At 37.7% G+C, this 57,671-nt stretch carries 56 protein-coding genes (2 of these 56 cut by a window edge); 39 read left to right on the top strand and 17 right to left on the bottom strand.

From position 1 onward, the window contains the following. A protein-coding gene (locus AC4G3O_RS14295) for an SH3 domain-containing protein (protein ID WP_491136387.1) crosses the window boundary here: on the bottom strand, positions 1-106 show its beginning. It extends 989 nt beyond the left edge of the window; the window shows 106 of its 1,095 coding nt (coding positions 1-106); its start codon is at positions 104-106; its stop codon lies off the left edge, out of view. A gap of 303 nt (positions 107-409) precedes the next feature. Between AC4G3O_RS14295 and AC4G3O_RS14300 the strand changes: the two genes are divergently transcribed. From AC4G3O_RS14300 to AC4G3O_RS14315, 4 genes are all read left to right on the top strand, one after another. Then, positions 410-1,195, top strand: a complete 786-nt coding sequence (locus AC4G3O_RS14300; protein WP_139892739.1) for an SDR family oxidoreductase — start codon at positions 410-412, stop codon at positions 1,193-1,195. Between the two features lie 373 nt (positions 1,196-1,568). Further along, positions 1,569-2,330 carry an SDR family oxidoreductase gene (locus AC4G3O_RS14305; RefSeq protein ID WP_066108337.1) on the top strand — a complete coding sequence of 254 codons (762 nt, stop codon included), beginning with the start codon at positions 1,569-1,571 and terminating at the stop codon, positions 2,328-2,330. 278 nt (positions 2,331-2,608) lie between these two features. Further along, positions 2,609-4,573: an ABC transporter ATP-binding protein/permease gene (locus AC4G3O_RS14310; RefSeq protein WP_491136388.1), complete on the top strand. Its 1,965-nt coding sequence runs from the start codon at positions 2,609-2,611 to the stop codon at positions 4,571-4,573. A gap of 8 nt (positions 4,574-4,581) precedes the next feature. Then, the gene (locus AC4G3O_RS14315; protein WP_066108333.1) at positions 4,582-5,193 is read left to right on the top strand and encodes a TetR/AcrR family transcriptional regulator; all 612 of its coding nucleotides are present in this window, start codon (positions 4,582-4,584) and stop codon (positions 5,191-5,193) included. Positions 5,194-5,249: 56 nt separating this feature from the next. Here the strand turns inward: AC4G3O_RS14315 and AC4G3O_RS14320 are convergent, their stop codons facing one another. From AC4G3O_RS14320 to AC4G3O_RS14335, 4 genes are all read right to left on the bottom strand, one after another. Next, positions 5,250-5,729, bottom strand: a complete 480-nt coding sequence (locus AC4G3O_RS14320) for a flavodoxin domain-containing protein (protein ID WP_066108330.1) — start codon at positions 5,727-5,729, stop codon at positions 5,250-5,252. A gap of 272 nt (positions 5,730-6,001) precedes the next feature. Then, positions 6,002-7,183, bottom strand: a complete 1,182-nt coding sequence (locus tag AC4G3O_RS14325; protein ID WP_491136389.1) for an NAD(P)/FAD-dependent oxidoreductase — start codon at positions 7,181-7,183, stop codon at positions 6,002-6,004. Positions 7,184-7,268: 85 nt separating this feature from the next. Continuing rightward, on the bottom strand, positions 7,269-7,694 hold the full coding sequence (locus AC4G3O_RS14330; RefSeq protein ID WP_066108324.1) for a DUF1641 domain-containing protein: 426 nt from the start codon (positions 7,692-7,694) through the stop codon (positions 7,269-7,271). A gap of 367 nt (positions 7,695-8,061) precedes the next feature. Continuing rightward, on the bottom strand, positions 8,062-9,693 hold the full coding sequence (locus AC4G3O_RS14335; RefSeq protein ID WP_175354313.1) for a Na/Pi cotransporter family protein: 1,632 nt from the start codon (positions 9,691-9,693) through the stop codon (positions 8,062-8,064). A 350-nt stretch (positions 9,694-10,043) separates the two neighbouring features. On the opposite strand from AC4G3O_RS14335, the gene AC4G3O_RS14340 reads away from it, so the two are divergent. From AC4G3O_RS14340 to megL, 6 genes are all read left to right on the top strand, one after another. After that, the gene (locus AC4G3O_RS14340; protein ID WP_066108321.1) at positions 10,044-10,274 is read left to right on the top strand and encodes an excisionase family DNA-binding protein; all 231 of its coding nucleotides are present in this window, start codon (positions 10,044-10,046) and stop codon (positions 10,272-10,274) included. 265 nt (positions 10,275-10,539) lie between these two features. Beyond that, positions 10,540-11,532, top strand: coding sequence for a Gfo/Idh/MocA family protein (locus AC4G3O_RS14345; RefSeq protein WP_491136390.1), 993 nt, complete (start codon positions 10,540-10,542; stop codon positions 11,530-11,532). Positions 11,533-11,709: 177 nt separating this feature from the next. Beyond that, positions 11,710-12,006, top strand: coding sequence for a phasin family protein (locus AC4G3O_RS14350; RefSeq protein ID WP_225983642.1), 297 nt, complete (start codon positions 11,710-11,712; stop codon positions 12,004-12,006). Between the two features lie 40 nt (positions 12,007-12,046). After that, positions 12,047-13,723: an ABC1 kinase family protein gene (locus AC4G3O_RS14355; RefSeq protein ID WP_066108315.1), complete on the top strand. Its 1,677-nt coding sequence runs from the start codon at positions 12,047-12,049 to the stop codon at positions 13,721-13,723. Positions 13,724-13,737: 14 nt separating this feature from the next. Next, positions 13,738-14,220 (top strand): Cys-tRNA(Pro) deacylase, encoded by a 483-nt coding sequence (gene ybaK / locus AC4G3O_RS14360; protein ID WP_066108313.1) that lies wholly within the window; start codon positions 13,738-13,740, stop codon positions 14,218-14,220. A 253-nt stretch (positions 14,221-14,473) separates the two neighbouring features. Further along, positions 14,474-15,658 (top strand): methionine gamma-lyase, encoded by a 1,185-nt coding sequence (gene megL, locus AC4G3O_RS14365; protein ID WP_066108311.1) that lies wholly within the window; start codon positions 14,474-14,476, stop codon positions 15,656-15,658. Between the two features lie 28 nt (positions 15,659-15,686). Here the strand turns inward: megL and AC4G3O_RS14370 are convergent, their stop codons facing one another. Beyond that, positions 15,687-16,823, bottom strand: coding sequence for an amidohydrolase (locus tag AC4G3O_RS14370; protein WP_066108308.1), 1,137 nt, complete (start codon positions 16,821-16,823; stop codon positions 15,687-15,689). Positions 16,824-16,991: 168 nt separating this feature from the next. Between AC4G3O_RS14370 and AC4G3O_RS14375 the strand changes: the two genes are divergently transcribed. Next, positions 16,992-17,567, top strand: coding sequence for a beta-class carbonic anhydrase (locus AC4G3O_RS14375; protein ID WP_066108306.1), 576 nt, complete (start codon positions 16,992-16,994; stop codon positions 17,565-17,567). Between the two features lie 587 nt (positions 17,568-18,154). On the opposite strand, the gene AC4G3O_RS14380 is transcribed toward AC4G3O_RS14375, so the two are convergent. Together AC4G3O_RS14380 and menC are read right to left on the bottom strand one after the other, a co-directional pair. Then, on the bottom strand, positions 18,155-18,370 hold the full coding sequence (locus AC4G3O_RS14380) for a YczO family protein (protein WP_066108303.1): 216 nt from the start codon (positions 18,368-18,370) through the stop codon (positions 18,155-18,157). A gap of 59 nt (positions 18,371-18,429) precedes the next feature. Next, the gene (menC, locus tag AC4G3O_RS14385) at positions 18,430-19,554 is read right to left on the bottom strand and encodes an o-succinylbenzoate synthase (protein ID WP_373925503.1); all 1,125 of its coding nucleotides are present in this window, start codon (positions 19,552-19,554) and stop codon (positions 18,430-18,432) included. Positions 19,555-19,702: 148 nt separating this feature from the next. On the opposite strand from menC, the gene AC4G3O_RS14390 reads away from it, so the two are divergent. The 5 genes from AC4G3O_RS14390 to AC4G3O_RS14410 all read left to right on the top strand — a co-directional run bounded on the left by AC4G3O_RS14390 (position 19,703) and on the right by AC4G3O_RS14410 (position 25,423). Further along, complete coding sequence (locus AC4G3O_RS14390; RefSeq protein ID WP_066108300.1) at positions 19,703-21,343, top strand: M20/M25/M40 family metallo-hydrolase; 1,641 nt, start codon at positions 19,703-19,705, stop codon at positions 21,341-21,343. Between the two features lie 91 nt (positions 21,344-21,434). Beyond that, positions 21,435-21,593, top strand: a complete 159-nt coding sequence (locus AC4G3O_RS14395; protein ID WP_175354311.1) for a hypothetical protein — start codon at positions 21,435-21,437, stop codon at positions 21,591-21,593. A gap of 332 nt (positions 21,594-21,925) precedes the next feature. After that, positions 21,926-24,184, top strand: coding sequence for a formate C-acetyltransferase (pflB, locus tag AC4G3O_RS14400; protein ID WP_139892733.1), 2,259 nt, complete (start codon positions 21,926-21,928; stop codon positions 24,182-24,184). A gap of 99 nt (positions 24,185-24,283) precedes the next feature. Further along, positions 24,284-25,033: a pyruvate formate-lyase-activating protein gene (gene pflA / locus AC4G3O_RS14405; RefSeq protein WP_066108295.1), complete on the top strand. Its 750-nt coding sequence runs from the start codon at positions 24,284-24,286 to the stop codon at positions 25,031-25,033. Between the two features lie 144 nt (positions 25,034-25,177). Continuing rightward, positions 25,178-25,423, top strand: coding sequence for a DUF2164 domain-containing protein (locus tag AC4G3O_RS14410; RefSeq protein WP_066108292.1), 246 nt, complete (start codon positions 25,178-25,180; stop codon positions 25,421-25,423). 187 nt (positions 25,424-25,610) lie between these two features. Here AC4G3O_RS14410 and AC4G3O_RS14415 read toward each other — a convergent pair whose 3' ends face one another. Beyond that, positions 25,611-26,069: a C40 family peptidase gene (locus AC4G3O_RS14415; protein ID WP_066108289.1), complete on the bottom strand. Its 459-nt coding sequence runs from the start codon at positions 26,067-26,069 to the stop codon at positions 25,611-25,613. A 427-nt stretch (positions 26,070-26,496) separates the two neighbouring features. Here AC4G3O_RS14415 and motA point away from each other — a divergent pair, with 427 nt between their 5' ends. The 3 genes from motA (at position 26,497) to AC4G3O_RS14430 (ending at position 28,838) form a co-directional block, all read left to right on the top strand. Continuing rightward, the gene (motA, locus tag AC4G3O_RS14420) at positions 26,497-27,312 is read left to right on the top strand and encodes a flagellar motor stator protein MotA (protein ID WP_066108286.1); all 816 of its coding nucleotides are present in this window, start codon (positions 26,497-26,499) and stop codon (positions 27,310-27,312) included. Beyond that, positions 27,281-28,048 (top strand): flagellar motor protein MotB, encoded by a 768-nt coding sequence (motB, locus tag AC4G3O_RS14425; protein ID WP_066108285.1) that lies wholly within the window; start codon positions 27,281-27,283, stop codon positions 28,046-28,048. The genes motA and motB overlap by 32 nt, the downstream gene beginning before the upstream one ends. Positions 28,049-28,319: 271 nt before the next feature. Next, on the top strand, positions 28,320-28,838 hold the full coding sequence (locus AC4G3O_RS14430) for a type 1 glutamine amidotransferase domain-containing protein (RefSeq protein WP_066108283.1): 519 nt from the start codon (positions 28,320-28,322) through the stop codon (positions 28,836-28,838). A gap of 46 nt (positions 28,839-28,884) precedes the next feature. Here AC4G3O_RS14430 and AC4G3O_RS14435 read toward each other — a convergent pair whose 3' ends face one another. Together AC4G3O_RS14435 and AC4G3O_RS14440 are read right to left on the bottom strand one after the other, a co-directional pair. Continuing rightward, the gene (locus AC4G3O_RS14435; protein WP_066108582.1) at positions 28,885-29,118 is read right to left on the bottom strand and encodes a DUF1128 domain-containing protein; all 234 of its coding nucleotides are present in this window, start codon (positions 29,116-29,118) and stop codon (positions 28,885-28,887) included. 53 nt (positions 29,119-29,171) lie between these two features. Next, positions 29,172-30,527 (bottom strand): alanine/glycine:cation symporter family protein, encoded by a 1,356-nt coding sequence (locus AC4G3O_RS14440; RefSeq protein WP_066108579.1) that lies wholly within the window; start codon positions 30,525-30,527, stop codon positions 29,172-29,174. Between the two features lie 201 nt (positions 30,528-30,728). Between AC4G3O_RS14440 and AC4G3O_RS14445 the strand changes: the two genes are divergently transcribed. Further along, a complete protein-coding gene (locus tag AC4G3O_RS14445; protein ID WP_140462155.1) occupies positions 30,729-31,148 on the top strand; it encodes a YtxH domain-containing protein in 420 nt (139 codons plus the stop codon). 32 nt (positions 31,149-31,180) lie between these two features. After that, entirely contained in the window at positions 31,181-32,020 is an 840-nt protein-coding gene (locus tag AC4G3O_RS14450; RefSeq protein WP_066108277.1) for a YihY/virulence factor BrkB family protein, read from the top strand. 190 nt (positions 32,021-32,210) lie between these two features. Here the strand turns inward: AC4G3O_RS14450 and AC4G3O_RS14455 are convergent, their stop codons facing one another. Both AC4G3O_RS14455 and AC4G3O_RS14460 read right to left on the bottom strand, forming a co-directional pair. Next, positions 32,211-34,145 (bottom strand): heavy metal translocating P-type ATPase, encoded by a 1,935-nt coding sequence (locus tag AC4G3O_RS14455; RefSeq protein WP_066108274.1) that lies wholly within the window; start codon positions 34,143-34,145, stop codon positions 32,211-32,213. A gap of 356 nt (positions 34,146-34,501) precedes the next feature. Beyond that, positions 34,502-35,680 carry an MFS transporter gene (locus tag AC4G3O_RS14460; RefSeq protein WP_066108271.1) on the bottom strand — a complete coding sequence of 393 codons (1,179 nt, stop codon included), beginning with the start codon at positions 35,678-35,680 and terminating at the stop codon, positions 34,502-34,504. A gap of 136 nt (positions 35,681-35,816) precedes the next feature. On the opposite strand from AC4G3O_RS14460, the gene cax reads away from it, so the two are divergent. The 4 genes from cax (at position 35,817) to pdaA (ending at position 39,553) form a co-directional block, all read left to right on the top strand. Continuing rightward, the gene (gene cax, locus AC4G3O_RS14465) at positions 35,817-36,881 is read left to right on the top strand and encodes a calcium/proton exchanger (protein ID WP_491136391.1); all 1,065 of its coding nucleotides are present in this window, start codon (positions 35,817-35,819) and stop codon (positions 36,879-36,881) included. A gap of 543 nt (positions 36,882-37,424) precedes the next feature. Continuing rightward, complete coding sequence (locus AC4G3O_RS14470) at positions 37,425-38,246, top strand: YfkD famly protein (protein WP_066108261.1); 822 nt, start codon at positions 37,425-37,427, stop codon at positions 38,244-38,246. A 135-nt stretch (positions 38,247-38,381) separates the two neighbouring features. After that, entirely contained in the window at positions 38,382-38,588 is a 207-nt protein-coding gene (locus AC4G3O_RS14475) for an SE1561 family protein (protein ID WP_066108258.1), read from the top strand. Between the two features lie 182 nt (positions 38,589-38,770). Further along, entirely contained in the window at positions 38,771-39,553 is a 783-nt protein-coding gene (gene pdaA, locus AC4G3O_RS14480) for a delta-lactam-biosynthetic de-N-acetylase (RefSeq protein WP_139892767.1), read from the top strand. Positions 39,554-39,772: 219 nt separating this feature from the next. Here pdaA and AC4G3O_RS14485 read toward each other — a convergent pair whose 3' ends face one another. Then, on the bottom strand, positions 39,773-40,324 hold the full coding sequence (locus AC4G3O_RS14485; RefSeq protein ID WP_491136392.1) for a DUF3267 domain-containing protein: 552 nt from the start codon (positions 40,322-40,324) through the stop codon (positions 39,773-39,775). A gap of 157 nt (positions 40,325-40,481) precedes the next feature. On the opposite strand from AC4G3O_RS14485, the gene recQ reads away from it, so the two are divergent. The 3 genes from recQ to rlmD all read left to right on the top strand — a co-directional run bounded on the left by recQ (position 40,482) and on the right by rlmD (position 44,961). Then, the gene (recQ, locus tag AC4G3O_RS14490; RefSeq protein ID WP_491136393.1) at positions 40,482-42,626 is read left to right on the top strand and encodes a DNA helicase RecQ; all 2,145 of its coding nucleotides are present in this window, start codon (positions 40,482-40,484) and stop codon (positions 42,624-42,626) included. Positions 42,627-42,704: 78 nt separating this feature from the next. Further along, positions 42,705-43,607, top strand: coding sequence for a DNA-3-methyladenine glycosylase family protein (locus AC4G3O_RS14495; RefSeq protein WP_148631101.1), 903 nt, complete (start codon positions 42,705-42,707; stop codon positions 43,605-43,607). After that, positions 43,579-44,961 carry a 23S rRNA (uracil(1939)-C(5))-methyltransferase RlmD gene (gene rlmD / locus AC4G3O_RS14500; RefSeq protein ID WP_139892728.1) on the top strand — a complete coding sequence of 461 codons (1,383 nt, stop codon included), beginning with the start codon at positions 43,579-43,581 and terminating at the stop codon, positions 44,959-44,961. The genes AC4G3O_RS14495 and rlmD overlap by 29 nt, the downstream gene beginning before the upstream one ends. Before the next feature lie 165 nt (positions 44,962-45,126). Here the strand turns inward: rlmD and AC4G3O_RS14505 are convergent, their stop codons facing one another. Next, a complete protein-coding gene (locus AC4G3O_RS14505; protein WP_066108243.1) occupies positions 45,127-45,630 on the bottom strand; it encodes a DUF7878 domain-containing protein in 504 nt (167 codons plus the stop codon). Between the two features lie 614 nt (positions 45,631-46,244). Here AC4G3O_RS14505 and AC4G3O_RS14510 point away from each other — a divergent pair. From AC4G3O_RS14510 to AC4G3O_RS14550, 9 genes are all read left to right on the top strand, one after another. Then, a complete protein-coding gene (locus AC4G3O_RS14510) occupies positions 46,245-46,742 on the top strand; it encodes an RNA polymerase sigma factor (RefSeq protein WP_491136394.1) in 498 nt (165 codons plus the stop codon). After that, on the top strand, positions 46,735-47,880 hold the full coding sequence (locus tag AC4G3O_RS14515) for an anti-sigma factor (RefSeq protein WP_491136395.1): 1,146 nt from the start codon (positions 46,735-46,737) through the stop codon (positions 47,878-47,880). Before AC4G3O_RS14510 ends, AC4G3O_RS14515 begins: the two co-directional genes overlap by 8 nt. A gap of 171 nt (positions 47,881-48,051) precedes the next feature. After that, entirely contained in the window at positions 48,052-48,912 is an 861-nt protein-coding gene (locus tag AC4G3O_RS14520; RefSeq protein WP_491136396.1) for an AraC family transcriptional regulator, read from the top strand. Positions 48,913-49,166: 254 nt separating this feature from the next. Continuing rightward, the gene (locus AC4G3O_RS14525) at positions 49,167-49,496 is read left to right on the top strand and encodes a PadR family transcriptional regulator (RefSeq protein ID WP_066108236.1); all 330 of its coding nucleotides are present in this window, start codon (positions 49,167-49,169) and stop codon (positions 49,494-49,496) included. A 12-nt stretch (positions 49,497-49,508) separates the two neighbouring features. Continuing rightward, on the top strand, positions 49,509-50,261 hold the full coding sequence (locus AC4G3O_RS14530) for a DUF1129 family protein (RefSeq protein ID WP_066108233.1): 753 nt from the start codon (positions 49,509-49,511) through the stop codon (positions 50,259-50,261). Positions 50,262-50,548: 287 nt separating this feature from the next. Continuing rightward, positions 50,549-50,929, top strand: coding sequence for an HIT family protein (locus AC4G3O_RS14535; RefSeq protein ID WP_491090472.1), 381 nt, complete (start codon positions 50,549-50,551; stop codon positions 50,927-50,929). Between the two features lie 443 nt (positions 50,930-51,372). After that, positions 51,373-52,164 (top strand): aminoglycoside phosphotransferase family protein, encoded by a 792-nt coding sequence (locus tag AC4G3O_RS14540; protein ID WP_491136397.1) that lies wholly within the window; start codon positions 51,373-51,375, stop codon positions 52,162-52,164. A gap of 194 nt (positions 52,165-52,358) precedes the next feature. Then, positions 52,359-52,532 (top strand): hypothetical protein, encoded by a 174-nt coding sequence (locus AC4G3O_RS14545; RefSeq protein WP_181162047.1) that lies wholly within the window; start codon positions 52,359-52,361, stop codon positions 52,530-52,532. Positions 52,533-52,581: 49 nt separating this feature from the next. Beyond that, on the top strand, positions 52,582-52,719 hold the full coding sequence (locus AC4G3O_RS14550) for a hypothetical protein (RefSeq protein WP_490553083.1): 138 nt from the start codon (positions 52,582-52,584) through the stop codon (positions 52,717-52,719). Between the two features lie 193 nt (positions 52,720-52,912). Here the strand turns inward: AC4G3O_RS14550 and dhaK are convergent, their stop codons facing one another. Then, positions 52,913-54,670, bottom strand: coding sequence for a dihydroxyacetone kinase subunit DhaK (dhaK, locus tag AC4G3O_RS14555; RefSeq protein ID WP_066108223.1), 1,758 nt, complete (start codon positions 54,668-54,670; stop codon positions 52,913-52,915). 176 nt (positions 54,671-54,846) lie between these two features. Here dhaK and dhaS point away from each other — a divergent pair, with 176 nt between their 5' ends. After that, positions 54,847-55,404, top strand: a complete 558-nt coding sequence (dhaS, locus tag AC4G3O_RS14560; protein WP_066108222.1) for a dihydroxyacetone kinase transcriptional activator DhaS — start codon at positions 54,847-54,849, stop codon at positions 55,402-55,404. Between the two features lie 19 nt (positions 55,405-55,423). Continuing rightward, complete coding sequence (gene dhaQ, locus AC4G3O_RS14565) at positions 55,424-56,422, top strand: DhaKLM operon coactivator DhaQ (RefSeq protein WP_491136398.1); 999 nt, start codon at positions 55,424-55,426, stop codon at positions 56,420-56,422. 159 nt (positions 56,423-56,581) lie between these two features. Here dhaQ and AC4G3O_RS14570 read toward each other — a convergent pair whose 3' ends face one another. Next, positions 56,582-57,671 carry the 3' portion of a GntR family transcriptional regulator gene (locus tag AC4G3O_RS14570; protein ID WP_066108216.1) on the bottom strand. It continues 2 nt past the right edge of the window, so the window shows 1,090 of its 1,092 coding nt (coding positions 3-1,092); the start codon is cut by the window's right edge — 1 of its three bases falls inside, at position 57,671; it ends in the stop codon at positions 56,582-56,584.

Genomic DNA, 57,671 nt, shown 5'->3' on the forward strand with positions numbered 1-57,671 from the left:
TGGCCGTTACATATTTGGATGATGCAGCTTGAACGTTATTTTCCACGGGAAGACCTGAAAGAATCACGAACAGTGCGATTATGATTGCAATCCCCTTTTTGATCATGTATTCACTTCTCCTTAATAATTTATGTACTTCCTTATTCTATTTACTTCTAAATGTAGTCGTAAACGAGCTCTTCTTATTTTACTAGATTTAAATTTTTTAATCATGTGGTCCTGCCCAATTTCGTTCTATTGTTCTATGAATTTTACGGATATTTAATGAAATATTTTTAAAATTAATACATGGTTTACCAATATAGCAGATCTCAAGTAATAATTTTCAGCCAATGGATGAATGTTTATGCTAATTGCCATCGGGAAGAAGAAAAAAGAAGTGATAGAAGGGGAAAGGAGGAAATATAAAATGGAAAAAACAATTTTTATTACTGGAGCAGGGAGCGGACTCGGCAAAGGATCGGCTATTGGTCTGGCGAAAAAAGGTCATCATGTCATAGCGACGACTGAGACGACATCTCAGAAAACAGCGCTTATGCGGGAAACGAGAGACTTGGGAATAAATATGGAAGTTTTTAAGCTCGATATTACCAATCCTATTGATTTAAGAGAAATTGATAAATATGATTTTGATATTTTTGTGGCGAATGCCGCGATTAATGAAGGTGGACCGCTCGCTGAAATACCAATGGAACGGTTCCGCGCTATCTTTGAAGTGAACGTTTTTGCCACGCTTGAGACAGCTCAAATCGCTGCAAGAAAGCTGGTTAACAAAGGTATGGGCAAAATTGTTTTCTTAAGTTCAATGGCAGGCATTATGACAACTCCTTATGCAGGTCCATACGCAGCGACCAAGCATGCCATTGAAGCAATGGCTTTGACATTAAAGGATGAATTAAAAGAGTTTGGCATACAGGTGGCGACTATTAACCCGGGTTCATTTGATACGGGTTTCAACGATCGGGCTGTAGAAGAAAAATGGAAATGGTTTAATGAGGAAGAACACTTTACCCGTAAAGAAGATATGAAAGCAATGGAAGAGGGATTGAAAAATCAAATGGATCCAGAGGATATGATTGAAAAAATGATAGAAATTATCCCGGCAGAACACCATAAATTCCGTACAGTTTATCCAGAGCAAACAGAAAAACAGATGAAGGAAGCTGAACAGAAAAAGTGGGGGATGGAAGTTTAATTCGACAAAGTCTTAATATACTTTCACTCTTTTTTCTCTTTAACTACTAATTGTCACATTGTGTCCAACTTTTGATCTAGTAGGTTAGGTGTTTTAGTTTTATTTAAATTTAAATATAAGTTAAAATATTCCTGAAGCAAGAATATCATTTTTTTCGGGTAAACTTACTTTCTTTTATGTCTAGGCAAAATTAGGCTATGTTAAAGTCCGTTATGTTGGCTAAGCAGGTTTTACTTGAAATGGATCTGAGGACATTGGGTATGTCTCGCTTTTATGCTGGATTAATACGAAGTGTCACAGACAAATCCAAGTATAAATTTTAAAATCCGTATGGATAAACAGAGCCTATACTTTAATGAGGAGGTAGTTCAAAATGAAATTAGAGGGAAAAGTAGCGGTTGTAACAGGTGCAGCATCCGGAATGGGGAAAGCGATTGCAGAGCTTTATGCAAAAGAAGGAGCTAAAGTCCTTGTAACAGATCTTAACCTTGAGGGTGCCGAAAATGTAGTCGAAGGGATTACAAACAATGGTGGTACAGCGAAAGCATTGCAAGTGAACGTTGCAAAGCTTGAAGATATCGAGGGAATGATTGATACAGCTGTTAGTGAATTTGGTACATTAGATATACTTGTTAACAATGCAGGCATTATGGATGGTTTCGAACCTGTTGCGGATATACAAGATGAAAGATGGGATTTAATTTTTGATGTAAATACAAAAGGTGTTATGCGTTCCATGCGTAAGGTCGTTCCATTATTCCAGGAAAAAGGGCAAGGCATAATTATAAATATTGCTTCTACTGGTGGATTAAACGGTGCTCATGCAGGTGCAGCCTATGGTGCTTCCAAGCATGCGGTGGTTGGTCTTACTAAGAACACAGCCTTTATGTATGCAAAAGAAGGCATTCGCTGTAATGCAATCGCACCAGGTGCGGTTGAGACCAATATTTCTGCATCGATGGGAAAAGTTAATGAATTTGGGATGGGACGTTCTAGATTAGCACAAGCTGCGATTCCTAAAGTGGGACAGCCGGAAGAAATTGCAGCAGCTGCCTTATTCCTTGCTTCTGAGGATTCCAGCTTTGTAAATGGTACAGTTTTAGTAGTTGATGGTGGTTGGACTTCAGCATTCTAATAAATATTAAATAATTGATTACAATTAGGCAGCTTGTTTCTCTGATTTAGAGGGACAAGCTGCTTTTTCTTTTGAATAAGAAAATATATATTTAAATAACAAAATTTCACATAATCACTTTAAATAAAATATATTCAGTTAATAAATATTATTTTAATATAATTAATTGACAGGTGACAGGTTGTCACTTATAGTAGTCTTACTTGATAAACTGTCATGAAACTGACCAGACTAATTACATCAAGAGACTAATAAGTAAAGGGTGTCATCAAACGTATATGAAAGTACTTGAGTTGCATCATGTGAACAAACAATACCCGATTGCAGATGGTCAATACTTCCCTGCTCTTAAAGATGTTAATGTTTCCTTTGAGAAGGGAGAATTGGTCTCCATCATTGGTGAATCAGGAAGTGGTAAATCCACTCTAATGAATCTGATTGGCGGGTTGGATTCTGATTTTACCGGTTCCGTTCAGTTTGAAGGGAAGAATATTGGTGAGTTTAATGAAAAAGAAATGGATGAATATCGAAAAAATAAAATAGGCTTTATTTTTCAAAGCTTTAATCTGATTCCGCATTTGTCTGTCCTCGATAATGTCACGATTGCGATGACTTTATCGAATGTAGGGAAAGAGGAACGCATTAAAAGAGCGGAGGAGATTCTAACTCAGGTTGGTTTGAAAAATCATATTTATAAAAAGCCAAATCAATTATCCGGCGGTCAAAAGCAAAGGGTTGCGATTGCGCGTGCATTAATTAATGATCCTGAAATCATCATTGCCGATGAACCAACCGGAGCACTTGATTCTGAAACAACGGAACAAGTATTGGCGATCATAAAAGATATTGCTAAGCAAGGTAAGCTGGTTATTATGGTTACTCACTCTGAGCGAGTAGCGAACCATTCCTCAAGGGTAATCCAAATTGCAGATGGGAAAATTATCCGTGATGACAGAGGAGAACCTCTAGAACAAATGGAACCTCAATCCAATCAAGTGGAAAAGAAGGGTGGTGAAAACCTTAGCTTTGTGGCGGCCGTGAAACTTGCATTTCTGAATATGAAAGAGAAGCTTGGTAGAAATGTTTGGGTTTCATTAGGAGCAAGCATAGGAATCATGAGTGTCATCTTTTTCCTTTCATTAGGAAATGGTGTGAAGACCTATATGAATGACTCTATGAACAGTATGGTGAATCCGCTTGTCGTAGAAGTTAATATGCCTTCTGAGGAAGAGGAACTTCCGCCATCAGTGGATGAAAATCAGGCAATGATGCTATCGATGATGGGAGAACAGACACCATTTGAGGAAAAGGATATCGAGAAATTATCCGAAATCGAGCATGTTTCTTCAGTGGAAAAGGGATTTAATCTCATCTCATTTGGCTCCAATGCGGTTAAATATGGAGACAAAAAGGTTGATTTGATGATGATTTCAACGGTCTCCTCTAACATAACAGATACGAGTATTAAAGAAGGCTCTTTACCTGGAAAACAAGAAATTCTCCTTGCGGAGGGTGCCGCTGAAAAATTAGGCGGAGATATGATCGGTAAAGATGTTAACGTAACGCTAATGCTTAATGAACAGTTATATGAAAAAACCTATACGGTTAGTGGAATTATTTCATTAGGCAGTCAATTTGCAGCGATGGATTTAATCTATGCCAATTATGAGGATCTGGTACAGCTTGCAGAGGATAACGGTCAGACATTGGATCCTACAAGTATCTATTTAGTTGCAGATAATGAAGAGTTTACGGAAGATATAAAAGCAAAAATCAAGGATATGGGCTACAATGGTTCATCGCAAGAAACAATGACAGCTATGATGAACGAAATGCTGGATGTTTTGACATATGTATTAACCGGGATTTCAGGCATTTCACTTTTTGTTTCAGCAATCATGATTTTGGTTGTTCTCCATATTAGTGTTGTTGAGCGTACGAAGGAAATCGGGGTCCTAAAAGCGATTGGTGCAAGACGCATGGATATTAGAAGAATTTTTGTATCTGAAGCATTCCTGATTGGATTATCGAGTGGAATTATCGGTGTTCTGGCAGCCTCTTTATTAACCTTTGTAGCTAATAGCCTTTCAACTAAATTAATTGATTTTGAAATTGTACAAATAACCCCAGCATATCTTGTTTTCGGTGTTGCTGCTAGCATCATTATTAGCATGCTTTCTGGACTTATGCCCGCCAATAAAGCGGCTAAATTGGATCCAGTTGACTCTTTACGCAGAGAGTAGGAAAGTATATGCCGAGTCAAACATTTGTGAATTTACCAGCGGAAAAGAGAATCAGGATTATTCAGGCTGCTAAGGAGGAATTTAGCCAATATTCCTTCTATGATGCATCAATTAATCGAATTATTAAAGAAGCGCAAATTCCTCGGGGAAGCTTCTATCGTTACTTTGAAAATAAAGAAGATCTGTTTCTGTATTTATTAAATGAATATAAAAGTGACCTCTTGGATCAGATTAACAGCAAGATTAACGCCGGGGTAAACCTCTTTTCAATTCACTTTCTGCTATTTGATTATATAACTAAGAAAGCGATGGATCCTGCTCATTCCAAGTTTTTGGTCAATGTATTTACGCGGACGGATAGTAAGCTAGCTGAACATTTAATGAGCTTTACGGATGTACGTGAAATGGAAGAGAAACAAGAGAAGTTTCTGAATCTAGTTACTGACACTCATTTACTAAAGGTTGAAATAAAAGAGGAATTGTTTCAAGTTATTGAGATATTGAGAACTATCACATTCAATCAAATTATCCTGGCGTTAAATGATCTTTCGACTGTAAGCCAAAAAAGAAAAGACATGGAGCGTCAATTTCATTTTATTAAATATGGTGTACTGAAATAAACAAAGTAAAAGCCTTGAACGTGTGTTCTAAACAGGTTCAAGGCTTTTTATTATAGTCAGGTAGCTTCCACTCGATCTGCAAATATATGAATATTATCTTTAAGAATAGAAGGCTGTTGGTCTGCCGGGTACGATTTTAATGCTATTTTGGCAATGAATTTCTCAAAAATTCCCAATGCGTGAGAACGAATTTCTCCACCGAAGCAGTCAATTGCTGTTGCTTGCTCAAGTAACTCATCTGGAAAGTTGGTTTGAAAGTATTTTTCAGCATTTCCGACATCAGCGCAGCAAATAAATAGACCGACCTCTTTCTGTTTAAAATCTTTAAGATGGTTTTTTACGAATTTTTTAACCGACGAATGAAGTTTCCCATAACGGATGGGACCGCCAATCAAAACAGTATCATAGGCATCCAGCGAAGGATCAGTGTGCGTAAGATCAACTAATTTTGCATGCCCATTAAAGTCTTGTTCAAGGATATGTACGCATGTTTCTGTAGTTCCGCTTTTTGAAGCATAAGCAATCAATATGTTCATGACTAATATGGCTCCCTTCTAAGATGACGTGTCTATATAAAGCATATACCCTTTTTGTCATCCTACCAAGGGGAAATATCAGAAACTTCTAATATTATCTGACATTAGGTTTTAGAGATAGAGGGCAATCTGTAGAAATAATCTTTGGCCGCAAGTAGTTGATTGGTCCGCCAGCTACTTATCCATGGAAAAGGTTAATAGGACAAGAGAGAGGTGTATAAAGCCAATAAAAAATCCTGTCCGCTGGTTTAGCGGACAGGATTTAACATTTATTAATAGGCTATGCTGAATAAACCTTTAATGTGTGAAAGATAACGGATATTACTTGCTTCTTTCATCATTGTAGCCGGTAAGCCTTTTAATGGTGTTGAGTTCCCGCCAATAATGGCTACGCCATCTTTACGTCCAAGACTTGCTAATGTTCCTGAGTTTACTGGAGCAAATACTTCAGGAAGAGTACCCTTAATGGATGCCGCAATATTATAACCAATCAATTCACCCATTTGCCAAGCCATTTGTGCAGTTGGCGGGTATGGTCTCGCACCAGGAGCAGGGAAGACAACTGCACTGTCACCAGCAATATAAACATCAGGATGTGAAGTAGATTGTAGATATTCATTAACAGTAGCACGGTTACGATCTACTGCTAAACCAGATTCGCCGATAACAGGAAGGCCTTGTACACCGCCAGTCCATACAAATGTGTTAGCGATAATTTTTTGACCATCTTTTAATTCGATCACATTTCCGTTTACACCTGTGACAGGAAGTCCAGTCAAGAATTGAACTCCACGATTCTCTAAGCTTGTCATTGAACGTTCAATTAAATGATCAGGAAGCATAGGTAAAATTTTTGGACCTGCTTCAACTAGGATAAATTTAAGCTCAGAAGGATCAACCATATATTTTTTAGCAACTTTAGGAGTTGTATCCGCAATTTCTCCAACTAATTCAACACCGGTTAGTCCACCGCCACCGATTACAATGGTTGCATCTGCTGGATTTTTAGTTTGTGCATATTCTTTTATTCGATCTTCGATATGCTTGTTAATTTTATTAGCATCCTCTGCTGATTTTAAGACCATACTATTTTCTTCAAGACCAGGAATGCCAAAATAAGCAGTTTGGCTGCCTAATCCAACGACTAATTTATCATAGGTTAAGATTTTTCCGCTTGAAAGGGTTACCTTTCTTTCATCTGCTGATATAGAGTCAACTTTAGAGATAATTAAATTAATATCTTTTCCTTTAAACAAACGATCTAATGGCATAGCAATTCGGCCTTCGCTAATATTGCCTGCTGCCAAGCGATGCAGTTCAGTAATAATTTGATGTGTCGGATATTGGTTAACAACTGTAATAGTAGCTTCTTCAGGAGTTAAATGCTGACGTGCTGATAATGCTGAAAGAAGACCGCCATACCCTGCTCCTAAAATAACAATTTCTTGTGCCATGATATGTTCCACCCTTGTTTGTAATTTTTTAAATCCAGTATTTTTCGAAAATTATAGAATAAGTGCTTTTTAAATAAATGAACTTTTATTTAGAACGTTCGTTGCTTACTTGAAGATAAGCGCTGGCAAAACGAAGAACCTTTTGGATTTGAGGATCTTTTAGCATTTTCATCAAACCGAATACACTGATCACTTCTTTGCTTTGTTCAGCTCTTTCCTTTGCTTCCATAGCATTGACAGCTATATGTTTGGCTGTTTTCGTAACAGGCTCTGCAAATTCCTTCGCTGTACTGGCAAAATCGTTTACTAATACTTTATCAGTAGCGACGGATTGAGCGAATTCATATGATTTGTTCAGTGCTGTTACAACTTCAGTTAATTGTGGTAATTGATTTAATAGTGTAACTAATGATTCCTGAACCTCTGGTTTTGATAATTGTTTTAACAATTCTTCTTGTGAAGCAACCGGAGAGGATTGTGTCTCTGATTGCTGTTTCATTGTGTCTGACATAGCAAATACCCCATTTCTGTTTGTTATAGCGAAAAATTAAATTAGTTATATTTATATAACCATAAATCCTCTACTTTAAGCATACTCCTTGTGTATAAATTCACAAAACTTTTTGCTCGAAAAAAGCGCTTTCATAGCAAAAAGAATACTATTTACACTATATTGATAGTGAAATATTTCATTCATCAATAGTTACCGTTGTAATTTTGATTTATAAATAATGAAAACAGGAGGATTTTTGAGGATGATAAATATGTGTAAATCTAAAATAGTTAATGGGGAGAGAGTGTGTTTAGGGCATTTTATAATAGTGAAATAATGAATGAAGGGAAGAAAATAGACTCTCCGAGGAGAGTCTATTTTCTGTTTATTCTTGTTCACCGATAATAGTTTCGGCAATGTTTTTAGCGTGATCGCCGATGCGTTCAAGATTACTTAAAATATCAACGTAAACAAGGCTTGCTTGTGCAGAACAGGATCCATTATTTAAACGGATGACATGCTGCTTTCTTAATTGGCGCTCCATCTTATCGATTTTACGTTCCAATTCGAGTACCTTATAGGCACTTTCCTTATCTTGATTCTCTATTGCCGCCATCGCTTCTTTGACCGCTTCTATAGTTAGTGTGAACATTTGAGACATGCCTTCTGTGGCCTCATCTGTAAATGTTGCTTTATTTGTATTTTTATACTCTGCAAATTCCAGAATATTTTCGAAATGGTCGCCAATGCGTTCGATATCAGTGATGGTATGCATTAGAATATTATGTTCGTCAGATTCATTAGCAGACAGTGAACTTGTGGAGACTTTAACAAGATAATCTGTTATTTTGTGATCTAAATTATTAAGAGCCTCTTCAATTTGATTACCTGTATTCAATGAAGCAGTTTCATTAGTTAACAGGTAGTTATACGTTTCTTCCAATCCTTTAATAGCAAACTCGCCCATTCGCAAAGTTTCCTTTTTCGCCTGTCCAAGTGCAATAGAAGGAGATTGGTCGATGATTCGTTCATCCAGATGCTCTGGTTTATACTCAATAACAGTATCTTTTCCTGGAATGAGTTTAGTAACAATCCACGCATATACACCAATGAATGGAATCATGATCAGTGTGTTTGTAATGTTGAATGTTCCATGTGCAAAGGCAATGGTCATTTCCGGATTTAGTCCAAGTGTTTGTTGGAACCAGCCAATAAGGGACGTAAATGGAACGAGCAAAATCATAAAAATGATTGTACCGAACACATTGAAAAGTATGTGTACACAAGCAGCACGTCTAGCGGCAACTGATGCACCAATCGATGCAAGAAGGGCAGTGATAGTTGTTCCGATGTTATCTCCGAATAGTACCGGTAAGGCACCTTGCAGGTCAATAAGCCCTTCACCAAATAATCCCTGAAGGATTCCGATTGTAGCACTGGAGCTTTGTACTAATAATGTAAAGACTGTTCCTACTACAACACCGAGTATGGAATAATCACTTAAGCTGACAGTTAGATCATGAAACCATTCGAAGGTACGTAGAGGCTTCATTCCACTGCTCATAAGCTCTAGGCCATAGAATAATAAACCGAATCCAAATAGGATTTGACCGAAGTTGTGCAGCTTTTGGTTTTTAAAGAAGAATAATAAAAATGCACCGACAAAGATAATTGGTAATGCATATTCGCCAACATCAATACCGATAATGAAGGCAGTAATGGTTGTACCGATATTTGCCCCCATGATGACACCAATAGCCTGGCGGAGTGTCATAAATCCGGCACTTACCAATCCAACCGTGATAACTGTTGTACCTGAACTACTTTGAATTAAAACTGTAACTAGAATACCAACCAGAATCCCCATAATAGGGTTGGTTGTATATTTATCCAATAGATCTCTTAGTCGATCACCTGCGGATTTTTGGAGTCCATCCCCCATGTATTTGATACCGAATAGGAAGATACCCAATCCGCCGAGAAATTGAAAAAGCATTTCTTGAATACTTACATCCACTGTTTACACCTCAACATTATTTTAGAAAAATATTTTCGATTATCATTATTATTGACAAGAAGTTGAAAGTAAATACTAAACAGTCATATTTAACTATAACTTTACGGTTCCTTTACGTTCGTGTAATTTATCAATAAATTAAAAAAAATATATTATTTTAAAATATAGGTTTTTGAAGAAAAACAGTGTATGGTTACATTGAATTCTGGATAGAATTAATGATTTCTATAATAGATAACAGTACCAGATATGAAAGATATGTATACTCTAAATCCTCAACTGAATGAAGAACAGTAGAAAATATGATAGACTTAATAAACAATATTTTCGGGAGAAGAGGGGGATGATTGGTGTACCTTTCCGTGAAAGAAACAGCAGAATACTTATCATTGCCGGAATCCTATCTTGAAACTCTTATCAAGCAAAAGAAAATCCGGGCTATATTTGACGGGGAGCAGTATTTGATTAACAATGATCAATTCTCCAATTATCAAGAGCAGCTGCAGGAATATAAAAAGCTTTTCCAGGAATGGTTAACTGAACCGATTCCTGAAGATTGGGATGCAAAAGATGAGGATTAATAAAACAGGGGGGCAAATTTTGCCTTCTTTTTTTTGCTTAAATCCTTATCCCATCTTCATTGCCAATTAAACAGTTAGTAACAACCAATCTTTGCATCTAATTGTAATGTCTGCAGTCATTTTTTGATATGATTTATGTAGCGTTCGTAATTATAAAAAATTCTTATTATAGGTAAGCATGCTCCTTTATTGGGGTACTAGTAAGAATATAATGGCACTTTTGAAATTATGATTTTTATTTTGGTAGGCGAGGGAGAGGTTACTTATGAATCTAGCAACAATTGGTACTAGTAGCATTACAGAACAATTTATAGATGCAGTTTTAGAAAGCGATGGTCTTTATCTAAAGGCGATTTATTCAAGAAATTTGGATAAGGCGTCTCGTTTTGCGAATAAGCATGAGGTCGATCTTGTTTTTAATCAGCTGGAGGAACTAGCTAAATGTAAGGAAATCGATATTGTCTATATCGCTTCTCCGAACTCATGTCATTTTGAACAAGCGGTTTTAATGTTAGAAAACGGGAAACATGTCATATGTGAAAAACCGTTATTCTCTAATGTGGCAGAGCTGGATCAGGCATATCAAATCGCTAAAAGGAATAACGTCTATCTTTTTGAAGCCATCAGAACCCTTCATACACCCAACTTCAAGTTACTGCAGGATAATATTAGACGAGTGGGGAGAATTCGTAATATAAACTTACAATATATGAAATACTCTTCCAGATATGATCAACTACTGGAGGGGGAGATTCCTAATATTTTCTCAGCTGATTATTCAGGTGGTGCTTTGGTGGACCTAGGTGTTTATCCTCTTGCCATGGCCTTCGCCCTTTTCGGAAAACCTATCTCGACCAGCTATACTCCAGTTATGCTTGATAGTGGCGTTGATGGAGGAGGAACACTAATCCTCAAGTATTCTGATTTTGTATGTACAATTGTTTGCTCGAAAATAGTTAATTCCTATGGGTCAAATGAAATTCATGGGGAGACGGGGAATATTATCTTTCCTGGATCAGGAACCATTCAAAAGCTTGAGTATATTGATAGAGAAACAAAAGTATGCGAACCCTTTTCAATTCCTCAAAAAGAGAATGATATGGTGTATGAAATTGATACCTTTATCGATATTATCAACCATGATAAACAGCTAGATTATCAAAAGCTAATTGAGATTAGTAGAGGGGTACTGGAAATTACAGAGTACTCCCGAAAAGAAAGTGGAATTGTATTTAGTACAGAAAGAGAATCTGAATAATTTTTTAATAGAAGGCTGCCGGCAGGGCGGTCTTCTATTTTTTATAAGCAGAGATGTTTATTAATTCAAAAAAAATACACAATTTATAGGTTTGTTTTAATTAAGGGGTGGAAAGGTAATAGTGGGAAAAACTTTGCTTTATTCTATTAATCATAAGTTCAAGGAGGAGAAGTGAGCATGATTAGGGACATTATAAACAAAACGTTTTCTATGGGAATTGGAGCAGCTGTAACAAGCAAGGAACAAATTGAAAAATTAGTGGATGAATTGGTGAAAAAGGGTGAAGTAACTCAGGCAGAATCTAAATCAATGGTGGAAGATCTAGTGAAAAAGGGTAATGAAGCCCGGACAGAATTTGAACAACAAATTAATTTAAAGGTTAAGCAACGTCTGGCAGAAATGGATCTTGCCACAAAAGAAGACATTGCACGATTGGAAAATCGAATTGCTTTGTTAGAGGAGAAAAATCAATAACAACACAAGTTTATGAATGAGCAGGTTAGGGGGGAAGCAGATGCTTGAAAAGAGAATACGTCACTTTAATCGGTACCAGGATATCATCCGTGCAATGATTCATAATGGATTTGGATCCATTGCCAAAGAACTGGGATTATCCGATATGCTACCGTTTGGAGGGCAGTGGACGTTTGAAGGCAAGGAGGTTAAAAATCGGCCGGCTGCCGAGCGGATTCGTGCCATTCTTGAGGAATTGGGCCCGACTTTTGTAAAGCTTGGGCAGATGCTGAGTACAAGACCTGATATCGTTCCTCCTTCCGTTATTTTGGAATTGGAAAAGCTGCAGAATCATGTGCCTGCCTTCTCCCCTGAAGAAGTCAAAAAGATTATCGAATCGAATCTGGAAGCAACAATTGATGAACTGTTTTCCGACTTTACAGAAGAAGCATTGGCTGCGGCTTCTATTGGTCAAGTACATAAGGCTGTTCTTCATACAGGGGAAGAGGTCGCTGTAAAGGTGCAACGCCCTAATATCCAGGGTAATATTGAGACAGATCTAGAAATCTTGCATAATATTGCTAGATTGGCAGAAAAGCGATTCAGCTGGGCTAGAGATTATGGCATAAGTGATATAGTGGATGAATTTTCTCAATCCTTACATCAGGAACTGGATTATGGAATTGAGGGAAGAAATTCCGAAAAAATAGCTAATCAATTTATCGATAATGACATAATTAAGATACCATCTATTTATTGGGACTACTCTACTAAGCGAGTATTAACGATGGAATATGTAGAAGGTATTAAAATAAATGAAATCGAAATGCTAGATGAACTTGGGTTTGACAGGCAACTAATCAGTGAGCGCTTTACGGATGCGATGATGAATCAAATCTTAATCAACGGTCTGTTTCATGCAGATCCACATCCAGGCAATGTCCTGATTCAACCTGGAAATCGAATTGTTTTGATTGATTTCGGTAATATTGGACACCTGGATACACGGATAAAGTATGCATTTGCAACATTGATTATTGCCTTAAAACGAGGTAATACGGATAGTGTCATGCGTGCAATCCTGAAGCTGGGCTTCACACCTGATGATATCAATTATGATAAACTGCGATCTGATGTAGAAGAAATTATCGATAAGTATTATGGTCATCCTTTAAATACTTTAAATATGAGTGAAGCAGTGAATGACTTCTTTACATTAACCTACTTACATCATATCCGTATCCCATCTGATTTGACTATGCTGGGTAAAACCTTCCTTGCAGTGGAAGGTGTTGTAGAAACATTGAATCCGGAATTCAATATTATTGATGTAATTGAGCCGTTTGGGGAGAAGTTGATTAAAGAAAGACTGAAGCCTAAAAACCTGGCGGACTCCTTGTGGAACAAAGTAGTGGAATACTCGGATATCCTGGACGAAATGCCTCGCAATATAAATGAATTGATGAATAAGCTGAAAGAAGGTAAATTTCGTGTACAAATAGAAGTGCCGCAACTAGATGTGTTCCTTGGTAAAATGGATAAGGTCGGGAACCAGCTTTCCTATGCGATTATTCTCTTGTCCTTTAGTATTATTATGGCAGGCTTGATTATAGGATCATCATCTAGAGGGAGCGGTTCTATATTATGGCAAGTGCCTATTATTGAAATTGGATCGATTATCGCCACCTTAATGGTACTGTATTTACTTTATTCAATTTTTAAATCGGGCAAATTTTGAGAGGAAGTTTTTAAGTGGGAAACGTAAAGACGAATGCACTGCGCCTTTTAGATCAAAAAGAAATTGAGTATGAAATATTTCAATACGAAAATCGCGATGGGAAAATTGATGGTATTTCCGTTGCAGAGAAGATAGGCCAGGATTATCGTCTTGTCTATAAGACTCTCGTTACCATTTCAGGGACTGGCTCTGTTTATGTATTTGTGATTCCTGTAGATTCAGAGCTAGATTTGAAAAAAGCAGCTAAAGTTTCTGGTGAAAAGAAAGTTGAAATGCTGCCTATGAAAGACATACAAAAATATACGGGGTATATCCGCGGTGGCTGTTCACCGGTTGGGATGAAAAAGCAGTATAAAACATACATAGATGTATCAGCTGAAATTCAGGAAAAAATTATAGTCAGTGCAGGAAAAATAGGAGTGCAAATGAAAGTAAAGGTTGCTGATTTACTTACATCAGTAGTAGATGGCGATTTTGCTGACGTTATACATGGGTGAAAGGTCTGATTAGGGCCTTTTTTTCTTGTAATTTAGGGAGATTAGTAAACAGATACACCGGATTTAATAAGTATTGGGTCCTTATTTTTCTCTGTATGAAGTGATGAGTTCTATTTAATGTTGGGTCAGTAGTTTGTATGTAATGAAAGTCGGGTTTTAAAATATCTGGATAAGACTGTTTACAATTTTTGGGTGAATGCCATATGATAAAGTGGGGATTGAAATTTTTTACATTTGAAATAGGGGGAGCTATATGAATAAGAAATATACCCACTTTGAAACTGCAGCTATCCATGCCGGATATGAATCAAACGAACATCAAGGAAGCCTTTCTATGCCAATCTATCAAACTTCCACCTTTACATTTGAATCTGCTGAACAGGGGGAACAGCGATTTGCCGGTACAGATAATGGATTTATCTATTCGAGATTAGGCAATCCAACCGTACGCTCATTAGAAGAGAAGATAGCAGTATTGGAAGGAGCTGAGGAAGGAATTGCATTTGGGTCTGGTATGGCTGCTGTATCAGCTGTTTTAATGGAACTTACCAAGGCAAATGACCATATTCTATGCTCACTCGGTATTTATGGTTGTACATTCGATTTATTAGTCATGATGAAAGAGAAGTATAACATCCATCATGACTTTAGTCCGATGGAAACAGAGGAACAAATACAGGAGTTAATTAAACCTGAAACAACGTGTATATTTGTTGAAACGCCAATAAACCCAACTATGAGAGTCATTGACTTGGAAATGGTGGCACGGGTGGCTAAAAGAAATGGGATCCCCGTCATTGTGGACAATACATTTCCTTCGCCATACTTGCAACAGCCCCTTCAGCTGGGATGTGACATAGTTGTACACAGTGCAACAAAATATATTTGCGGACATGGGGATGTTGTAGCGGGCTTGGCTGCGGGTTCCCGTGAATTCATATCACGAGTTAGAAAAACAATGTTAAAGGACGTCGGGGGAATTATGGCGCCTTTTGATGCATGGCTATTGTTAAGGGGAATCAAAACCTTGCCAATTCGGATGGACCGTCATAGCGAAAATGCTCAAAAAATTTATGAGAAGCTTAAAGAACATCCAAAAGTTGAGCGGATTTATTATCCTGGAGATAAGCAAAACGTTGGATATGAGGCAGCTATGAAACAAATGCGTCAGCCAGGAGGGATTATCGCTTTCGAAATAAAAGGCAGTAAAGAGGATGCACAAGCCTTCCTTAACAGGATGAAGCTTATTAAAATTGCAGTCAGCTTAGGTGATGTTGAAACATTGATTTGTCACCCGGCTTCAATGACTCATGCTATTATTCCGGAATCTGAACGATTGGAAATGGGTGTTACAGACCAATTGCTGCGTGTATCCGTTGGATTGGAAAACTGGCAAGATCTATGGGGGGATATAAAACAAGCGCTGGGAAATGATTAGGTATAACTATAAAGGGGCTGAATCTTTATTATAGAGATTCAGCCTTTAACGTATGGAGAATAGCTCTTGTTAGGATTTCGATGCCTTCTATTATACAGGAACGATCAAATGTCATATTTGGGTGATGAAGTCCGGGAGTTAAATCAGCACCAAGTGCCAGCATGGTTGCTTTTATGGAAGGGCGAAGTTTCGTATAAAAGTGAAAATCGTCACTTCCGGGAGTTAACACTGTAGGGCTTAATGCTTTATGCCCCATTGTATCCAAAATAGCTTTTTCCATAAACTGAGCCGCCTTGGCGGAGATGATGGAAGCCGGTGTATCTGGATATGGTTCTAGTTGGATATGAATGCGGAAGATTGATTCTAATTGAGCAAAGGTTTGCTTTATTTGCTCTTTAATGATGTTCAGGTCTTCATTTGATTGAGCCCTGGCATCAATTCCAAACAAAGCAGTACCTGGTATAACATTTAAATTTTCATTACCTGTTTCGAATCTGGTGATTTTGATGGAATGTGGTTTCATCGGCGACAGTTTAATTTGTTGAAGCAGCTGATGCATCATAATTAGGACATCTATTGAACTTGTCCCTAAGTGAGGCCGCGCTCCATGTGCATCTTCTCCAATGATTTTTCCTGAAAGATGGTAGGTTGCCCCATGATTGATCGCAGGAGCTGCCATGCCAAGAGGCAGCTCTTCTATTGGACGAAGATGGAGACCGTATAAATAATCAACGTCATCTACAATTCCAAGATTCGTTACAGCCTTGGCACCTTCACCCGTTTCTTCTGCCGGCTGAAAGATAAATCGAACTGTTCCTTTTTCTTTTTCAGTCTCAGTCAATTCTTTGAGCATCAAGGCTACACCCAAAACGATTGACATGTGCGCATCATGTCCGCATGAATGATTAGCTCTAAAGGTTCCATCACATTCCTGCCAAAGGGCATCCATATCCGCTCGTAAAGCAATGACTGGCTTGCCGGAGCCTATTTCAGCAGCTAAACCGGGAAATGAGGGGAAAGCGTTACACTTAACCCCTTCTTCGATTAATCGCTTTTCAATAAAGGCTGCAGTTTCATGCTCTTTCCAGCTTATCTCAGGATGTGAGTGTAAATATTCAAAAATGGAATGTATATAGGGTTCAAGTTGCCTAAGTTTTGTCTTCAAAGTATATGGATCCTTTCATTAGTTGTCCGGCAATACTGTTTAGTAACCTGTTATGATAGTGTACGCATCTTTTGTTGAAAGTTTCCTTCGGATGAAATTGTATATTATTTCAACTATTATAAATACTTAGGTACAATGGATTTAAGGCTGTATGAAGGGGAGAAATAAATGAATACATTAGATGAAATTCTTGCTTATAATCGTGAATTTGTAAACAAGGAAGAATACTTGCCATATGAGACCACTAAATTTCCCGATAAAAAAATGGTTATAGTAAGCTGTATGGACACCAGGCTGGTTGAGTTGTTACCAAAGGCCATGAATATTGCTAACGGAGATGTCAAAATTATAAAGACTGCCGGGGCAATCGTAAATCATCCATTTGGCGGTGTGATGCGTTCCATCATTGTGGCAATTCATGCATTGGGAGCAAGAGAAGTATTTATTGTAGGCCATGAGGATTGCGGTATGGCTGCCATGGATCCAAATCAATTGATTGGACAAATGACTGATAATGGAGTACCTAATGAGACCTTTTCTACTTTGGAGCATGTAGGAATAGATGTGAAGCAGTGGGTTAAGGGCTTCTCTAATGTCCATGAAAGCGTAACGGAAAGTGTTAATCTGGTTAAGAATCATCCGTTAATGCCTGCATATATACCAGTAACGGGAATGGTTATTCATCCATCGACCGGGGAATTATCTGTTGTCGTCAATGGATATGAAAAAGTGAAATCGGAATAAGTTTATTAATGAATGACGTGGGGACACGTCATTTTTTGATTAAAGGGACTGCGACATATTAAAGAATAGTTAGTATTAGACATTTGTTGAAGTCCTTTAACGATAGGGACTAAATACGACGAGTTACATTAATATGTAATTTAAAAACTCGTCAATCATGAATCCGCATCGAATAGGTGCTGCGTAAACATGAATAGCGGGTTTTTTATTTAAATCTGCACTAATCCATCTAGTTTTTCAACTAGATTATCAAGTTCATTAAAGCTATGAGAAATACCGGTTATTAGCTGGTTTTGCTCTTTGATATTAGCGAGAATCTCCTGTGAGGATGCAGAACTTTCCTGTGTAAAGCTGGATATTCGGATAATCTCTGTTGCAATCCTTTGAGATTTGGCTGTAAGCGGATTGAGTATGTTTTGAACTTTATTGGCCTACTTAGAACCCCCCTTGTATAAGAAATATAGAGGGTCTTGGATGACTTTTTGAGGAATATTTTTGAATTTAATTACGGTGTTTTCAGAGGGATATTAGCTAGGGGATTTTTGGAAAGGCGAAATAAATAAGAGCCAGATAAACTGGCTCCATGCTTACTGTTTTTCGGGCTCGTATTTCTTTTCGCTGGAAGAAGTGCTCTTCGTAGCAGTCTTATCTTTTTCTTCAAGATTTTCTTCTCGTAAATCTTCGATAGGAATGGTGTCTACATGCTGTTCATCTTCAAATCTATCGAGCATATGCTCTTTGTCAGTCATTGAGTTTTCAGGATTGTCCATTTTTTTCTTCGATAATGGTTTTTCCTTTGTCATGTGTATTCACTCCCATTGTTCGTTTCTTATTCTATACCCCTATAGAATAAGAATACACATTATTTGGAAGTGAAGGACTCTTTGTGAGTTGAGTAATGGGCTAGCCATTTTCGATTAACTTCAAAACCCATTCCGGCTTGTTCAGGAACTTGAATGACACCGTTCTCGACAATCACGCTAGGGGACGTGATATCTTGCTCCCAATAATGGCTGGAGCTCGAAATGTCACCAGGCAGATTAACCTGTGGCATGGAAGCCAGTGCAATCGTATGGGCTCGGCTAATTCCAGATTCAAGCATACCGCCGCACCAAACGGAAATATTATTGGCTTCACAAAGATGAAGAATTTTAATGGCTTCTGATAAACCGCCGACTCGTCCAATTTTCAAATTAATCACTTTGCAGCTACCCAGAGCAATTGCTTGTTTGGCGTTCTCGAATGATTGAATGCTTTCATCCAGGCATACCGGTGTTGTGATATGTTGCTGAAGAATGGCATGCTCATAAAAATCGTCAAAACGAAGCGGCTGTTCAATCATCATTAAATCAAATTCATCCAGCGCTTTTAGGAGGTCCATATCTGCTAAACAATAGGCTGAATTTGCATCAGCCATAATGGGTAAGTGTGGGTATCTCCTACGAACTGTCCGAATAAGAGAGATGTCCTGACCGGGTTTGATTTTAAGCTTAATTCTCTTATATCCCTGCTCAAGGCTATGATCAATCAGGCGAAATAAATGTTCATCTGAGGTCTGCAGTCCAATACTAACTCCTGTTTCAATCTCATTTTTAGTTCCACCTAAAGCTCTCGATAAGGATTTATTATTTTTCTTCGCATATAAATCCCAAATTGCGCCTTCGAGAGCCGATTTAGCCATTGGATTTTTGCGAACGGGAGAAAAAAGATGCTGAAGTTCATCCGGATGATAGATTGGCTGCTGGATGAGTTTGGGGATTAAAAAATCTTTCATAATATGTGCAGCAGTTTGGAGTGTTTCCTCCGTATACCAAGGTTCTCGGAAGGCAACACATTCACCCCACCCAACCATACCGTCGCAATCAACCATTTCAATAATAATCATTTCTCTATCCTTCAAGCTTCCAAAGCTAGTAGTAAAGGAATTCTTTAGTTCCATTGAAATATAGTGGAGAGTAATCTCTTTAATATTGATAGAAATATCCATTGTAACCGCTCCTTTAATTGTAAGAATACCGTAACATATCTAATTAGCAACGGCAAAATAGAGAGCTATACTATTAATATTTAACTGAATATTCGACCAAATACTGCTATAATTTTAGAAAAAGATAGAAAAAGTGGGGGGATAAGGTATGGGTCATTGGAATACAAAGGAAGGGATTTTGGAGTTATTATACCGCCTTGTAAAAGTGCCAAGTGTAACGGGAACAAGAGGTGAGTTGCGTATGGAGGACGAAATTTCTGCGATCCTTAAGGAAATGCCTTATTTTCAAAATTACCCCGATCAAATATACAGAAAAGAAATTACAGGAGATCTATTAAATCGAAAAGCAGTTGCTGCGTTTTATCAAGGTAGTAAAACGAGTAAAAAAACAATTATACTTTTAAGCCATTATGATGTAGTTGGGGTTGAAGATTACGGACGCCTTGCACCGCTCGCTTTTTCACCATTGGAATGTACAAGTGCAATGGCAGAGGAAAACCTTTCAGTTGATGCCGAGCAGGATTTGAAGTCTGGAGAGTGGATCTTTGGAAGAGGAATTATGGATATGAAAGCCGGACTTGCTATTCAGATGGCTTTACTATCAGAAGCTGCCGAACATGGCAATTTGAAACATAACCTATTATTTTTAGCTACACCGGATGAAGAGAGATATTCGGCCGGAATGTTTGCGGGAGTTGAGTTGATTAAGGGACTCAAGGACCAATATCAACTGGATTTGGAAGTGGCCATTTGCTCGGAGCCGAGTTTTGGTGCATATCCAGGAGACCGTACAAAATATTTTTATACAGGATCTGTGGGTAAGTTATTGCCCTTAATTTTTTGTGTAGGAACTGAAACACATGTGGGCGAACCGCTTGAGGGCATGAATGCCGCCTGGATGGCAGGTGTGATAGCGGAAAGACTGGAGTTATCCTTAGCCTTTTTAGAACAAGAACGCGGGGAACAGAATCCTCTGCCTACGATCTTAAAATTAATGGATCTAAAAGAAGCATATAATGTCCAAACGCCAACTGCAGCATATGTACTAGCTAATATCCTTACGCTAAAGCAAAATCCGGAAGAAGTCATAAACAAGCTGAAAGATATTGGCGAAGAAAGCAGCAGGTATATAGAAGGACGGTTATCAAATATTTATGATTTACTTGGGTATGGAAGACATGGTTCAAGAAAACCTAACCTTAAGCCCAGTGTATATACTTATCAAGAGTTATTTGATAAAGGCTGTAGAGAATATGGCCATATGTTTATGAAAGAAATAAACGCAAAGATTGCATTGCTCGAACAGGACGCAGGCATGAATATGGCCAAATTAACAGCTGAAATTGCAGATGTAGTGGCAGCGTTTTTCAAATCAGAGGCCCCTTTTTATATGATCATGCTCGCTCCACCTTATTATCCACACGTTTATTTGGAAGATGATGAAAGGGATCAGAAAGCAAAAGGTATAGTAGAGCACTGCGTTAGGATCGCTAAAGAGAAATTTAATGAAGAAATAAAGATCATGTCTTATTTTCCAGGGCTTTCCGATGTAAGCTATTGCCGTTTACGTGATCGTGATTTAGTGATGCCGGTGTTAGAAAATGAAATGCCTCTATACGGGAAGGGGTATAATCTTCCGCTTTCTATTATTGGGGAATTGGATATACCAGCCGTAAATATCGGTCCATATGGTAAGGACGCACACAAACGTACAGAAAGGCTGCATATTCCATTTTCCACTGAGGTTGTTCCCAAATTGCTTAAACAAGTGGTCTATGGCTGCCAATAATGATGTTCTTTTTGTACTATATTGCCTCAACTTACCTGCCATAATTCTCGCCTTTCTGTAGAAAATGATAATAAGGGAAGGAGGTAGGATTATGGCGAGAGGTAAAGGTTTTAATCATAAACGTAAAAGTCATCCTGGGAATTTTCCTCACCATGCTGAAACGGGTGGAAATCAGGAACAACATACAAACCACGAACAATATATTGTGACGAAGGAAGCCTTTAAAAATAGATCAGACGTGCATAAATGACAGAATTGTTATATAATGGTATCTATAAAGGCATCTGTATTTAAGAACAGATGCCTTTTATAGTACAGTTTAGCTTTCAGAGTGGATTTTACTATAACAGTTTTATTTACTGTCAAGGGTTCCTGATATTAGAATTATTCGAAAATAGAAAGAAAAGATTGATTTAACAACGTTGTTTTCGATTTCACCAGATTGTCATAATTTACATGTTCACTTTTTCACATATAATGTGTATTATAAGAGTATAGAAAGCTGTTATATAATTTAAAAAAGCTGAACATCTAGAAATTTGAAATAATATTCCTGAACGTAATATTAGGAGGTAAAATAAAATGGCAATGGTTATGGATAATGTAACTAAAAAAGATGCATGGAGAGGCTTTGCTGGAGGAGATTGGCAGAATGAAGTTAACACACGTGACTTCATTATGAAAAACATCACTCCATACACAGGAAACGATGAATTCTTAGAAGGCCCAACAGAAGCTACAAAAGAATTATGGAAGCAAGTAATGGAACTTACTAAACAAGAACGTGAAGCAGGCGGCGTCCTTGATCTTGATTCTAAAATTGTTTCTACTATTACATCACATGGTCCTGGATATTTAAATAAAGAACTTGAAACAATTGTTGGTTTCCAAACAGATAAACCATTCAAACGTTCTCTTCAACCATTCGGTGGTATCCGTATGGCGGTAGCTGCAGCTGAATCTTACGGATTCACAGTAGATGAAGAAGTGCAAAAAATCTTCACTGATTACCGCAAAACACATAACCAAGGTGTATTCGATGCTTATACGGATGAAATGAAGCTTGCTCGTAAGGCTGGTATCATCACTGGTCTTCCAGATGCATACGGACGCGGACGCATCATCGGTGACTACCGTCGTGTAGCATTATACGGTGTAGACTTCTTGATCGCTGAACGTAAGAAAGATTTGAAAAACTACGGATTAAGAACAATGTCCGAAGAAGTTATTCGTCAACGTGAAGAATTAAGCGAGCAAATCCGTGCTTTAGGTGAATTAAAACAATTAGCTGAGATTTATGGTTATGATATCTCTAAACCAGCTACAAATGCAAAAGAAGCAGTACAATGGTTATACTTTGCTTACCTTGCTGCAATTAAAGAACAAAACGGTGCAGCGATGTCACTAGGACGTACATCTTCCTTCCTTGATATTTATATCGAACGTGACCTTCGTGAAGGCACATTAACTGAACAAGAAGCACAAGAGATCATCGATCACTTTGTTATGAAGCTTCGTCTTGTAAAATTTGCTCGTACACCTGATTACAACCAATTGTTCAGTGGAGACCCTACTTGGGTAACAGAATCAATCGGTGGTATGGCATTAGACGGAAGAACACTTGTAACGAAAAACTCTTTCCGTTTCTTGCATACATTAACAAACCTTGGACCAGCTCCAGAACCAAACTTGACTGTATTATGGTCTACGAAGTTCCCAGAAGGGTTCAAACGTTTCTGTGCAAAAATGTCTATCCAAACAAGTGCGATTCAGTACGAAAACGATGACATCATGATCAGAGAATACGGCGATGACTACGGTATTGCTTGCTGTGTATCCGCAATGCGTATCGGTAAACAAATGCAATTCTTCGGAGCACGTGCAAACCTTGCAAAAGCATTGCTTTATGCAATCAACGGTGGGGTGGATGAAAAACTTAAAATTCAAGTTGGACCGAACTTCAAAGCAATTACTTCTGACGTGTTAGATTATGATGAAGTTATGGCTAACTTCGATAGCACAATGGAATGGCTTGCAGAGCTATACATCAATACATTGAATGTAATCCACTACATGCACGACAAGTATAGCTATGAGCGTATTGAAATGGCATTACATGATGTTGAAATCCTTCGCACAATGGCAGCGGGAATTGCTGGATTGTCTGTAGTAGCCGACGCATTAAGTGCGATTAAATATGCACAAGTTAAACCAATCCGTGATGAAAATGGTGTAGCAGTTGACTTTGAAATCATCGGTGATTTCCCTAAATACGGAAACAATGATGATCGCGTAGATAGCATGGCTGTTGAGCTTGTTCGTAACTTTATGACTAAATTGAAAAAGCATAAAACATACCGTAGCTCTGTGCACACACAATCCATTCTTACAATTACTTCTAACGTAGTATATGGTAAGAAAACTGGTAACACTCCAGATGGACGTCGCGCTGGCGAACCATTCGCACCAGGTGCGAACCCAATGCACGGACGTGATACAAAAGGTGCTCTAGCTTCTCTATCTTCTGTATCTAAGCTTCCATACGATTGCTCTTTAGACGGTATTTCTAACACATTCTCTATGGTGCCAAAAGCACTTGGACGTGAAGAAGAGCAACGTGAAGCGAACCTTGCTGCAATCTTGGATGGTTATGCTTCCAAGGAAGGTCACCACTTGAATATCAACGTATTCAATCGTGACACATTGCTAGCTGCTATGGAACATCCAGAAGAGTATCCACAATTAACAATCCGTGTATCTGGATACGCTGTTAACTTCATCAAGTTGACTCGTGAGCAACAAATTGACGTTATCAATCGTACGTTCCACGAAACTATGTAATATAGAAGTACTTGTTACTAGGAGGTCTCCCTGTATTAGCAGGGAGACTAACTTTTAACTTCTACTTGGATATTTTTAGAAAAGAAAGGATGGGATCTCATGACAACATATGGAAATATACATTCCGTTGAAACATGCGGCACAGTAGATGGCCCGGGGATCCGCTACATTGTCTTTACGCAAGGGTGTTTGTTGCGCTGCCAATATTGCCATAATGCCGATACGTGGTCAATTGGAACAGGCAAGCAAATGAGTCCTGAAGAAATCGTTAAAGATATTGAATTATATAAACCATTCATGGATGCATCAGGCGGGGGAGTTACCGTCAGCGGCGGAGAACCGCTATTGCAAATTCCTTTTATTATAGAACTGTTTAAATTATGTAAGGAAAGAGGAATTCACACGACCATTGATTCCTCAGCTGGCTGTTTTTCGAGATCACCAGAATTTTTAGAGCAATTCGATGAACTGCTTGAATATACAGACTTAATCCTACTGGATATTAAACACATAGATAGCAAACGCCATATTAAGCTAACTGGTAAACCGAATGAACATATTTTGGATTGCGCCCGTTATCTTTCTGACAAAGGACAACCGGTTTGGATTAGACACGTACTAGTTCCAACGGTTAATGACCAGGATGAATACTTGGAAAGAATGGGTCAATTCTTAGGTACACTTAATAATATTGAAAAGGTAGAAATCTTACCATATCATCAATTAGGTGTTTATAAATGGGAAACACTTGGCTACAAATATCCACTGGCGGGAATCCAATCTCCTAGTGATGAACAAGTAGAGCATGCCTACAAAATGCTAACCAAGTATATGAAAAAGCCAGCTTGAAAAGAGCATGAAATTAAATAATTAAAGGCCCAAACAATAGGTGTTACGCTTAAAAAAATAGTAGGAGAAACCACATGAGGTTTATATCCTACTATTTTTTTGTTATAAATGAAAGATAAAGTAAATTTCAAAGGAGGGGTACAATTGCTAATCAATTGGAAAGCAGAAGATAAAAGATGGATAATTGGTCAAATTCAACAATATTTTCAAAAAGAGCGTGATGAAGAGATTGGAGAACTGGCTGCTGAGAATATTTTGGAGTTTTTCACAGAAACGTTAGGACCTCATTTTTACAATGCTGGAGTGAAGGATGCAGGGAAACATGCTGAAGCATATGCTGCACGCTTGGAAGAAGACTTATACGCATTAATGCGACCAATAAAAAAATAGATGCTTTAAAAACCTTCCTGAAAAGAAAAGGAGAGATCAGAGTCTATAGTGAAATACCATCAAGTGAGATGCTGACTGGTTAAGACAGTATGCAAGCTATACTCGATGAAAAGGTCTACACTTTTTACAAGTGGGTAAAAAAAAGGCAAAATAAAAAGGCGAAGGATGTCCGCCTGGAAAATAGAGTTTATATTCTTTTAGCACCTACATAACGCTTCTTCCAATATGAAGAGCTTAATGAATCTATTTTTACACCTTTAGATACAGAGTGAATGACTTTGTTGCTGCCAATATAGATTGCTACATGGGAAACTCCTTTTCCAGAAGTATTAAAGAAAACTAAATCACCTTTTTTTAACTTAGATTTAGCGATCTTTTTCCCCTGTTTATACATACTGGTTGAGGTCCTTGGAAGTTTCTTTCCTGCCGCTTTTTTGTAGGTATACCCCACAAAACCAGAACAGTCAAATCCTTTAGGTGTTGTTCCGCCGTATCGATAAGGCGTTCCTACATATTTTTTCCCGGTTGAAACAACTTTGTTAGCTTTACTTGTCGAAATAGCGGCTGAGGCTTTAGATTCAAATGGTCCAAATGGCACAAGCGTGGATGACAGAAAAATAGCAAGAGCAATAATTATTTTTTTCATAGTGACCCCCGAAATGTTTTTTTGGCAGCATTGTTAAATCTTACCGCCTTTTTCTCTACTTTTTTACTATAACTAAAATACTAGTTTCTATGGTTACAGCATTATTGAATTTAATTTACAAAAATATTACAGAAATTTGGTTACTTCGACATATTTGTTAAAAAACCCCATATTATATTCATGGAAGATTAAATGATAGAGGGGATAAAGTTAAGTCATTCTCCTCAGAATTGCTATTGCAAGGTATCTGTAATTGTTGATTCAACTCTTAATCGATTAAAAAAAGTGATGTTTTCATCACTTTTTTTTATGTCTTTTTACCTAAAATTGATTCTCATATCTTTTTAAAAGCTTATTAGTGTTAAGGAATTTATTGAAATGTCGATACTAGAAGAGATAAAAGAATAGTAGAAAACGGGTGAATTATATGGACAAGTCTTCAATCATAGGGATTATGTTGGCCATCGTTTCAGTAGGTGTTGGAATGGTGCTTAAAGGTGTTGATATCGCAGTTCTCGTCAATCCAGCTGCTATATTAATCATTTTCTTAGGAACGGCTGCAGCTATATTAGTTGCTTTTCCAGTTAATGAATTGATTAAGCTTCCTAAGCTATTTGTCATCATTTTTTCAGAAAAAGCAATGGTCTCAACGGAAGAATTAATTCATACATTTTGCGATTGGGCACAAACAGCTCGTAAAGAAGGTTTGCTGGCGCTAGAAAAAATTTCAGAATCAGTTGAAGATCCGTTTTTAAGGAACGGCTTGAATTTGGCGGTTGAAGGACAAAGTGCAGATTATATTCGCGACATCCTTTCAGAAGAAATAGATGCCATGGAGGAAAGGCATGCTGTTGGGGCTCAGATTTTCACACAGGCTGGTACCTATGCTCCGACCCTCGGGGTATTAGGTGCAGTAGTAGGATTAATTGCAGCCTTGGGCAATATGAGTGATACAGAGATACTGGGCCATGCCATAAGTGCAGCATTTGTTGCTACATTGATGGGAATCTTTACGGGATATTTATTGTGGCACCCGTTTGCGAATAAATTAAAGAGAAAATCTAAACAGGAAGTACGTATTAAAGAGATGATGGTAGAAGGTATTCTATCTATATTAGAAGGTGAAGCACCAAGGACAATAGAGCAAAAACTATCTTCTTATTTACCTGCTGCGGAAAGGAAGAAGTGGTTGGAAGGCGAGATGAGAAACAATGTCCAGGCGAAAAAAGAAATCTCAGCATGAGGAGCATATGTCCGAATCCTGGCTGCTCCCATATAGTGACTTATTAACCTTATTATTAGCGTTATTTATTGTCTTATTTGCTATGAGTTCTGTAGATGCCCAAAAGTTCTCTGAACTATCACGAGCCTTTAATAAAGCATTAGATGGAGGAACAGGTGTTTTTGAGCATCCGAGCCCGATGCCTGAAGGGATGATGGCAGAAACAGACCCAGAGAAATTTGATGGGGAAGAAGAAGAAGGAACAGAGGAAGCCAGCCCTGAATTGGAAGAATTAAAGGTAGTCCAAGAAAAAATAGATACTTATATTAATGACAGTCATTTAAAATCCAATTTAGAGACATCTCTGACAGAGGAAGGGTTGCTGTTAACCATTCGTGATAATGTATTGTTTGATTCGGGGATCGCAATGGTCAGAGAGAGAGATGAAATAATTGCCAAGGAAATATCTGAACTGCTTGTAATGGAACCTCCCAGAAATATTATCATTAGCGGACATACGGATAATGTTCCGATTCGTAATGCAGAGTTTGAGTCAAATTGGGAATTAAGCGTTATGAGAGCTGTTAACTTTATGAAGCTTCTTCAAGATAATAAAAAATTAAAACCGGAATGGTTTAGTGCAAAAGGCTTTGGAGAATTTAAACCAGTATCGCCTAATACCACTGACAGTGGGCGGGAGAAAAATAGACGAGTAGAAATCCTCATCATGCCCCGTAAAACATTAATTGGTGAGTAGTGGATTATCCATTAGGTTGGTTAATGAATTTAGAGGGGGTATCTGATTGTTAGGTAGGATGAGGATTAGTTCAAAGATTTTGAAGACATTGTAAAACGGTGAAGTTTATTAGGGAAATGTGGAAATCTCTAAGCGAATGACTTAGGCAGTGTGAATATCATTCACACTGTTTTTATATTCCTTGATTAGATAAAAGAGAATGTTTATGAAAATTTTGCCGAGGGAAAGATGAAACTGTAACTATTATTTTTCAAAAAAGGAGATTGATAGTATGAGTAAAAGAATTGCATGTGTCATAACGGATATGTTTGAAGATGTAGAATATACAGACCCTGCTAAGGCTTATAAGGAAGCTGGTCATGAAGTAGTAACCATCGGCTTTGAAAGTGGACAAAATGTTGAAGGTAAGCAAGGAAAAGAAACGGTGGAAATTCAAAAGGGCATTGATGAGGTAAAAGCGAATGAGTTTGATGCTTTATTTATTCCGGGTGGATTCTCTCCTGACATTTTAAGAGGAGACGATCGTTTTGTTTCTTTTGCCAAGGAATTCATGGACGCAAAGAAACCAGTATTCGCAATTTGCCATGGTCCGCAATTGTTGATTACTGCAAAAGCGCTGGAAGGAAGAGATTCAACAGGTTACAAATCAATTAAAGTTGATCTCGAGAATGCAGGTGCCACTTATCATGATGAAGAGGTATTTGTATGTGGAGAACAATTAGTAACAAGCAGACAGCCTGATGATATCCCAGCTTTCAACAGAGAATCCCTTGCACTGCTGTCCAAATAAAATGAAGCTCCTCTGTTCAATGAACAGAGGAGCTTTTATTGCCTATTTACTTTCTCAATTTGCCAATCTCTTCGACAATTGCTTGCATTTCACTAGGGCTGAAGCGGTCCTTGGACATGACCATTTCATATATCTCCAGTAAATCCTCATAGGAGCTATCATTAAAGCTGTCTGCACGCATAGCTGAACTGTTGATCATTTGTAATTTTTCTTGGATGCCATTAATCATAATTTTAATATTCTCAGTGGATTTAACCGATAAATCTGCCACTTCATTCATCCCTTCCGCACTAGATAGAAATATCATTCCATGGAATTCGCTATCTGTCAAATTCAAGTTTCAAATGTCTTTCTCTGCTTATTTTGTTTTTCACTATTAATAATTCTGATAATGATTTTTGTTTCAGCTATAATCACAGCTGAAAGTCCGAGGAGGCCAATCAAGTTAGGAATTGCCATTAAAGCATTCATAATATCAGCAAAGCTCCAAACAAGATCAAGGGAGCTTACGCAGCCAATAAAAACAGCTAAAACAAAAACGATTCGATAGCTAATCACGGTCCTATCTCCAAATAAGTAGGAATAGCATTTCTCACCATAATAAGCCCAACCAATAATTGTGGAGGCAGCAAAGAAAATTAACCCGATTGAAACGATGTAGGAACCAACAGGACCTAATAATAAATCAAAGGAGACGGATGTCAGTTCTGCTCCTTCTAATCCACTATGATATTGGTCTGCCATTACAAGTGAAATTCCTGTTATTGAGCAAATAATGATTGTATCAATAAATACTTGCGTCATTGATACAAGTGCTTGTCGGGCAGGAAAATCCGTTTTAGCCGCAGCTGCCGCAATCGGAGCTGACCCTAAACCAGCTTCATTCGAAAAGACACCTCTAGCCACACCCCAACGGATTACAGTACCGATTGCACCGCCAGCTACTGCCTGTCCAGTGAAGGCATCTGTGAAAATCAGTTTAATTGCATTTGGAACGAGTTCAGCATTTAAGATAAGAATTAAGATTCCACAAATTAAATAAAAGGCGGCCATAACCGGTACAAAATAGGAGGTGACTTTACCGATGCTTTTAATGCCTCCGACTAACACAAGAGCGGCAAAAATAGTCAGGACAATCCCGGTTACCCAGGTTGGGATGGAGAAAGTATCATGAATCGTGTTGGCTACTGAATTAGCTTGGACCATATTACCGATTCCAAAAGCTGCAATCGCACCGAAAATCGCAAAGGCGACGCCAAGCCATTTCATTCTCAGCCCTTTTTCTAAATAATACATAGGTCCACCTGACATTTCACCATTAGCATTTACGATTCTGTATTTAACCGCAAGTACTGCTTCTCCGTATTTCGTCGCCATACCAAAAAAGGCAGCAACCCACATCCAGAAGACGGCCCCTGGTCCACCGCTGACGACTGCTGTAGCCACTCCAACAATATTCCCAGTTCCGACTGTTGCTGCAAGAGCAGTCATTAAAGCCTGGAAATGGGAAATATCTCCGTCCGATTTTTTATCCTGGCTTTTAGTGAAGGCCAATTTTAATGAATAAGGCAATAATTTAATTTGTAAAAATCCAATTCGAAATGTTAAATAAATACCTGTACCAACAATTAAAATTAAGAGGGGTGGCCCCCAAAGAAAATTACTTATTGTTTCTAAAAGTACAGTCAAATCTTTTGAAAACTTATTCAAAAAGTCAATCAAGTAAATTCACCCTATCTGTATGTTGTTAATATTAAGAATATTCTTGAAACAATATTGCGTCAAGATAAAAAATACTTAATTGCCATTTTATGTTTAGAATTCCGCTATTATAGGTAAATCAATAAATATAAGAATAAGCAAGTAAAATTAATTCGGGAGGGATAAATAATGAGTAGAAGCAGTCAAAAGAGCAATAAGCTATGGTTAGGAATTTTAGGTGGAGCAGCAGCAGGTTTTGCAATCAGCCTATTGGATAAGAACACTCGCAAAACAGTAATGACAGGCGGCCAAAAAATGATAACGAATGTTAAATCGATGGCTAAAGATCCGAATTCTATAGTGGAAAATGTGAAGGAGATGTCTGGTAAAATTCGTACAAACATAGATCAAATTGGTCAGGATGTATCTTTTATATCTGAAAAGGTAGATGAAATGAAAGAAATGCCACCGCAAGTAGCAGGGGTTATTAAGGAAACAAAAGAAGTACTGGTAGACAAAAAATCTTCTGATGGTTCGGCTTCTACGACAGAGAACAGTAATACTTCCTCTGTATCTGATGATATAAGTACCACTTCTACGCGCAAATAAAGTCAAACAAGCTGAATAGAGGTGGTACTGGAATGGAAGGTAGGAAGAAGTATGTAAATAAAAGCGTATTTAAACATTTATACGATAAAATTCAAGGTGATGAAGTAACAGGCTTGGCAGCGCAATTAGCCTATTACTTCTTACTTTCAATTTTTCCGCTCTTAATATTTGTTATCACGTTATTGCCTTTTTTGCAGGTTTCCCAAGCGGATTTGATGGAGCTTTTGCATACGTATGCTCCTGCAGAATCGGCAAATTTATTAGAATCGAGTTTAAAAGATGTCATGGCTAACCAAAACGGCGGCTTGTTATCTTTTGGTATCTTGGCAACGATGTGGTCAGCATCCAACGGGACCAATGCCATTATAAAGGCTCTTAATCATGCATATGATGTTGAGGAAACCAGATCATTTATTAAAACAAGAGGATTAGCTTTGATTTTAACCATTGGATTAATCCTGGTTGTAGTGGTTTCTTTGCTATTGCCAGTGTTTGGGAAATATATTCTCAATATTGTATTTGATTTCCTAGGATACGAGCCTTCCTTTGTTTATGATTTACTGCGCTGGGTGATTTCTATTGCTGTCATTACCTTTGTATTTTTAATTTTGTATTGGATTGGGCCCAACCTTAAAATGAAATGTAGAGACGTTTTACCAGGGGCAATCTTCGCGAGTGTCGGATGGGCGCTATCATCGTGGGCATTTTCAGTTTACGTGAGTACATTTGGTAACTATTCTTCCACATATGGCAGTCTCGGAGGCTTGATTGTTTTAATGCTTTGGTTATATATATCAGGTCTTGTCATTATTGTAGGCGGAGAAATTAATGCAGTATTGTCCAGAAATAAGAGGCACTGGACGATTAAATAAGTAGAGCGTGGATTCAAATTATAATGGTTCAGAACTAATGTGCGGACGAACGGTGATTGATTATTAAATGAACAGCCACCGTAGTTTTAGGAAGATTTGATGTGTTTCAGATTAACTTCCCATGAATAAAGAAAATAGAGGCCGTCCGGAAAGTCATTAACAGACTTACAGGATAGCCTCTATTTGTATTCTATTTAGATTTTAATAAACGGAGACTGTTTAGGATGACTAATATGGTGCTGCCTTCATGGCCGATTACACCGAATGGTAGGTCGAGAGCCTGAAAAAAGTTTGATACAACTAAAATCATAATGACGGAAATTGAAAAGATAACATTTTGGCGAATGATTCGGTTCATTCGTTTGGATAATTGAATGGCTTCTGCTATTTTTGGTAAGTCGTTTTTCATGAGAACAATATCAGCTGTATCAAGAGCCACATCAGATCCTTCACCCATGGCAATTCCGACAGAAGCAGTAGCTAACGCAGGCGCATCATTAATGCCATCCCCAACCATGGCAACGGTAGTATATTTCTCTCTAAGTTTTTTAACTTCTTCTACCTTTTGTTCAGGTAAACATCCAGCAACAAACCCAGATAAATGGCTTTCTTTGGCGATTACCTTGGCAGTGTGCTCGTTATCTCCAGTCAGCATGCATGTATATACATCCAGTTCCTTCAATGCTTCGAGAGCATCGGCAGTCTCTTTACGAATGATATCTTTTAATGCAATTATTCCTGCAATACCTTTCTCATCTTTTACATAGGACAATGTTTTCCCTTCAGACATTAATTCAAGTGCCGCTCCATTTTTAAATGACATGGCGGCTTCTTCGCCTACAAAATCCTTCTTCCCAATCTTCCAATAGTGCCCATTTGCATGTCCTTGAACACCAAATCCGGATATTTCTTCAGATTCTACGCGCGGCATGGTCTGTGAATAAAGCTGTTCAACATGCTTAACAATGGATTGTCCCAGCGGATGATTCGAATTCTGTTCAATGGAAGCTACACTTAATAAAAATTCTTTTTGATCGATGTCATCGCGGATTAAAATATCCGTCACAACGGGTTTCCCCTGAGTTAGTGTCCCTGTTTTATCGAAAGCAATGGCCTTTACATTGCCTAGGTTTTCTAGATGGATACCGCCTTTGAATAAAATCCCACTTTTAGCGCCATTCGAAATCGCGGATAAAGTAGCCGGCATGATAGAAGCAACTAATGCACATGGAGAAGCTACCACTAACAAAACCATTGCCCGGTAGAAGGTCTCTGTCCAGGACCAACCCAGAACAAAATGTGGGAGAAACAACATAATTCCAACGACAACAAGAACAACTTTTACATACGTATCCTCAAATCTTTCAATAAATAATTGAGAAGGAGATTTTTCACTTTGCGCATTTTGAACAAGTGTGATAATTTTTTGGAATAAAGTTTCACTGTTAGGTTTTGTAACCTTAACTTTTATGGTTCCATGTCCATTAACCGTCCCTGCAAATACCTCGTCTTGAATATATTTGCTGACGGGAATCGATTCTCCGGTAATTGCAGCTTCATCAACAGCAGTCTCTCCAAATAAGATTTCTCCATCTGAGGGGATGCGTTCCCCAGGCTTAATTAAAATCAAATCTCCAACTTGCAGGGAAGAAACCGGTACTATTTCTTCAGTGTTATCGACTATTCTCAAAGCCTGTTCAGGCTGCAAATCCATTAATGAAGAAATTTCTTTGTGACTTTTATTCATCGTATACGTTTCAAGTGCACCGCTCAAAGAGAAAATAAAAATCAGGATTGCTCCCTCAGTCCAATATCCGATAATGGCTGACCCAATCGCTGCCAGAATCATCAAAAGCTCTACGTTCAGTTTTCTCTCTTCAATCGTCTGAGTGATGCCTTCTTTAGCCTTGGCATAACCCCCAATTACATATGCCAGTATATAGACGAAGGCAGATGAGGCATTCAAATCCTTTGTTGATAATAGCCAGCCGCATAAAATCAGAATTCCGCTTAAACCGGCAGCCAAGAGCTCCCAATTGGACGTAAGTTTAGAGGTGAATTCTTTCCATCTATTATATTGGCTAGGTGAATTTTTCAAGCTTGATTTATTCAGTGCTGTTTCCATGTGAATAACCTCCTTGTAATTGAGAATAGATCTCGTTGTTTTTCTTTTCTAATTGAGAATGATGTTCAAAATCATTAGGCTTATAAAATAGCGGATGCTGCCACAAATACTGTGACAGCAACATTTTTCTTTCTTATTTATAATAATTATTATCTACATATTAGTATAACATGAGTCGCTAAAGAAGTTAAGTGAATTTATTTGGAAAAGAAAAAATAGCAATTTTCTACCTTGATTATTTGTGGATAGGGGAAATTTTAACTGAAGATGCGTGAAGGTGAATATGAGATAAAATTGAGTGGATGAATAAATACAGCAACAATTACAGTAATAAAGTCGAATGAAAAAACCTCTGCTTACACAGAGGTTTGAATCTGGTCATTAATTGGATTTCTTTTAAATCTGCTAAGAGCGATGAAAATCAGTAACAGGATAACACTGATTACAAGAAGGAAATTCCCATTAGGCAGATATTGAATGGCCAAGCCGCCAAAAAATGGCCCAGAGATGCTTCCAAGGCTAAAGACTATTCCACAAATAATATTGCCGGCAGGAAGCAGTTGTGTAGGCAATAGATCGGTCATATAACTGATTCCTAAAGAGAAGGTGGAGCCGACAAGCATACCTGCAATAAAGAAACAGATAAATAAACCTGTAACGGTTTGTTCAATTAAGGCAGCTGTTAAAAAGATGGCAAAACCGCTAAAAAGAACATATTGAAGAACGCGTTTCCTCCCTAAGGAATCACTTAAAATTCCTAATGGGATCTGGGTAATAATGCTGCCTGCTGCAAAAGCAGGCAAGATGATGGAGACTTGTTGAACATCCATATTAATTCGTAAAGCATAGATAGGGAAATTTCCATTTAGGGATGCTTCCAAAAATCCATAACCAAAAGGAGGCAAGAACGCAACCCATGCATACTTGGCAACTTTTTTGAAACGATGTAAGGTACCGAAAACATTGGTTGTTTCCAAATCTTCATCTGGAAATTCATTTTTTAATAAAAAGACGGTCAACCAAGCAATAAGACTGATTGCTGATGCAACGATAAAGGGTAATGCCCGATTAACTTCAATTAAATTAGTCAGTAATGGCCCAACTGCGAAACCTATGCCGAAGGATAAGCCATAAATGGATATATTTCTGCCTCTCTTGTTTACTGGCGTAAAAGCGGTTATCCAGGTTTGGGTTGTGAAATGTAAGGTATGATCTCCAATTCCGATAATCATACGGAGAATGAACCAAAACCAGAAAGAATCTAGGATCGGAAATAACAGAAACGCAATAATCACCGACAGTCCGCCGAAAAAAATCAGGGGTTTATAACCAAATTTTCGCAGAGGAATTTCCATGAAAGGTGAGATTAATAGTATTCCCAGATATAGTCCTGTAGCATTTAATCCGTTTAGACCGGAGCTTACTCCATCCTGTTCAAAAATAATGGCAATTAAGGGTAACAGCATTCCCTGTGAGAAACCTGACACAGCAACTAGAATAATAAGTGCAGAAAATCTAATTTTTTGATAGTTCATAATTATCTCTCCTATATCTATCTGAATCAATATTAGAGTTGTTCACAAACTTTAGCAAGGAGATTTTGAAGACTAATCTAAAGGTAATTCGGGAATAAATGAATATATTTTAGATTAGAAAGAAGGAATTCAAGGGATGGGACAAAAAATATTTTCTGCAATGCTAATGATTGGCCTACCGGTATCCATAGCCGGCTCCATTTTACATTGGCCAAGTCTGCTCATGTTTGCTGTTTATTGTTTAACGATTATTGCTCTGGCAAGTTTTATGGGGAGGGCGACAGAAAGCTTAGCAATCATATCCGGACCGAGGATTGGAGGATTGCTAAATGCAACATTTGGAAATGCTGTTGAGCTGATCATCTCCATTTTTTCTCTTAAAGCGGGACTGGTGGGAATTGTATTGGCTTCTTTAACAGGAAGTGTCATCGGTAACTTATTATTAGTTAGTGGGGCTTCATTTTTCTTGGGTGGTATTAAGTATAAAAGACAAAATTTTAATGTATTTGATGCCAGGCACAATGCAGGGCTATTAACATTCGGTGTATTAGTTGCATTTATCATTCCTGAAGTATTTGCCGGAGAGATGGAAAGAAGTAACCAAATGGTCATGAGTACAGGCATATCCATTATCCTGATCTGTTTATATTTGGCTGCTTTATTCTTTAAATTGGTCACCCATCGCGGTGTCTATCAACGTAAGGAAGACTTGTCTTTTGCAGAGGAAGAAACTGAAGAAGCAGAGTGGAGCAAAAAATGGTCGATTATGGTCCTAGCTTTGGCAACAGTGGCAGTAGCCTATGTATCTGAGAATTTGGTACATACATTCGAAGACGTAGGGAATCAATTGGGCTGGTCTGAATTATTTATCGGGGTTATCATTGTAGCAATTGTCGGAAATGCAGCTGAGCATGCATCTGCCATTATTTTCGCTTACAAAAATAAAATGGACATTGCTGTTGAAATTGCTGTTGGTTCTACTTTACAGGTGGCCATGTTTGTAGCACCGGTACTTGTTCTGGTATCTTTATTATTTGAAACGCAAATGCCACTTGTCTTTACATTGCCTGAACTTGTGGCGATGGTGCTATCTGTCTTTTTAATGATTGTAATAACGAACGATGGGGAAACAAACTGGTTTGAAGGACTCACCTTACTTGCTGCTTATTTAGTGATGGGGATAGGTTTCTTTCTGTTATAATAATAAATTAAAAAAGACTCTGATCTACTATGGATTCAGAGTCTTTTTTATGTTTTTCCAATTTGCTTCATCATAAGTCATGTCTAACTAAATTCTAATCCTTCCAAAAATAAATGTATCTTTTCAAAGGTAGATATTTCTGTTTTAAACAGTCATGTTAGTTAGCCCTATAGGTCACATCCTTTATCTTTATTGTCCTGATTTGTGACGAAATCTACATTAAGTTTTCCGTGTGAGGATGGTTTCGATAAGCATTCCTCCCTGCAGTTATTCCGGCTGTTGATTTCGCCTCCTTTACGATATGTTGGTTTTAGTATAGCACCTTCCTGTAGTTTTGTAAATATTCTGAATTTTACAAAACTGTGACAAAAAATACTGGTTTGTAATGTGCTAAATAAACAGTTAATATAGCTTAACAATCTGTTAATTCTAGTAACTGCAAGGTATAATAAAACAATCCTGATTTTTGAATAGTTTTTTTGCTTAAGAGGGAAAATAACGGAACAATCATTCTTTTTTGTATGTAAGAAAGGAGCTTCAAGCATGAGAAGAAATTTTTTTATCATGATCGTTATAGCCATGCTCGTTATTATTCCAACCCAGCATAACTGGGCTGCCCCAAAAGAAGGAGCAGACCCTACGGTTGAGGAAGCTAAGTATAAAATTCCGGAGTCCGTTTTATCGATCAATAAAGAAAACACATATCCCAATTCCAGTCAGGACACGCCAATGCTTGAGCCAAGTGAGTTATCCAAACAATTGCTTAAGTCCAGCAACGTTAAAATAGAAAATCCTGAATTAGTTCACATGCTTAATGAAACCAATATCGGAACCAATCCGGTTGCCTTTTGGTATAGAGCCACTGTTTACTTAGGTAAGTGGGCTTTAAATTATGAATCGATGGAAACCTCTCCAAACTGGGAGTATCAAAAAATCAATACGAATTTTTATGATAACCGTGGCGGGGATACGAATTTCCAAATTCATTATGTCCAAGAGACACAAAAAGTGGTGCGCGGAGGATTGACAGCAAAAGTACCTTCCAGTCAGGATATTCAAAAAATGATGCTGGCGAGAGCATCAGAAAAATCTAAACTGCCACTGGCATTTGAGACCATCATAGGTAGCGGTACAAAAAAAGACAGAGTATACAATATACCGCCAATGAGACTTGGCTACCTCTATGGGTATGCGCCGGCAATAAACGAGAAGGGTAAAGTCACATATGGTGAGGTCTATTTAGTATTGAAAGGAAGCAAACGTGAGATTGTAGTAAGGAATGTAACCTCACAAGGGATTGGAGCCTGGATTCCTATTCAAGATCATGTTTCATTCCAGTTCAGAGCGGTCAACCGACCATATTGATTGCCGTTTAAGTCTGCAAGCTTCAGCCGGTTTTGGTTGAAGCTTCTTGCTTTTGGGTAAAATAGAAAATGGTCAGTTGCGAAATAGGCTACTATCGTTTAGGATAATATTTATGATGAAAGGAGCCGGATTAGTTTGACAACACCGATTTATAATAAAGATGAACAAGTAAAATACTTAAAAGACCGACTTGAGTTATTTATGGAGGTTTTAGACCGGATTGAGCCTGAAACAGCGGATATTGAAGATATTGACCGCCTAATTGAAATCGTGGATTCAATTGAGGAGAAGTTTCAAAGCTTTCAAAATCGACCGGAAACAGAACCTAATAAAGAGGTATAAATGAATAAGATTATATGGCAAATCCGTTATAAGCGGATTTGTCTTTTTTATATTATATCGTTAATGCAATCATTCGCTGTGCTGCATAAATTCCCTTACTCTGATTAAAACTATCTTTATCAAAAGTATATTCAGGAGGGAAAATAGTGAAAAAATGGCTTATCACCGGATTATCTGCCATCATGCTTTCGGGGACATTATTCCTGGGCGTTGCTGAGGCGATTTCAAACGTACAGTATGGTTGGGGCTTTAATAAGGGAAAGAATGAACAGCCTGCTGATGCAGGGCCTAAATATAATGCAATCGTTGAAAAATACGGTGCGGTTTATAAAGTAAACACGACAAAGAAAGAGATTTACTTAACGTTTGATAATGGCTATGAAAATGGATATACGGAGAAGGTACTGGATGTACTGAAAGAACATAAAGTTCCGGCTACCTTTTTTGTTACAGGTCATTATTTGAATACAGCTGAACCGTTAGTGAAAAGAATGGTGAAGGAAGGGCATATAGTTGGCAATCATTCATGGAGCCATCCCAATTTCACACAGGTATCGGATGATAAAATAGCTGATGAACTGGAACGGGTTAAGAAGAAGACAGAGGAATTAACAGGGCAAAAGGATATGTCCTATATCAGACCGCCACGAGGAGTATTTAGTGAACGAACTTTACAGGTGGCAAATGATCTGGGCTATAAACATATTTTATGGTCGGTTGCTTTTCTTGATTGGGATGTGAATCGTCAGCAGGGGTGGAAGCATTCCTATGATCAAATTATGGCTCAAATTCATCCTGGTGCCATTTTGCTCTTACATTCTGTGTCTAAGGACAATGCAGAAGCACTTGGCCAGGTGATTACAGATTTAAAAAAGAGAGGGTATACCTTTAAAAGCTTGGATGATATGAATTGTGAAAAACCACAGAAGACACCACAAAAACAGAAAATAGACATAAAGATATAATGTGCCTAAACAAAAAAACCGCTTACAAATAATAAGCGGTTTTTAGTATTAATATTGAAAAAACAACGGGCATCATATTTATCTTGAGAAAATGGTGAGATAAGGGCATTCCTGTGTGGGGTTCCCTTTTTGATGGTTGAATTCCTGTCAATCTATTTGGGAGCCATTCGCTTTCATTTTCATTGGCAGTATGGATAACAACCTTTAATCGAAAAACATTTAAGACTGAGGAGTGTAAACGATACAACCAATTTTACTGGAGTGGTCCTGAACAAAGACATCTGCTGAATACTTGCGCAATATCCAAAGAATGATAAGGTCCCCTAATGATCCGATGGTCATAAACAAGCCAATAAAAAACCAATAATCATTTCCGTTTAAAAATGCATAAATTAATGGCACAATTCCGAGGACAATCGGTAATAAAACACTAATCCGATAAGCTTTGATCCTGATTGGTATTTTGCAATGGGCATAAGGAGTAAGATACTTCCATAAAACACCCAGTTTAACCTCACTTATTTTGGCTTTCCCGAAAAATATGTAGCCTACTAGATGCAGTACTTCATGCATGAAAATTAGGAGGATGTATCCAACAGCCAGTTCAATTAAAAAGAATAGGTCAATCTCACCGATTTTCCAAATGAACCAATAGGGGATAAGCAATCCGACCATAAGAGTGAAAGTACTGATCAAAATTGGTTTGTTTAAATCTTCCATTTCACGAGTTTCATCTATTATTTGATATGAATTCAAGGAACCAGCAAGCATCGGAAAACCTCCAGTTATAGATTACTATCAGTTTATCATATAAAAAGGATATATTTGGTGATTTTTAAGACTCCAGCTATCTTGTCTCACTAGTATAGATCAATCTCTATAAGCTATAATGGATGGTAGAATGATCAATGAATGGAGGAGGGAATTCATGCTTACAGAAGCAAGCTCTCTTTTAAAGAAATATTTTGGTTATGATTCTTTTCGCAATGGACAAGCCAAAATTATTGAGCAGGTGCTACAAGGAATCGATACACTCGGAATTATGCCGACAGGCGGAGGTAAATCAATTTGTTATCAAATCCCGGCGATGATAATACCGGGCGTTACCCTCGTTATTTCTCCATTAATCTCTCTCATGAAGGACCAGGTAGATTCACTGGATCAGGCCGGAATACCCGCCACCTTTATCAATAGTTCCCTAACCGCGAGTGAAGTGAATGATCGTTTGTATGACATCCAGCAGGGGGCCTATAAGCTCTTATATTTGGCGCCTGAAAGACTGGAATCCCATGGCTTTATTGAGGATATCCGTAAATTGCCGGTTGGATTAATTGCTGTAGATGAAGCTCACTGTATATCACAATGGGGTCATGATTTCCGCCCGAGTTATTTACGCATCCAATCATTAGCCGAACAATTGAATTCCAATCCGGTTGTCCTTGCCCTGACAGCAACAGCAACTCCGCGAGTGCAGGCAGATATTCGCCGATCCTTGAATATTGAAGAGTCACATACGGTTATAACTGGCTTCGAACGGGAAAATTTAAGCTTCCAGGTCGTGAAAGGGCAAAATAAACAAAAATATATTGATGCGTATGTAGGAAAAAATAAACAGGAATCCGGGATTATTTATTGTGCCACACGAAAAACAGTGGACCATCTATATGAACGTCTCCAACAAAAAGGTATAACAGTTGGGAGATATCATGCGGGTTTATCAAGTACAGAACGTGAAACAGAGCAAAACAAATTTTTAAGTGATGAAATTACTGTCATGGTCGCAACGAATGCGTTTGGGATGGGGATAGATAAATCGAATGTACGATATGTGATTCATGCTCAAATGCCTAAAAATATGGAAAGTTATTATCAGGAGGCAGGCCGTGCCGGACGTGATGGCTTGCCGAGTGAATGTATATTGCTTCAATCTGAACAGGACGTTCAGGTCCAGCGCTTTTTGATTGATCAATCGTTTGGTGATGAAAACCATAAAAATCAAGAGTTGCAAAAGCTGTATCAAATGCGTGACTATTGCCATACACAAGGCTGCCTGCAAGCTTATATTCTGCACTATTTTGGTGAGCAGGAGGCAGATGATTGCGGGCGGTGCTCTAACTGTCTAGATGAACGAAGTGCGAAGGATGTGACAAAAGATGCCCAAATGGTCTTATCCTGTATAATCCGAACTGGCGAACGTTTTGGAAAAACAATGATTGCCCAAGTGTTAACGGGCTCATCCAATAAGAAATTGCTTGAACAAAACTTTCAATCCTTATCAACGTATGGGTTAATGAAAAATCAATCAACCAAAGAGGTCGCTGAACTGATTGATTTTCTAACATCTGAGCAATTAATTGGGATTACGGGTGGGCAATATCCGCTCTTATATGTCACAGCTGCCGGCAAAGAAGTGTTGCTCGGGAAACGTGCGGTAATGAGAAAAGAAGCTGTGCGGATCACCGCTATTTCAACAGATGATCCTTTATTCGAAGTGCTGCGTAATTTGCGAAAACAAATTGCAGGAGAGGAAAATGTGCCTCCATATTTGATATTCTCCGACCAAGCTTTGCGCGATATGTGCGTTAAACAACCGCAAACCACAGATGAGTTCCTTGAGGTGAAGGGAGTCGGAGCTCAAAAGACAGATAAGTATGGTGAGCGATTTGTGGAAGTGATCACAGCGTTTATAAAGGAAAATGATTATGAAGCACCAATTGTAGAACAAGAGGAAAAAATGCCTGCGGTGAAAAAATCCAAGGCAGGTACTGCCAACTCACATATGGATACGTATGAATTATATAAACAAGGGCTTACGCTGAAAGAGATTGCAAAAGAAAGAGATTTATCCTCCCAAACAGTAGAAAGGCATCTATTCCGATGTGCAGAAGAAGGATTGCCTCTGAATTGGGAGTATTTCTTCTCACCTGAGGAGGAAATCCAGATTCTACAGGCGATTGAGGAAGTGGGGAATGATTTTTTAAAGCCAATTAAAGAGCATCTTCCTAATGAAATCAGCTACAGTGCGATTAAAGCGGTAATAACGAAGAAGAACATGGATACGGCTCCAATTTAATGGGCCGTTTTCCTATGTACCCATATAGCTGCAAAACCTGTTATAATAACTGGACTAGTCCATAAAGGAGTGATAATGATGTGGAAAGAAACCATTCATGTAGAAGCTCCCTATGATTTTGACCTGGTATTGGAAAGGATCGGTCTTGATCCTCTGTATGAAATAGATTATCGCAATCGCTTGATTCAGGTCCCTTTACTGATTCATGGTAAGCCCAATGTTTATACCGTCCAAGCGATCGGTACGGTAGATAAGCCGGCCTTTACGATTAGCGGCAAAAAGGAACAAGTATTGGCAACGGATCGTTTAAAGGAGATTTTTCAGTGGCATTTGCCACTTTCTGATATACATGCTCACTTTGGCGAGACGAAGCTCAATAATATTTTTACTCGCCATCGCGGTACCCCGCTTATTTTAGAATTCGACCTATATGGCTGTCTCGTGAAAAGTATTATCCATCAACAGCTGAATATGGCGTTTGCTCAAAAACTAACGAAGGATTTTGTCACAGCCTATGGGTATCAGAAGGACGGAGTATGGTTTTATCCATCTCCAGAGACAACCGCTGCTCTCACAGTAGATGAACTAAAAGGAATGAAATTCAGCGGCAGAAAAGCAGAGTATGTCATTGGCCTTTCAGAAAAGATTGCAAGCGGTGAACTCAGGTTGGAAGAGTTGCGCACAAAGACAGATGAAGAAATTATAGAAGAATTAACAAGAATTCGAGGTGTAGGCAGATGGACGGCTGAAAACTTCCTGTTATTTGGTCTTGGCCGCCCGAATTTATTTCCAAAAGCAGACATCGGCATTCAGAATGCTATTAAGCTGCTATATAACCTAGAACGAAAGCCAACAATGGAAGAGATGGAGCAATTCAGTAAGGAGTGGCATCCTTATTTAAGCTACGCTTCACTTTACTTATGGAGAAGCATTGAAAAACGGAGGAATATTGATGAACCAACAGGCAACATTAGTCCGTGAAGGACAAGAGATTTTACTAACTATTAAACGCCTTGGCATAAATGGTGAGGGAGTCGGCTACTATAAACGTCAGGTTGTATTTGTACCGGGTGCTCTGCCGGATGAAATTGTAGAAGTAAAGATTACGAAGGTCCATCCGAAGTATTCGGAAGGTCTTGTCAAAAAGATTAAAAAGGCATCGCCACATCGAGTCGAAGCACCATGTCCGGTTTATGACGTATGTGGTGGATGCCAATTGCAGCATTTGGAATACAGCCAACAATTGAAGGAAAAACGTGATATCGTTATTCAATCATTGGAGCGCCATAGCCAATACGATGCCAGCAATGTAGATATCCGTCCAACAATTGGGATGGAGAATCCATGGAATTACCGTAATAAAAACCAATTCCAGGTTGGCACCAATGAGACTGGAGAGTTGATTGCCGGCCTTTATGCGGCAAATACTCATAACTTGATTGATATTCCAAATTGTATCGTTCAGCATGAAGCAACGAACAAGGTTACTCGTACAGTATTGGATATTTTGCAGGAATTTGGATTGCCATCCTATGATGAGAAAAAGAAAAGCGGGATTGTTAAAACGGTCGTAACCCGTGTCGGCTTCTCATCGGATCAGGTCCAAGTGGTGATCATCACCATTTCTGAAAAGCTTCCTAAGAAGCGCCAAATCATAGAAGAAATCAACAAACGTTTACCGGAAGTCGTTTCCATTGTTCAAAACGTGAATAAAGAACAGACTCCGCTTATATTCGGCGAAAAGACGATTCATCTGTGGGGAGAAGAAGCAATTGAAGAAGAACTTGGCGATTTATCCTATGAGCTATCAGCGCGTACCTTCTTCCAATTGAATCCAGTACAAACCGTGAAGCTCTATGATGAAGTGAAAAAAGCAGCTCGCCTTCACGGTCATGAACGAGTAGTAGATGCTTATTGCGGAGTAGGAACGATAGGATTGTGGCTTGCGGATTTTTGTAAAGAAGTTAGAGGCATGGATGTCATTCCGGAATCAATTGAAGATGCCATTCAGAATGCTAAAAAGCATCATATGGATAATGTCAGCTTCGAAGTAGGCAAAGCAGAAGTTCTCATGCCTAAATGGCTGCGCGAAGGCTGGAAGCCAGATGTCGTTGTCGTCGATCCGCCAAGAAGCGGCTTGGATCATAAATTAATGGATGCCATCCTGCGCACACGTCCAAGAAAAATCGTCTATGTATCCTGTAACCCATCCACACTGGCCAAAGATTTGGACTACCTAAGCAAAAAATACAGACCAAAATATATCCAACCAGTGGACATGTTCCCACAAACTTCTCATATTGAGTGCGTTGTGGAGATTATGTTGAAGGTGTAACCAATAAAAATACTCTTGGCTAACTAAATAAACATTTGTTAATCGACCCAGTTTTCGTATAAATAATCTTTTATGAAAACTGGGTCTTTTTTTATTGAATCCGATTAGCAGATAGGTTTGTCTATTTAATATAATTTTTTGAACATGTCCTGCTACCTAAACCATTTACAAATTCCCCTTTAGCAAAAGCGGGTTTGAAATTTGGACAGGAATGTGTTTGATGAAATCTTTTAATCTTATATCAAAATAATCCTCTATATCCCGTTTTAGTATCTCTTCTAGTAGAATGAATTCCATTACAATATAGTCTAGATCGAAAACATTATATAGATCTTGTTCTGCCCAGATTGATTTCACTCTGGCCTTATTGGAAAAGGGGATTAATGACAGGATAGCTCCATTCTCATAGTCAGCATATTCAATCGTGTAATAATGGAATTCCGGTGTAGGATTCTTCTTCGTAATCTCTTCTTTCCATCTATACAATGCTTTATAGAATTCGAGTATAGCTAGTTCTGTTTCAAAGTATAATTCGTTGTTGATTTTTATTGTAAATGTGGCATCCACGGCTAATATGGCAGGCACATCCCTTTTATGCTTTTTTGAGATCATTTCTTTATCTACTACAAAATTGTATTCAAACTTTATTTTGTTTGAAATACTGTCCATGTCTTCGTCACCCTATCTCTATTCTAATTTTGTCTCTTCCTAAAATGTTGGAGGCTATTTTAGTTAAGCTATATATAATAGAATTCGACAAAAAAATGATAAATCTTTCTTTTAGGTTCCATATTTAATCCAGTATTCTTTCTCTGTTTTCTAAATGAACGCTTAGATAACGAAGCAGAGACCTGGAATTGTCCAAGAATTAATCAAGTTATATAAAGAATATTGTTTTGTTAATCGAGGAAAGTAAATATAAGTTAATTAGTTGATTCACCCTAGTCCAAAAAGGATTTATAGTATCGATATTACTTTTGAAATCGAAGAAGGATATTGAAGACCCCGAAAAATACATTTGCAAGATTGATCCTTATTTCGTGGATTTTACGAATACGGGTCTTTTTTTATTAATCTCCTTGGTGGCTATTTACATATATAGTGCGCGAAAGAAGGCATCTCCATTGATGTCTTTTTTTGTTTATATAAACATCAAACCAAACAAAAGTAAACTTAATTCCCCATCTTTTGATATGCTCATAAAGATTGGTAATTTAGAAAGTATTTTAATATTTGTAACCTTTTTTTATTTTTGTACGTGGTATTAAAGAGAGGAGGGAATGATGGCGGATTCAATAGATAGTCTCTATAGCACGTACTTTTCTGATATATATCGTTTCCTTTTCTCTCTTTGTCATAACCATCATACAGCGGAGGACCTTGTTCAAGAGACCTTCTTTCGTGCCTATTTATATATTGAGAATTATCAAAGTGGAAGTGTAAAGGCATGGCTTTTTACGGTAGCTTATCATGCATATATTGATCATCATAGAAAGCATAAAAGAGTAACAATTCAGGATGAAGGCTATTTTTCTAGATTTTTAGATAAGAATAAAGCGGTTGATGAAACGATTGTAATTCATGAGGAAATAGAAGAGCTATTACGTGAAGTGAATACATTACCTGAAAAACATAAGATGGCAGTACTGCTTTGTGATTTTAATAGTTTATCATATGAGGAAGCTGCTGAAGTAATGAAGGTGAGTAAAGCCTATGTAAAAGTTCTTTTATTTCGGGGGAGAAAAGCAATAAGGCAAAGAAGGAGTAAAGAATATGAGTGATGAATTTAAAAATCGCCTGGAATCATATGAAAATGGTGAACTTTCTGCAGAAGAGGCAAAAGAGATTGAGAAAGAACTGGAGAGCATGGAGAGATATTTGGAAGAAACTGATGAAGAAAACAGGGGAAAGTTAACTGATTCTGATATTGGCATAAAAAAACAACAACGAATTATGAAATTTGCAAAATGGAAGGCAAGATTTCAAACAGCACTTATGGCTATAGGTTTATTTCTTCTATTTTCATTCTTTTCTTCCATCCTAACTCTGATGTATTACTCGTTCGGAGCTCCTGACCGAGTAGAGAAATTACGTAATATCGTTGATTACAGTCTGACTGTAATGAATCCTTATGGTCATATGGATGGTACAAGTACGAGCACTTCTGCCTATTTTGGAATGACAGCCTCAAAAGATATAAATAAAGTTATTGGAGATGATACGATCAAGGTAGGTGAAATGGAAACTGATTTTTTCTTCTCAAGGATGTCATATCCTGAAGTTACCTATTTCAGCCCTATATCTAATAACAGTCCTGCTTTTATTTATCCGGGCTCAAGCCCACGAGGTTTTTCAGGGTGGGAACGATTAAAAAAGGTTCCAGAAGGGACGGTTGTTTCAGCCTATGTTTCATTTACTGATTTACTAGAGACAGAAGAGGTATTTTCATTATTCGAGGCTAAGGATATGAGATTAATATGGCTTGCAGTAGATACTGGTTTTGAAAAGAAAGAGGAAGCTATATTTAAACCAATTGGTTTTCCTAGTGAACCAATTTGGCATGAAGATGACATGATCGTAGATTTTCAACAAGAGGAAAAAGGTTTTTTTGGAACAGAAATAGTTTCTGAAGGGTCTTCTTCACCGGAATACGAGGTAGGCGAAGGAAAACCACTGCATAAGCAATTCCGAAAAACACTGCAATTCCTGGAAGAATATGAAGAAAAAGCAGAAAATTTTTATATGGGAGATTTAAATCTTTCAAAACGTATTCAATACATGGAAAAACATGGTCATAAGCATTATGGGGCTGTTATTACAGGACCAACTAAAGAAGTATTAAAATTACAGGATGAAGGAAAAGTAAGTGAATTAGAAGTAGACGAAATAGAATTTTGGAATTGGGAAAGTGAACTCTGAAAATAGTTTGAGTAAAACTTTTGTTATGCGATATTCAGGCAGTTAAATAGAGATAGCTTAATGAACTAATTGGTGCTCTTATTCTATTCTGGACTGTCATAAAAGAGCACGGATTAACCGGATTTGCTAAACTCATGTTGGTAGACTGAGTTTAGAAAGGAGAGTGCTTACATGGAGGGGCTTCAAAGGATGCTCGACAGCATCGAGTATATAGAAGGTAATTTGGAACAGTATCTTTGTATGGAAGATATTGCTAAAATTGCGTGTATGTCAAAATTTCATTTCCAGCGGATGTTCAGCATGCTGACGGGATATACCGTAAGTGAATATATTAGGAATCGCCGTCTCACAGTTGCTGCGCAGGAACTGGTATATTCCAAGTCTAAGGTAATCGATGTTGCACTGAAATATGGCTATGAAACTCCGGAATCCTTTACAAAAGCATTCCGGAAAATTCATGGAATCAATCCGTCATCTGCAAAGAAAAATACTCAATCCTTGAAGGCTTATCCGAGGCTCTCTTTTCAAATTCAGTTAAAGGGTGATGTGGGAATGGATTATAAGATTGTCGAAAAGGAAGCATTTAAGGTTGTTGGGAAAAGCATACGCACGAGTACTAGTGGGGGAGAGAACAATCGGAAAATAGCCTCTTTCTGGGATGAATCTAATCAGAATGGATTCGCCGCTGTACTTGCTAAAAATAGTGGATCTCTTGGATTAATTGGAGTTTGTATGGACTTTGATAAACTACAAGAAAATCTAACTTACTTAATCGGGGCAGAGAAACATATAGAACATGTCCCAAATGATTGGGAAGAACGACAGATTCCGGCTGCTACCTGGGCTGTTTTTCCTGTTCATGGCGCTATGCCTGATGCCATGCCAAAGGTGTGGAATCGAATTTTCTCTGAATGGTTTCCGGCAACAGGCTATGAGCATTCGGGTGGACCTGAGATGGAGGTTTACTTAAGTGATGGAGATCCATCTTCTAAGGATTATTATTCAGAAATATGGATACCAATTAAAAAATAAATAGAAGGATAAGCTTATAAATTAATCGAGCGGATTCATTAAAGAAGCAATGTAGTGGGCTACATTGCTTCTTTCTATTTGAGAGATGGAGAGACTTGAATTTAATAGGGGATCTTGCCCTAGTGTTTTCTTTTTGACCTTCATATAAGAAAGATATTTGTAAGTAATTAACAATTATCTTGTATTGCAAGGTAGTGTGGTTTAAACTGGTAATATACCTTGCAATGCAAGATAAAAAGAGTGGTGGATTATAGATGTCGCAAACCCAGATGATGAAGGGTATATTGGATGGTTGCCTTTTGGCTATTATCAAAGGAAAAGAATGTTATGGATATGAGATGGCAGAACGTTTAAGTGAGTATGGATTTGAGACAATCAGCGAAGGTACCATTTATCCATTATTGCTCCGAATGCAACGGGAAGGACTTATTACGTCTGTTCGCCGGGATTCAATTGCTGGACCAAAGAGAAAATATTATTCATTAACAGATGAAGGACAGGTAGCTTTAGAAAATTTTCTGGTTAGATGGGGTTACCTTGAGAACAGCGTAAACGCGGTCATTAAGAAAGAAATTGAAGGATGAGGTGATGCAAAAGTGGAGCAACTTCAACTGTCTGATAAAAGTCAGAAGTTTATTGATGATTTAAAGATATACTTGTTTTCAAGCGGAAAAAATGATCAGGAGATTAATGATATTACGAAAGAACTTGAGGAGCATTTATATGAAGCCGAGCTAAATGGTAAATCTATTGATCAGATTATTGGATCTTCTCCTAAAGAGTATATGCAGAGTATCTCCAATGAAATGAGGACGGATTATAAAGCATGGGTAAAATATATACCCCTGATTATAGCTGGAGCAATGTCATTTTCGATTTTCGGAGATCTTTTGAAAGGTACATTAAGCTATAGTGTATTAAAAATCATTGGAACGGCTGTGTATTGTGTGCTCTTTTTTATCGGAGTAATGATTGCATTTCGCTATACAGCCAGGAATCAAGTGTCTAAAATTCGAGAGTTTTTAATATTATTAGCCCCTATTTTCATTAGTATGGTCGTCTTTATGGGTTTGCTTGTCGCTGATTCAATCTATCCTACACCAACCATTAACTTTGGTGTTTTAGGGAGTACAGTCATCGGCTTACTTTTTCTTTGCTTTATCGTTACATTCTCCATTTGGGCAAAAACCGCAATCCTGCCCGTTTTTTTAATTTCATTTCACTTACCGACCATCGTATTAGCTCGAACAACTTTAAATGAAGAATTGCAGTTAATTATGGGTTTAGCTATAACATATATATTGATCGGAATTTATTTATTTTATGAAGTGAGAAAAACAAAATCATAACAAAAGTTTTTTGGGGGTTATCCGGAACGTTAGTTTTACTGACTTTCTGGAGGACCCTTTCCTATCTTATTCAATTGATTTCCTATAACAAGCCGGTTAACTAGGAATGCAGGTTAGATTAAGAAGGATTTATATGTTTTAATCGAATTATTTAACCAAATTTTAAATTTGGAGGATTATATGACTGCCTTTGCGTTTTTGTTTATTCTAAAAATTGTTTTCTTAAAGGTTACTATAATAAGAGTAAAATAATATAAAATAAAACTGAAACTGAGGAGGTTATTGAAGTGAAAGAATGCCCATTTTGTAATCCTGAAACAATAGAACTGCAAGAAGTTGTTGTAAAAAATGAACATTGTATGTTTCTACAAATGCCACAAGAAGTATTAGTCGGGTCAGGATTAATAGTTCCAATAAAACACCGTGAAACAGTGTTTGACTTAACAGAAGATGAATGGTTTGCAACCTATTCATTACTGCAAGAAGTGAAAGATCTCCTGGATGAAACATATCGACCTGATGGGTACAATATTGGTTGGAACTGCAATGCAATTGGAGGTCAACATATCATGCATTCTCACCTACATATTATTCCTCGATTTAGTGATGAACCCTATGCTGGCAAAGGACTTAGACACTGGCTGAAAAGTTCGGAAAATAAGAGATAATGGTAACTAATTCGAGCCTTACTTATCTAAAAAGTATAGGAGAGTTTTTATGAAGATTTACTGGTTATTAGTGTTTTTAATTTTTATCATTTGGTACAGAGTATCTCTACCATACGCCGAACCAAGTTGGTGGTCTATCTTTTCCTCGAGCCGTTCAACGCATACACCTATGATGGAGCAAGTTTCTTTAATTAAAGCAATTTTTATAGCACTTATATTTTTTGCTTTGGCATCTCCAGTGCGTCAAATAATCCAAAAACGTAAGTAGCCATGTTTATAATTCATATAGTAAGTGGAATTCTCACTTAAATTTTCAGGGCGTTGATCTTAGGAGGATTAATGCCTTTTCGTGTTGAATTTCTTATGGAGATAAAGAAGCAGGAATGTTAAACAATAGACAGAAACTAAACGGTGGCAAATTTATATTGAGGGGTATTTGTGAAATGTCAAAATACGAAAAAGAAGAAATTCTAACTGGAGGAAATGTCTCAACCGTATATCGTTTAGGAGATACCGTTCGAAGAGATTTAAAGCCAGACAGTACGAAAATTCACAAGCTATTAATACATTTAGAAAATAAAGGATTCACTTATGCACCTAAATTTTTTGGTATTGATGAAAAAGGTAGAGAGATTTTGTCATATATAGAAGGTGAAGCTGGTAATTATCCTTTAAAGCGATATATGTGGTCTGATGAAGTTTTAAAAGAAATAGCTCAGATGCTTAGTCTCTACCACGATTCAGTGAGTGATTTTTTAATTGAAGAAGATTGGAAGTCGATAGATAATACTCCGCAACCATTCGAGGTGCTTTGTCATAATGATTTCGCTATATATAACATTATCTTTAATCGTAAACGACCGGTAGGTATAATTGATTTTGATGTTGCTGGCCCTGGACCGAGACTCTGGGACATTGCCTATACCCTTTATACTTGTATTCCTTTAAGTAGAGCTTATCAATCTGAAACAGGTGAAGAAGTTATTTATAATTTCTTAGACCACGCTATGAAAATAAAACACAGAGTAAAATTGTTTTTTGAATCCTATGGAAAGGAAGTGGAAGAAGTTTTTTTAGAGATGGTATTGTTGCGATTACAAGGGCTATGTAAAACAATTGAAAGAAAAGCTAAAGAAGGCGATAGTAATTTTCAAAAAATGATAGATGAAGGACACCTTGAACATTATCAAAATGATATCAAGTTCATTAGTGAACACGGAAAAGAGTGGATGTAAAAGGGGAAAGGTTGGAATTGACAGGGGAAAGAGCAGAAGGCCAAGTTGACCAAAAGATGTCTTTCTATGTTGAATTTCTTATGGTATTAAAGGGACAAGTTAGCTAAGAAGGATTTATTGCGGATTTACAGAATGTTACAATTCGAAGTGAGATAGTCTTCAAAAAAATAAAAGGGAAAAAGGAAGTGATTGATATGTCCATCGGAATTCTTGCCCTTGTAACTATGACAATATGGATTATACAAATTAATGAGTTCAATAAACCTGAAGAAAAACAAGACAATAGAAAAACAATAGTCTTAACTTCCTGTGGGTGTTTGTTAACAACAGTTTTGACCGTCCATCTTTTTCAAAATTTCATCGCCTAAGGTAGTAGTTCTTTAATAGTGTTATAGCAATTATATGGAGGTGTTATTGTTGAATGAGGACCAAGATAAGCGTAACAAAAATAAGATAGACACCGAGGATGGTTGGAATAGAACCGTTTATGGAAGTCCAACAATAGGGGGAATAGTCGTAGTCGGTGCCATTGTTCTATACCTATTATTTAAATAATATTTATTAAAGATGTCTAAGTTGAACAAGGATGATCAAAAGTTGGTCATTTTAATTTTCCTTGTTACCATTGTTCGAAAATAGCCCTATCAACTGAAGCTGCTTTATTATTCTATAAATAAAGAGCTGCAAAGTTTGCAGCCCCTTAGAGTGGTTAGGTTATAAGAATTGTATGGTTGGCAATCAATACTATTTATCTTAGGCTGCTGGAGAGCTCTGTGAAGATAACTCCAAGTCCATAAGCTCCAGCATCAGGATAACCCAGGCTTCTTTCTCCAACCGTACCAGCACGTCCCATGCGGGCGACGATTGTTTCTGTATATTTAGCGCCTTTAACTGCAGCAGCTGCCCCATTTTCAAAGGCAGTTTTAAAGTCTATTCCAGCTTTTGCGCACTCAGACCAAGAGTCAGCACATGGAACTAAAGCATCAATCAGAGTTTTATCACCGACGACTGCACCTCTACCAAATGAACGTTCACCAGTTACTTGTATTCCTTCAACAGCTGCCTGTAGTAGGTTTGCAAACTCCTCGATCGTTAATTCATTTTTATCGCCTGCGGCTTTGCCGGCTGCACGGAATGCAGAACCCCAAATTGGACCGGACGCTCCACCGCAATATTCCATAATGACCATTGAGCATGCATCAAGGAATGCTCCAATAGTTAATGGTTCTTGGTTTAAGATAGAACTCCATTCTCGCTTCAATTGCTTGAATCCTTTAGCAACGCTCATACCAAAGTCTCCGTCACCGGCATGAGAGTCAAGCTCGCAGAATGGTATCTCATTACGGATAATGACTTCGCTCATTTTATCAATGAGATAGATGATGTTCTCTAAGGAAAGGACATCATCGTGGATTACAGCGTATTCCTCACTTGTCTCAGTATTGAATGAAACGCTTCTTTCTTCAATCTCATCAATAGGATCGGTATACTGAACACCCTCAACAGGTGCATCCACTTTAAATGCCGCAGCAGAACATTCGCTTGATAATAATGATTTCAGCTCATCATCAAGCTTCATAATTGTCAAGGATACTCCAGCCATATCAATACTTGTCATATAATTGCCGACAAAGGTTCTATAAACATGAATATTTCTGTTACTCATTTCTCTCATAACCGAATTGTTAAATAAATAGAGTTCTTGAAGTGGAGTACTTCCGAAGCCATTTACAAGAATAGCAATATCAGATGTTTCATCCCCATCTTGTCCAAAATCCTTTAGAAGATCATCTATCATTTGTTTAGCCAACTCATTTGCAGAAATCAATTTTTCTCTTCTGATTCCTGGTTCTCCATGAATGCCGACACCGTATTCGATTTCATCTTCTTCTAATTTGAATGTCGGAGTTCCTTTAGCTGGAACGGTACAGGATGTAAGAGCTGCCCCGATGCTTTTTACATTTTCTGCGGCTTTTTCTGCAATTGCTTTTACCTGCATAAGGTCTCTGCCTTCTTCGGCAGCTGCACCGGCAATTTTATGAACAAGTACAGTTCCTGCAACACCGCGGCGTCCTACAGAATACAGACTGTCTTCAACGGCTATATCGTCAGCTACTCGAACATATTCAACCTGGATACCATCCTCGATTGCTAAAGCGGCACCATTTTTAAAGTTCATGATGTCACCGCTGTAATTTTTAATAATCATCAGGACCCCTTTTTGACCGGCAGCTGCTTTGATTCCCTGATACACTTGTATTTGTGATGGCGAAGCAAACACATCCCCGCATACTGCAGCATCAAGCATACCTTTTCCGACAAAGCCCGCATGTGCAGGTTCATGCCCACTGCCTCCCCCGCTAATTAAGCTCACTTTGTTTTCATTTATTACTCGTTTCTTAATAATTTTATATTTCTTCAGAAACTCGAGTTCCGGATGTGCCATGATTAATCCATTAGCCATCTCCATTACGAGGTTCTCAGGTTTATTTATAATCTTCTTCATTTGTATTGCCTCCCGTTTCTATTAAAAATTGGTAGTCTTGCTAAATTTATTCATACTGTTAACAGTATAATGTAAGCGTTTTAAAGTAAACGGACAAATAACCGTATTTGTCAAAATAGCCGTAATTATATCATTTTTGTATAATTAAATTACAATTTTAATAGGGAAGGTAACCCATGACCTCATCGATTATCACACAAAAAATAATTGCAAAATCATTAAAAGATTTAATGGTAACTGAACCTTTTCATAAAATTTCAGTAAGCGACATTATGGTAAACTGTAAGATGCGAAGGCAAACATTTTACTACCATTTTCAAGATAAATATGAATTGCTTGGCTGGATTTATAAAGAAGAAACGAAGGAAAATATTACAGACTTTATTGGATATGAAAAGTGGGAGAACATCTTTCATTTGTTATTGGAATACTTCAGTCAGAATCGACGATTCTATCAAAATGCATTTAAAGTAGAAGAGCAAAATTCCTTTAACGAATACTTATATGAACACACAAAGAATTTGTATCTTGAGATTATTACTAACCGTTTGGACGGAAGCGGATTAAAGGTTTCTAATGAAAGGAAAGAATTAATGGCTTCTTTTTATAGCTATGGGTTTGTAGGGATAATCAAAGAGTGGATTGAGAAAGATTGCACTCTCGAATCTTCCACGATGTCATCCTTGATGAAATATATGATAAATGATCAATTACTGCCATTTCTGCAGGAGTGAGCAGCGAGAGGGAATAAGAATGAAAAAAATAATTAATGATGTTCAGCATGTTGTAAGAGACATGTTGGCTGGATTTTGTTTTGAACATAAAGAAAGGGTTTCTTATGAGCCCAAGCATGATATTGTTTATCGGAAAGATTTAAAAGATATAAGAGAGGAGGTAGTCATTATTAGCGGAGGCGGCAGCGGACACGAACCGGCTCATTATGGATATGTAGGGAAAGGAATGCTCTCCATTTCTGTTAATGGAGAAATTTTCACTCCGCCAACAACTGAGCAAATAGTAGCCGCCATTCGGATGATTGATAAAAATAAGCGTGTTTTACTCATCATCAAAAACTTTAAAGCGGATTTAGAGAGTTTCTTATTGGCTGAATCCATCGCCCAAAAAGAAGGCTGGACTGTTGATCATGTCATTGTAAGTGATGACGTCTCCATTGAAGACGACAATTCCTTCAATAAGCGGAAACGTGGTGTGGCTGGTACAGTGTTTGTCCATAAAATACTTGGAGCTGCTGCACGTGAGGGATATTCTCTAAACGAATTAACGGAAATTGGCCAGTCTGTCATCAGTCATTTACATACATTGGGAGTTGCGCTTTCACTGGTAACCCATCCTGAGACAGATAGAAGTTCATTTATACTACAGGATAATGAAGTGTTTTACGGTATCGGGATTCATGGTGAAGTAGGATACCGGAAAGAAGAATTTCATTCATCTGAGATTTTAGCCATAGAGCTTATGAATAAACTTAAAAGTATTTATCGTTGGAAAAAAGGAGATCAATTTGCCATTTTGGTGAATGGGTTAGGGGCTACACCGCTGATGGAACAGTATATCTTTACCAATGACATCCGACGTTTATGCGAGCTGGAAGGCTTGGATATTAGATTTGTGAAGGTTGGAAACCATTTAACTTCCTTAGATATGAAAGGTATTTCATTAAGCTTACTCAAAATAACGGATTCTGTTTGGGAAAAATGGTTAAAAGCAGAGGTGGAAGTAGCTAACTGGTAGTTAAGATTTGATTAGTGCACAGTCAAATACCATATATAGCAGAAATAGAGTAAAGCCCTGTTTATGCTCGGGTATCATAACGAGCATAAACAGGGCTTTTCTTTTTCATTAAGTAATTTAGTAGCACCATATGAAATAAAATATATTCATAACTATTGCTTAATGTATCTCTAAATCTTTTACTGTTTCTCCTTCAACTAACACTGGCTGATAGTAGGTTTCGTTTGGTAAATCTCGTTTTCCTTGTAATTTCTTAATAAGCCAATCAGCTGCATCACGTCCCATTTGTTCCTGTGGATGGGTTAATGTTGTCAGTGCAATATTAGCGTTTTTGGCAATATAGGAATTGTCCTGCCCAATTATTGATAATTTCTCTGGAATTGAAATATTAAGCTGTTTACACACATTTGCTACCTCTAAACCGACTTCATCGTTATAGCAAACAATCGCTGTTAATAGTCGAATGTTTTCCTCTAAAAATTTCTTCAAGCTAGCTGATAAATTGGGCTTTGTTTCTGTATCGAATGTAAGCACATGCTCAGGTCGAAATCCTAATTTGGCTTCTCCAAGCGCTTTTATATATCCCTTCATTCGATATTTTCCCTGTAGGTCATCTGATTTTGATATTAGCCCGATATGTGTATGTCCCTTCGAAATTAATTCCTTTGTTGCGAGATAACTGGACTGGACGTCATCAAGACAAAGAAAGGGAACACTTAATTCTTCATAATAAGCATTAATCATAATGAATGGAACCTCTTGTTCTTTAAATGACAGGTAATAAGAGATGTTTGGATTATATAGATTGCTTTTCGTAGGCTCTATGATCAAACCATCCACTCCAAATGACAGCATCATTTCCAAAGCTTTCTTTTCCTGTTCGACATCATTATTTGTACTGGCTAATAATAACGAATAATTCTCTTCATTTAATCTGCCTTCAATCCCTCGAATAATGGAGGGGAAAATATAATCAGAAATGTAGGTTGTAATGACTCCGATTGTTTTAGTGTTAGATTGACCGCCAGATTTTGCTTGATATTGGTTACTGACATAAGTGCCAGACCCTTTTTCACTTCTTAAAAATCCTTCGTTTGATAGTTCTAAAATAGCTTTACGAACAGTTTGTCGGCTCACTTCGTATTTTTCTTGGAGGGAAGCTTCAGTAGGGATTTGGTCACCAACTTTATAATCTCCCGAAAGAATCTTGCTTTTTATATCATCAATGATGACCTGATATTTTGGTTTC

This window comes from Bacillus sp. z14 (2026) (genome assembly GCF_058313575.1).

What these genes read in the sequence shown, in the direction of transcription:
- motB (WP_066108285.1), top strand. Translation starts at nt 27,281, where the DNA reads ATGTCCAGGCGAAAAAAGAAATCTCAGCATGAGGAGCATATGTCCGAA.
- AC4G3O_RS14455 (WP_066108274.1), bottom strand. Translation starts at nt 34,145, where the DNA reads ATGGAAACAGCACTGAATAAATCAAGCTTGAAAAATTCACCTAGCCAA.
- cax (WP_491136391.1), top strand. Translation starts at nt 35,817, where the DNA reads ATGGGACAAAAAATATTTTCTGCAATGCTAATGATTGGCCTACCGGTA.
- AC4G3O_RS14460 (WP_066108271.1), bottom strand. Translation starts at nt 35,680, where the DNA reads ATGAACTATCAAAAAATTAGATTTTCTGCACTTATTATTCTAGTTGCT.
- AC4G3O_RS14495 (WP_148631101.1), top strand. Translation starts at nt 42,705, where the DNA reads ATGTGGAAAGAAACCATTCATGTAGAAGCTCCCTATGATTTTGACCTG.
- AC4G3O_RS14415 (WP_066108289.1), bottom strand. Translation starts at nt 26,069, where the DNA reads ATGAAAAAAATAATTATTGCTCTTGCTATTTTTCTGTCATCCACGCTT.
- AC4G3O_RS14510 (WP_491136394.1), top strand. Translation starts at nt 46,245, where the DNA reads ATGGCGGATTCAATAGATAGTCTCTATAGCACGTACTTTTCTGATATA.
- dhaS (WP_066108222.1), top strand. Translation starts at nt 54,847, where the DNA reads ATGACCTCATCGATTATCACACAAAAAATAATTGCAAAATCATTAAAA.
- menC (WP_373925503.1), bottom strand. Translation starts at nt 19,554, where the DNA reads ATGGATATTTCTATCAATATTAAAGAGATTACTCTCCACTATATTTCA.
- AC4G3O_RS14520 (WP_491136396.1), top strand. Translation starts at nt 48,052, where the DNA reads ATGGAGGGGCTTCAAAGGATGCTCGACAGCATCGAGTATATAGAAGGT.
- AC4G3O_RS14435 (WP_066108582.1), bottom strand. Translation starts at nt 29,118, where the DNA reads ATGAATGAAGTGGCAGATTTATCGGTTAAATCCACTGAGAATATTAAA.
- rlmD (WP_139892728.1), top strand. Translation starts at nt 43,579, where the DNA reads ATGAACCAACAGGCAACATTAGTCCGTGAAGGACAAGAGATTTTACTA.
- pflA (WP_066108295.1), top strand. Translation starts at nt 24,284, where the DNA reads ATGACAACATATGGAAATATACATTCCGTTGAAACATGCGGCACAGTA.
- AC4G3O_RS14450 (WP_066108277.1), top strand. Translation starts at nt 31,181, where the DNA reads ATGGAAGGTAGGAAGAAGTATGTAAATAAAAGCGTATTTAAACATTTA.
- AC4G3O_RS14300 (WP_139892739.1), top strand. Translation starts at nt 410, where the DNA reads ATGGAAAAAACAATTTTTATTACTGGAGCAGGGAGCGGACTCGGCAAA.
- AC4G3O_RS14545 (WP_181162047.1), top strand. Translation starts at nt 52,359, where the DNA reads ATGTCCATCGGAATTCTTGCCCTTGTAACTATGACAATATGGATTATA.
- AC4G3O_RS14485 (WP_491136392.1), bottom strand. Translation starts at nt 40,324, where the DNA reads ATGCTTGCTGGTTCCTTGAATTCATATCAAATAATAGATGAAACTCGT.
- AC4G3O_RS14525 (WP_066108236.1), top strand. Translation starts at nt 49,167, where the DNA reads ATGTCGCAAACCCAGATGATGAAGGGTATATTGGATGGTTGCCTTTTG.
- AC4G3O_RS14375 (WP_066108306.1), top strand. Translation starts at nt 16,992, where the DNA reads ATGAATACATTAGATGAAATTCTTGCTTATAATCGTGAATTTGTAAAC.
- AC4G3O_RS14445 (WP_140462155.1), top strand. Translation starts at nt 30,729, where the DNA reads ATGAGTAGAAGCAGTCAAAAGAGCAATAAGCTATGGTTAGGAATTTTA.
- AC4G3O_RS14315 (WP_066108333.1), top strand. Translation starts at nt 4,582, where the DNA reads ATGCCGAGTCAAACATTTGTGAATTTACCAGCGGAAAAGAGAATCAGG.
- pflB (WP_139892733.1), top strand. Translation starts at nt 21,926, where the DNA reads ATGGCAATGGTTATGGATAATGTAACTAAAAAAGATGCATGGAGAGGC.
- motA (WP_066108286.1), top strand. Translation starts at nt 26,497, where the DNA reads ATGGACAAGTCTTCAATCATAGGGATTATGTTGGCCATCGTTTCAGTA.
- AC4G3O_RS14310 (WP_491136388.1), top strand. Translation starts at nt 2,609, where the DNA reads ATGAAAGTACTTGAGTTGCATCATGTGAACAAACAATACCCGATTGCA.
- megL (WP_066108311.1), top strand. Translation starts at nt 14,474, where the DNA reads ATGAATAAGAAATATACCCACTTTGAAACTGCAGCTATCCATGCCGGA.
- AC4G3O_RS14430 (WP_066108283.1), top strand. Translation starts at nt 28,320, where the DNA reads ATGAGTAAAAGAATTGCATGTGTCATAACGGATATGTTTGAAGATGTA.
- recQ (WP_491136393.1), top strand. Translation starts at nt 40,482, where the DNA reads ATGCTTACAGAAGCAAGCTCTCTTTTAAAGAAATATTTTGGTTATGAT.
- AC4G3O_RS14320 (WP_066108330.1), bottom strand. Translation starts at nt 5,729, where the DNA reads ATGAACATATTGATTGCTTATGCTTCAAAAAGCGGAACTACAGAAACA.
- AC4G3O_RS14330 (WP_066108324.1), bottom strand. Translation starts at nt 7,694, where the DNA reads ATGTCAGACACAATGAAACAGCAATCAGAGACACAATCCTCTCCGGTT.
- AC4G3O_RS14470 (WP_066108261.1), top strand. Translation starts at nt 37,425, where the DNA reads ATGAGAAGAAATTTTTTTATCATGATCGTTATAGCCATGCTCGTTATT.
- AC4G3O_RS14540 (WP_491136397.1), top strand. Translation starts at nt 51,373, where the DNA reads ATGTCAAAATACGAAAAAGAAGAAATTCTAACTGGAGGAAATGTCTCA.
- AC4G3O_RS14305 (WP_066108337.1), top strand. Translation starts at nt 1,569, where the DNA reads ATGAAATTAGAGGGAAAAGTAGCGGTTGTAACAGGTGCAGCATCCGGA.
- AC4G3O_RS14325 (WP_491136389.1), bottom strand. Translation starts at nt 7,183, where the DNA reads ATGGCACAAGAAATTGTTATTTTAGGAGCAGGGTATGGCGGTCTTCTT.
- AC4G3O_RS14380 (WP_066108303.1), bottom strand. Translation starts at nt 18,370, where the DNA reads ATGACAAAGGAAAAACCATTATCGAAGAAAAAAATGGACAATCCTGAA.
- AC4G3O_RS14395 (WP_175354311.1), top strand. Translation starts at nt 21,435, where the DNA reads ATGGCGAGAGGTAAAGGTTTTAATCATAAACGTAAAAGTCATCCTGGG.
- AC4G3O_RS14355 (WP_066108315.1), top strand. Translation starts at nt 12,047, where the DNA reads ATGCTTGAAAAGAGAATACGTCACTTTAATCGGTACCAGGATATCATC.
- AC4G3O_RS14505 (WP_066108243.1), bottom strand. Translation starts at nt 45,630, where the DNA reads ATGGACAGTATTTCAAACAAAATAAAGTTTGAATACAATTTTGTAGTA.
- AC4G3O_RS14515 (WP_491136395.1), top strand. Translation starts at nt 46,735, where the DNA reads ATGAGTGATGAATTTAAAAATCGCCTGGAATCATATGAAAATGGTGAA.
- dhaK (WP_066108223.1), bottom strand. Translation starts at nt 54,670, where the DNA reads ATGAAGAAGATTATAAATAAACCTGAGAACCTCGTAATGGAGATGGCT.
- pdaA (WP_139892767.1), top strand. Translation starts at nt 38,771, where the DNA reads ATGCTTTCGGGGACATTATTCCTGGGCGTTGCTGAGGCGATTTCAAAC.
- dhaQ (WP_491136398.1), top strand. Translation starts at nt 55,424, where the DNA reads ATGAAAAAAATAATTAATGATGTTCAGCATGTTGTAAGAGACATGTTG.
- AC4G3O_RS14390 (WP_066108300.1), top strand. Translation starts at nt 19,703, where the DNA reads ATGGGTCATTGGAATACAAAGGAAGGGATTTTGGAGTTATTATACCGC.
- AC4G3O_RS14345 (WP_491136390.1), top strand. Translation starts at nt 10,540, where the DNA reads ATGAATCTAGCAACAATTGGTACTAGTAGCATTACAGAACAATTTATA.
- AC4G3O_RS14350 (WP_225983642.1), top strand. Translation starts at nt 11,710, where the DNA reads ATGATTAGGGACATTATAAACAAAACGTTTTCTATGGGAATTGGAGCA.